Genomic DNA, 56,715 nt, shown 5'->3' with positions numbered 1-56,715 from the left:
CGCGATCTGCACCGCCGAGTTCCCGCCACCCACCACCACGACCCGGCGCCCTGCGAACGGCGCGGGTTGCCGGTACTGCGCGGAGTGCAGCACCGTGCCGGTGAACGTGTCCAGGCCCGGCAGCGCCGGGCGGTAGGGGCGGCTGAACCCGCCGCTGGCCGCCACCACCATCCGGGCCCGGACCACCGAGCCGCTGGAAGTCGACACGGCGAAGCCGCCGTCCTCCTCGGCGACCCGGTCCACCCGTTCGTTGCGGCGCACGTCCGCATCCAGGCGCCGGGCGTAGGCGTCGAGGTAGGCGACGACCTCGTCGCGTACCGGGTAGCGCTGCGGATCGCCGGGAAACGCCATGCCGGGCAGCGAGGAGAACCGGGCCGGGGAGAACAGCGTCAGGCTGTCGTAATAGCGGGGCCACGAGCCGCCCGCACCGCCGGAGGCATCGAGCACGACCGGCCGCCAGCCCCAGGCCAGGGCGGCCTGGGCGGTGGCGAGGCCGGCCTGGCCACCACCGATGACGACAACGTCAGCGAGAGTCATACCGGCAATGTATCGTCATATCGCGAGAAGACGAAATGACGTGATGCAGCAGACTGGAACCCGATGACCACGCCCCCGGCCCTCGACGAGCCCACCCAGAACTTCCTCAAAGCCCTCGCCAGCGAGACCCGCCAGCAGATCATGATGCTCTTCGCCGACGGCACACAGCTCACCGTCGGCGAGGTCGCCGACCGCTGCGGCCTCGGCCAGTCCACCACCTCCGAGCAGTTGGCGATCCTGCGCCGCGGCGGCCTCGTCCAGTCCAGCCGCGACGGCAAACTCGTGCGCTACCGTGCCGACCCCACCACCATCACCACACGCCTGACCGAGCTCCAGGGCTACCTGGCGTGCTGCTGCCCTCCACCCGCGGAACCGGACAGCGCCTCGACCTGATCACGCGGACGCCCCGATGCTTCACCTGCGACACCCTCCGCCGGCTCACCCCGGTATCAACGGCCACAGATCGGGCGCCGACACCACGCCGTAACCGCGTCCGGCCCCTCCCGGCCGTCATGGCCGGCACCCCGCCGACGCGGCCGGCCGGCGATGGCGCCCGGCTGGCTCCTCAGCCCTCCTGGCTTCGGCCGGGGACGGCCACACTGAGGGCATGCAACCAACGTGGACCGTCCTGCTGGTCGCGTTCCTCGGCGTCGCCGGCACGCTGGGCGCGACGATCTTCACGCAGATGTGGAGTGCGCGGCGCGAAGATCGTCGGTGGCGCCAGGAGAAGGAGGCCGACGAGCGGCGATGGCGGCGCGAACGGGAGGACCGGAGTGAGCAGTGGCAGCGCGAGGACCGGCTACGCACCAGGCAGCAGCGCCAGGAGGTCTACACCGGATTTCTCCTGGCCGTGGCGACGTGGGCATCCGCTACCTACACGGTGGTGGTCGACCGTCCGGAAAGCGCCGGCCAGCTGACGTCGGAAGAACTCGCTCGGCTCGCCGACCTGGCCGAGCAGGCCGAGACGTCCTGCGTGCCGCTTCGCCTGCAAGGCTCACCGGAGGTCGCCGACGCCTCCGAGGAGGTTTGCCGCATCATGCTCACCTTCATCAAGGCGATCGATGGGCGATCCGTGGACGATCAGCCGGTGGAGCGGACGCTCGAGACGTTTCGGCACGCCACCGGGCTGATGCTCGACCGCACACGCGCCGATCTCGGGATTACCTGACCGGCCTGGATGCACGGGCGATCTCGCAGCCCGGACACGGTTGATCAGATGCGACGTGGGCGGCGTTGCCGTTCGCCGACCTTGCCGGCCTCACCCGGGCAGCTTGGATCCTGCGGCCGGGATCCCCCGGCGGGGATCCCGGCCGGGCGGTCAGCCGATGCTGATCCAGACGTCGTCGATGCTGCCGTGGAACTGGTCGTTGTCCGCGCCCGTGCCCTTGCCGCCGAGGCTCAGCGGCTGGGTCGTGACGACCGCGAGCCCGGCCGGCACCGTCGCGCTGCCCACCTCCTGGTCGTCGACGAGGATCGACAGGTTGGTGCCGGCCCGCCGGCACTCGAGCGTGTGCCACTCCCCGTCGGCGATCGACCGGGCGCCCCTCGCCACGTGGATCGTCGGCTCGGTCTGGTCGCTCATCACGCAGGTCGGCTTGCCGGAGATGCCGTCGACCTGCAGCTTGTACTGGCCGCCCGCGGTCGAGTAGCCCTTCTGCAGGACGTTCTCACCCGAGGAGGTCTCCGCCGGCGAGAGCAGCACCGCCGCGCCGTAGCGCAGGTTCCGGCCGCCCGGGTTCAGGTCCGGGACGTCGTTGGCCCGCAGCACGACCCGGGCGCAGTCGGCGCCGGTGCACTTGGTCGGGAACGCGAGCCCCAGCCCGTCGCCGTGCCGGACGGACTTCAGCGCGCCGCCGTTGACCGCGAGCGTCCTGAGCAGGTGGCCGTTGCCGGAGCCGTCGTCGTAGGTGCCGTCGGCGACGGTGGAGTCGAAGTTGTAGGACGCCACGTACGGCGACGGCGGCGCGGGCGGCGCGGGCGGTACGGGAACGGCCGGGTTCGGGCCGCCGAAGGACGCGTACCGCTTCTGCGCCGATCCGGTCATCGTGGTGAAGTCGCCGCCGGCGCTGAGCAGGCCGTTGGCCGGGTTCGCGGCGAGGGTGCGCACCCCGACGACGCCGTTGCCCTGCGGGGCCCATTCGGTCAGGTTGCCGGCGCCGTCGATCGCCGCGAGCTTGACCCGCGGCACGGAGCCGTCGGTGCAGACGCCCTTGATGCCGTTGTTCGTGGTGGTGCAGGCCTTGTCGAAGTGCCCGCCGACGTAGGTGGTGCCGTTCATCGTGGCGATCGCCTGCGCGTCTCCGTCGAACACCCGGGTCCAGCGGGTCGCGCCGGCGAGGGTGTAGGCGACGGCCCGGCCGCCCAGCCCGCCCAGCGCCGCGTACACGCCGTCGGCGTCGCTGGCGAGGGCGAAGACCTGCGAGACCGGCTTGGGCATGAAGGTGGCGTCCACCGCACCCGTGGTGCCGTCCACCGCGGCGAGCCGCAGCGTCGACCTGACCCCGTTGGTCTTGTGGAACGCGCCGCCGAGGAAGACCCGGTTGCCGGCGACGGCGAGCGCGTTGACGGTGTCGTCGGTGGTCGGCGCCCAGCTGTCCAGCAGCCCGGTGGTGGTGCTGAACGCGGCCAGGTTGGCGCGGGGCATGCCGTCGACGGCGGTGAGCCGGCCGGCAACGTAGAGCCGGCCGTTGGCGACGGCGAGCGCGTTCGGCTGCCCGAGCACGGTGTGCTTGAGCGCGCCGAGGACGCCGGTGTTGGCGTCGATGCTCGCCACGGCGTCGCGCGACATGCCGGCGACCTTGTCGAAGTCCCCTGCGGCGAAGACGGTGTCGCCGTCAACGGCGAGCGCGCGGACGGTGGCGTCGGCACCCGGGTTCCAGTCCAGCAGGGCCCCGGTCCGCGCGTTGAACGCCGCCAGGCGCTGCCGCGCGACGGTCTTGCCGCCGACCAGGGCGCCGGTGAAGGAGCCGCCGGCGTAGACGACGTCGCCGCGGTGTGCGAGCGCGTACACCGCACCGTTGAACGACGGCGACGGCGTGGGCGCCCCGGACACGACCTCGGCGAGGGCGGCGCCACCCACGGCGACGACCACGGTGGCGACGCCGACGGTCACGAACCGGCGTGCGGCGGATTTCAGGCTATTTCGGTTATTACGCACAACGGGAACTAACGGCGCTCGCGCCCAAAGGACGCGAGCACCGGCCGGGCGAATGGATCACGTGGCGCTATGGGGTGACAGGCCTCCCGGTGATCTATATCGATGAACATAAATGATTCTCATGTTTTCCCGCGGAGACTGTGGAATACTTCCGAAAACTGCAACCGAAACTTACGAGGAGAACGCCGTGGCCCGCGTGACCATCGCCGCGATCGCCCGCGAGGCCGGGGTCTCGGTACCCACTGTGTCCCGGGTGCTCAACGGCCGCGCCGACGTGTCGCCGCAGACCCGCGAGATGGTGGAGACCCTGCTCAAGCAGCACGGGTACCGGCGCCGGGCGTCGCGCCAGCAGGCCGGTAAGGCGGCCCTGGTCGACCTGGTCTTCAACGACCTGGACAGCCCCTGGGCGGTGGAGCTGATCCGGGGCGTCGAGGACGTGATGCACTCGTCGGGCGTCGGCACGGTCGTCTCGGCGGTACACCGCAGGTCGGCGGCGACCCGCCAGTGGCTCCAGAACCTCTACGTGCGCGCCTCCGACGGCGTCATCTTCGTGACCTCCGACCTGACCACCCCGGTCTACGCCGAGCTGCAGCGGCTCAACATCCCGGTCGTGGTGATCGACCCGGCCGGCGGCGCGGCGATCGACGTGCCGACGATCGGCGCGACGAACTGGGCGGGCGGCCTGTCGGCGACCCAGCACCTGGTGCAGCTCGGTCACCGCCGGGTCGGCTTCATCGCGGGCCCCAAGAACCTGCTCTGCAGCCGGGCCCGGATGGACGGCTACCGCGCGGGCCTCGAGGCGGCGGGACTCAAGCCGGACGAGGACCTGATCCGCCAGGGCGACTTCCTGTACGACTCGGGCTTCGCGGGCGGCGCCTCCCTGCTCGACATGGCCGAGCCCCCGACGGCGATCTTCGCGTCGAGCGACACGATGGCGCTGGGCGTGCACGAGGCGGCCCGCCGGCGCGGGCTGCGCGTGCCCGACGACCTGAGCGTGGTGGGCTTCGACGACCTTCCGGAGGCGCGGTGGGCGTCGCCGCCGCTCACCACGGTCCGGCAGCCCCTCGCGGAGATGGGCGGCCTGGCGGCCCGGACCATCCTGCGCCTCGCGCAGGGTGAGGAGATCCAGGCACCCCGCATCGAGCTGGCGACGGAACTGATCATCCGCGACAGCAGCCGGGCGCCGCGCCCGTAGATCCCGCCGCAGCGGAATCCACGGGCGGGGCCGCCGCCGTGACCCGGGCTCAGTCCGTGACCGGGGGTGCCGTCTCGGCCGCCCGCTTCAGGTCCGCCGCCTCGGCCGCGTACGGGTTGTAGGTGTACGCCCGGGAGAGCTCACCCGGGATCGTGAAGTACTCGGCCGACAGCTTCGCCGGGTTGGTGGCTATCTCGCCCCGACCCGGGAGGTCGTCGGGGTCGTCCCAGCCCCACGGCGCGTTCGCCGAGTTCGTGCCGCACGAGAAGGTGCCCGTGCCGCAGCCGCCCGAGGCGTCGCCCGCGAACGTGCCCAGGTTGGCGTACAGGTTCGTGTTGTCGCGCTGCGCCCAGAGGCCGCCGGACGCGAAGACGTCGATCAGCTCGTACCGGACGTCCCGGTCGTTGCCGCTGCTCGGGGTCTCGCCCTGCGCCGCCGGGTAGTAGACGAGGCCGTCGCCGTTGATGTTGTACTGCGGGTACGCCTTCAGGCCGTGCCCCTGCACCTCCTGCGCGGTCACCGGGTGCTGGAACGAGTCGTGCGGCGAGGACTGCATCTGCAGGGTGCCGTCCACCGTCTCGCGGCCGCCGGTCCACGTGCTCCCGCTCGGCGTGTACGAGTAGAAGCTCGTGTGCGCGACCGTCACCGCCGAGCGCAGCACCCCGTACGCCGAACCGTCCTTCTGCACCGCGAGCAGCACGCCCTCGCCGTCGTTCTCGTGCTCGGTCTCGAAGAACGGATGGTCCACCCAGTCCCGCGGGTGGAAGAAGAGGTACGTGATGTACCAGTGCGTGCCCGTCTCCGCGACGGAGTAGTAGGCCGCCGCCGAGAACGAGACGTCCGGCTGGGCCGCCCGGTCCCAGTTGTTGCGGCCGTTGAGGTCCCCGTCGAAGTCGACGCGGGTGAGGTAGTCCGACTTGCCGCCCAGCGCATGGCTGCCGGTGGCGTCGACGTCCTGGTAGTGGATCGGCGCCCAGCGCAGCGCCAGTTCGGCCCGGCTGACCGCCGCGCCGGCGGGTGCCGGCGCCACGAGGCCGAGGGAAACCAGCGCCGTGGTCAGCGCGGCCGCGATCCTGCCCTTACCGAGCATGTGTGCTCCCACGTTCCGGAATTGATGGACCGCCGTCAATTTATGAGATCGACAGCGGCCTGTACATGTCCGGAGCGGAAAGCGAGCGTGGCCGCAGGTCGAAGACCTGCGGCCACGCGTCCTGGTATCGCCGGGTCAGTCGCTCGGCTTCTTGAACTCCTCGACCGGCCGGTCCTCCATGTAGTCCGCGACCGTGCGGTACACCGCCGGGTTCACGATGCCGTGCGACATCCGGTCCGGGTGATCGGCCCAGTCGGGGTTCACCAGGTAGCCGGCCACCACGAGCTTCTGGGTGCCGACCACGAGCGCGGCGGTCTTGTCGGCGTCGGTCGTGCCGGTCTTGCCGAAGATCGGGTGGCCGACGACGCTGCGTGCGCTCCGCTCGGTCGCGCCGGCGCAGTTACCGAGCTGCGCCTGGTCCCCCACCGGGCAGCGGGCCGCGTCCAGCGCCCTGCGCGCGACGTCCTTGCTTGTCGCCCGGTTGCACTTGGGCTGGCCGATGTCGCTCTTCTTGCCGTCCTGGGTGTAGATCTGCTGGATCGGCGTCGGCGCGCAGTACCGGCCGTCGCCGGCCAGCGTCGCGTACGCGTTCGCGATGTCGAGCGGCGTCGACGCGGAGACGCCGAGCGTGAACGCGCCCCACTGGTTCGCCGAGGCCTCGTCGTTCGCCATCCTGGCGTCGCTCTCGGACCGGAACTTCACGCCGAACCGCTTCGCCACGTCGACGACCTTCTCGGCGCCGACCTCCTCCTGCAACGGCACGAAGTAGGTGTTCACCGAGCGTCCGAAGCCGGTCCACATGTTGAACGGGCCGACCTCGCTCTTCGAGGCGTTGCCCGGGCAGTAGAAGTGCGTGCCGGGGCAGGCCGCGTCGGAGCTCGGGTCGATGACGTAGCCCGACTTGTACCGCCCCTGCGCATTGATCGTGTGGTCCAGCCCCAGGCCGTTCTCCAGCGCCGCGACCATGGTGAACATCTTGAACACCGAGCCGGCCTGGTAGCCGGTGATGTCGCCGCCACCCGTGATGATCGGGTTGGTGGTGTTCGGATAGGTGCCGCGGATCCCCTTAGCCGCCTTCGCCGGGTCGGACGAGAGCCGGTTCTTCGGGTCGGTCGTGCTGTCCAGCTTGTATTTGCGGTTGGCGGCGAGCGTGCGGACCTTGCCGGAGCCGGGCTCGACGCCGGCCAGCAGCAGCGCGTTGCGGTTGGTGTCGCGGATCAGCTTGGTGATCTCTTTGCGCGCCGCGCTCTGCGCCTTGACGTCCAGCGAGGTGACGACCCGGTAGCCGCCGGTCTTGAGCTGCCGCTCCCGGTCGTACGTGGTCTTGCCGAACGCCTCCTGGGTCAGCCACCAGCGGTAGAAGTAGTCGCAGAAGAAGCCCCAGTTGTTCTTCGCGACCGACACGCAGCCGTTGCCGGGCCGGTTGGTGGTCCGGCCGAGCTTGACGGCCTTGGCCTTGGTGGCCGCGGCCGGGGTCAGGTAGCCGAGGTCGCGCATGTTGTCGATGATGTAGTTGCGCCGGTCCAGCGCCTGCGGGTAGCCGCTGGGCGTCGTCGGGTCGAACGACGTCGGCGCCTTCACCATGCCGGCCAGCAGGGCCGCCTCGGGCACCGTGAGGTCCTTCGGCTTCTTGCCGAAGTAGACCTGGCTGCCGGCGTAGACGCCGTACGCGCCGTTGCCGAACGGCGCGATGTTCAGGTAGCGCTCGAGGACCTGCTGCTTGGTGAGCTCCTTCTCGAGCTGGATCGCGTACTTCATCTCGGAGAGCTTGCGCTCCGGGGTGTCCTTGGTGGCGTCGACCGCCTGCTGGGGTGTCTTCGCCGAGTAGGCCAGGGTCATCCGGACCAGCTGCATCGTGAGCGTCGACGCGCCCTGCCTGCCGCCGCCGTTCTTGTTGTTCACGAACGCGCGGGCGACGCCCTTAAGGTCGACGCCGTTGTGCTTGTAGAACTGGTGGTCCTCGGCGGACACGATCGCGTTCTGCATGTTCACCGAGATGTCCTTGAGCGGCACGTCGCTGCGGAACTCGTCGTACATGACCGCGAGCTGGGTCTTGTTGTCCGACGCGAACACCCGCGTCACCTGCGGCGCGCTCTGCTGCGAGAGCTGGCTCGGCAGCTCACCGAACGTCTCCGATCCGGCCTTCGCCGCCAGCCCCGACATGGCGACGGCCGGGAACGACGCAGCGGCCACCACGACGCCGGCCAGCAGGCCGCAGATCAGCAGCGATCCGGCGCTGGCCAACTTGTTGCGATCACGGGAAGACGTTGGAGAAGTCACCCGAATCAGGTTAGTCACGAAGATCCAGGCCCGCCTCTCAGAGCTGGTCCTCCAGTGTGCCTACATTGTCGGCCGCGGCCGCCGCCGGGATGCGCGCCTTCGCCGCCGCGTCGCCGTAGAGGGCCCAGCGGAGGAACTCCGTCGAGGTGCCGACGGTCGCGGTGAAGTCCGGCGCCTTCGTGACATGCCCGCCCTCGGTGATCGACAGCATCGCGCGTGACCAGGGAACGGCCGCGAAGACCGCGTGTCCGGCCCGGTGGGTGACGGTGTTGTCCCTGCGCCCGTGCACGAAGAGCAGCGCCGCCGGCGGGCCGGTGAACGGCACGCCCTGGAAGTCGGTGCCGTTGAACACGACGCCCGCTTTGAGACGTTCGTCACGGTAGGCACTGAACAACCCGACCGTGGTGATTCCCCCGCCCGAGTGACCCGCGGCGGCGAGCCGGTCCGGGTCGATGATCGCGCCGAGCGGGCCGCCGTGCGCCAGCAGCGAGTCGATCACGGACGATGCGTCGGCGGGCTGGTTGACGATGTCCCCCGCGTCGAAGTCCGCGGCCCCGTAGGAGGTCCTCGGATACGTGGGCCCGGCCACGACGAAGCCGGCACCGGCCCACCGCGCCAGAATGGCCACATAGTCGTCCGGCCGCGAGGTGAGGCCGTGGCTGAACAACACGAGCGGGAAGCGGCCGGCGGCGGGCGCCGCGTCCTCGACCGGATGCGGGGTGTCCGACGCGGCTCCCGTCGCCGGGTACCAGACCGTGGTGGGCAGCGCGCGGTCCGATCCGCGCTGGAACCGCAGCACCTGCCGGCCGACCGCGTACGCGGCGGGCGCGCTGCCCGGCACCGGCGTGTACGGCGCGCTCACGTCCCGCGGCGCCAGCGACGACGCGGCGGTCGAGGCCAGGATGGGCGCGGCCGAGGCCGACGCCGGGGCGGAAACGGCCGGGGAGGCCGAGGGCGACGCGCCGCCGGCGACGGGCCGCGTCGGCGCCGTGCAGGCGGTCAGCGCCCCGGTCCCGGCGGTCGCGGCCAGGCCCACGATCAGAGTCCGTCTACGCATGGTGACCATCTTGCGTCACCGGACCCGAGTTGACCTTGAGGAAGGCCCGAGCTGAAGATCACACAAGGTCACCGCCGTCGGCAACATCACAGGATCCGGTGATCGCGGCGCCGCCTTTTGATCATCATCCCCACGCCGAGCGCGCCGGCGAGCAGGACCGCCGCGCCGGCGACGACCAGCGGGGCCCGCCTCGGCGGCGGCCCCGGGCCGGCCGGCGGTGCGGCCTCGCTGGTGCCACCGCACAGGCAGTAACCGGAGGCGTCGACACCGGTGGTGACGACCTCCGCGCCGGGAGCGACGAGCTCCACCTGCGGGCCGCGCACCGAGAAGGCCGCGATCGACCCCCGGCGGTCGACGGCGCCGACGGTCAGCACCTCCGGATACCGGCCCGGGTACTCGGTGCGGTCGGCCTCGCTCTTGTTGCCCACCGCGGCGACCAGGACGACGTCGGCGGACGACGCCGCCCGGATGGCGTCGTGCAGGGTGTCGTCGTCCGCCGTGCCGAACGACATGTTGATCACGTCGGCGTCGTGTTCGACGGCGAACGCGATGGCCTTCACGATCGAGTCGCTGGTCGCGAGGAAGTTGATCGGCGCCTCGATCGGCAGGATCTTCGCCGCCGGGGCGATGCCCAGGACGCCGCCGCGGCGGCCGGCGTGGCCCACGCACCGGACAGGACGAGCGCCAGCGCCGACGCGACCAGCGCGCGGCCCGTACCCATGGAGCGGGTCACCGGTCCAGGCCGATGACGCCGGGGCCGGGGCCGTGCTCGGGCTCGGCCGTGTCGGGGGCGATCACCGGTGCCACGCCCACGGGAACGCCCCACCGCTGGTCCACCGCGCCGGCCGGCGCCTCGCCACCGCCGTCGCCGGTACCCGCGCCGCGGCCCGCGCCACCCAGGGCCGGCACGGGCGCGGCCCGGCCGATGCCGCCCCCGGGCCCGGCCGCGCCGATCACCGCGCCGGAGGGCAGCGGCCGGCGGGCGCCGGACGCCCCGCGCAATGCCACGCCGGAACCCCGGGCGGCCGCTCCCGGGCCACCGAGGCCGCCGGCGACTCCCGGCGCCCCGGCCCGTCCGATCGCGGCGGCGTTCGACGGCAGGCCGAGCCCGGCACCGATCACCAGTCCGGGCGGGGCCACGCCGGAAACCTGCGCACCCGGTGTCACCGGCGGCGGGAGGGCAGCGCCGCCGGCACCGGCCGCCGGCGGGGGCGGCGCCTGAGCGACACCGGCCAGCCCGGGGCCCGGCCCGGGCGCCGGTCCCGGGACGGCGGACGGCGCCGGCGGGTCGTGCGGCACCGCGACCGGCCTCGGTACGGCCCGCAACGTGCCGCCGGCCGGCCCGCCGCCGGCAGAGGCGCCGGGGCCCGCCTCCTCCGGCAGCCCGTCTGCCCGGACGGTCGCGTCGGACTGCAACAGGTAGAGCGCCGGGGCCCGTATCTGCGTGCCGTGCTCGCCGATCGCCGCCTCGGCCTCGCGCATGGCCTGACGGGCGCGTTCGTCATACCCGTCCTCGGCGTGGTCGAGCAAGCGCGGGATGAGATCGTCGCTGACCACGGCGCGTTCCGCCGCGAGCGGCCGGATGGTGGCCTGCGCCGCGCCGATGGCGTCGAACACCCCTTGCAGGCCCACGCGGGTGTCCTCCGCGCGGGTCAGCGTCTGGTCCAGAGACGCGGCGAGCAGATCTAGCTGCCTCATGAAGACCCGCGCGGACGCGTTGCTCTCCGGCGGCCACACCTCGGCCAGATCCGCGCGGGCGGCGAGCAGCCGGCGATGCTGGTCGCGGCACGCGGTCGCCAGGTTCAGCCAGCTCAGCACCCGGTCCGCGCCGGCGCAGGCGTTCTCGGGCTGGATCATCGACCAGATCGCCGGGAGGTTGTAGGCGTTCCAGTCCGCACCGCCGCCGGCCATCAGAAGGCCTTCCCGCCGGGCGGCGCGGCGCCGGCCAGGGCCGCGTCCGCCTGCGCGACTGCGCCCCGCAACAGCCCGTCGACACGCCGCTGCGCCTCCGCCGACGCCAGGTCGACCGAGGCGAACTCACGGGCGATCCGCTCGGCGACATCGGCGAAGACGACCGCGGCCCGCCGGTACGCGCGCAGGTTCGCCTCGGTGTCGGCGAGCGCCCGCGCGTAACGGTTCTTGACCTCGAGCACGGTGCCGCCCGGTATCGACGCCCCGAAGACCACCCCGTGCCGGTGCAGGTCGGCGCCGCGCTCGGCGAGCGCCGCGAAGCCGCTGTCCGCCTCCAGGCGCAGGCCCTTCGCGAACTCGCCCACCTGGGCGGTCCCGACTTCCACGCCGTGAGGCATGCCGCCCTCCCCGCCGCCGGATCCGAGCCGGATCACCATGTCGGCGGCCGCCGGGCCTACCCGGCCGGCCGCTGACGCTACGTACGACACGGACGCCGGGCGGCCGCGGTTCAACCGGGGTGGCGGGCGACGGGGGCGGCGGGCGGCGGCATACGCTGCGATCATGACCTCCAGGCCGGTAAGGATCGGGCTGCAGCTCCAGCCCCAGCACGCGGACTACGCCACCATTCGCCGGACGGCGGCCGAGGCCGAGGAACTCGGCGTCGACGTCCTGTTCAACTGGGACCACTTCTTCCCGCTCAGCGGTGAACCGGATGGTCTGCACTTCGAGTGCTGGACCATGCTCGCCGCCTGGGCCGAATCCACCTCCCGCGTCGAGATCGGCGCCCTGGTTACCTGCAACAGCTATCGCAACCCGGAACTCCTGGCGGACATGGCCCGCACCGTCGACCACATCAGCGACGGCCGCCTCATCCTCGGCATCGGCTCCGGCTGGTTCGAACGCGACTACACCGAGTACGGCTACGACTTCGGCACCGCCGGCGGCCGCCTCGACGACCTCGCCGGGGCACTCCCCCGCATCGAGTCTCGCCTGGCCAAGCTCAACCCGCCGCCCACCCGCAAGATCCCGGTCCTGATTGGCGGCGGCGGCGAGAAGAAGACCCTGCGCCTCACCGCCAGACACGCCGACATCTGGCACAGCTTCTCCGACACCGACACCCTGCGGCGCAAGGTCGGCATCCTCGGCGAGCACTGCGCCGCCGTCGGCCGCGACCCCGCCGAGATCGAGATCTCGGTGATGGGCAAGGCCGACAGCCGCGACAAGATGTACGAGATCGGCGCCCGCCTCTTCACGGTCCACGCCGGCGGGCCCGCACCCGACCTGTCGGAACTCCGCGAATTCCTGACCTGGCGCGACAAGCTCAACGCATGACCCTCCCGGCAGGGAATCGGTCACCCTCAAAGATCGATTCCCTGCCCGGGTACGGCCACGCGACGTTCGCTGGAAGAATCTGGAGCGCGCCACCGTGAAGTACACCGTCTCGATCGAGATCGCCCTGCCGAGGGAGAGGGTGGTCCAGCTGCTGGCAGACCCGGCACATCTTCCGAAATGGCTGCGGGGCCTGGTGCTGCACGAGCCGCTCAGTGGCACACACGGGCAGGTCGGCACCACGTCGCGAGTCGTGCTGCAGATGGGCAAGCAGAAGATCGAGTGCACCGAGACCATCACCCGCCGGGAACCGGTGGACCTGCACGAGATCCCGAGGGCAGCCGTCGTTCATTTCGACCGCGAGATCGTCGGCGAGGGCATGTGGAGCGCCGTGCGCGATCGGCTGACCGAGGCCGGGCCGCAGAGGACGCTCTGGCAGAGTGAGAATGAGTACCGGTTCAGCGGCTTGCTGATGCGGCTGGTGGGGCTCTTGATGCCCGGCGCCTTCCGCAAGCAGTCGCGACAGCACATGCAGGATTTCAAGGCTTTCGCCGAGCAGGGACAAGACGTCCGCGACGCAACGGGCTGATCATCGCGAACGCGGACTTCGAGAGTTCGCCGACGCCGTGGGGGAAGATAACGGCGTGCGTCACTACGTGGCAGACCTGCAGTCTCCGGCCGGTGCCCGGGGCACGGTCGCCGCCTATGGGCATTACGGCCGGCCGGTACTGGTGTTTCCGGCCGAGAACGGGCACGCGCGCCAGTTCGCCGACCGGGGCATGGTGTCGGCGGTCGATCACCTGATCGACGCGGGCCGGATCAAGCTCTACTGCGTCGACTCGTTCGACGCGGGGACCTGGTCGGCGGCCGACCTTCCGCTCGAGGAGCGCGCGCACCGGCACGGGGCGTATGAATCGTGGATCCTCGACGCAGTGGTCCCGCACCTCCGGGCCGACAGCGGCGACGCCGCCGAGATCATGACGACCGGCTGCTCGTTGGGCGCGTTTCACGCCCTCAACTTCGCCCTCAAGAGGGCCGACCTGTTCCCGCTGGCGCTCTGCCTCTCCGGCAACTACGACCCCACGACCTGGCACGGATGGGGCGAGCACGGAGACGCGGTCTACTTCAACAATCCCGCCGCGTACGTCGCGAACCTGCACGGCGAGCATCTCCGCTGGCTGCGCTCGCGGCTCTCGGTCCTGCTCGTGTGCGGCCAGGGCCGATGGGAGGACACCACCGGGTCCCTGGAGTCGACACGGCGGATGGCGGAGCTGCTGACGGCCAAGGGCGTACGCCATGAATTGGACCTCTGGGGTTTCGACGTCCCGCACGACTGGCCGTCGTGGTGCGCCCAACTGGCCCATCACCTGCCCAGGTTCTGCTAGCCGCGGGCCGGATGGCGGCGTTCGATCGGAGTCGATTCCCGTCGCCGGATCGCCGTGACATGGGCGACACCCGGCCGTCGGCATTGGCCCGGCGAACTCCTCATCTCCCGCCCGTGGCGACCGAAATTCCGAGCATCGGGCGGCGGCCGGGAAGGCCCGGCGCCCTTCGACGTAGCGGCGGCAGCCTCGGCGAGGAGATGTCAGTGGCCTGGGACTGGTTGAAGCGCATGGGCGTCGTGGTGGCCGACGTGGAGCCGGCCGAGCCCGAGGATGACTCTCTCGACACGGCGCTGTGCCCTCGTGGCAGCGAAGCCACGCTGATCGTCACCATGGCCGACGAACCCGAGCCGGTGGTGATGCACACGCGGGTCGCCATCGTCGACGGCGAACGCATCGTGCTCGCCAACACGCGCGGCGCCGCGAAGCCCGACGATGAAGCGGTCGTCACCATGCAGTGGGCCGTCGACTCCGGGGTACGCCGGGTGCCGGTGAGGGTGGAGTCGGCCAGCGAGAACACCTGGACGGTGCTGGCGCTCGGGGATGTCATCCACCAGCAGCGGCGCCGGTGGATCCGGGTGCGCACCACGCTGCGGGTGGCCACCCGCCTGCCGGAGAAGGACGACTGGGTCGACGGGCTGACCGCCAACCTGTCCGCCGGCGGCATGGCCGCGAACCTCGGTTCCAGGCCCGAAGGGTTGGTCGCCGGGATCAAGCTGGAGATCAACCTGGACCTGCCGGACGAACCCCTCACCCTCGCCGCCGTGGTGACCGACGTCGTCGACGACGAGGACGGGGAGGGCTGCACCGTGCGGATGGACTTCTCCGATGTCGAGGAGGCGCACCGCGAACGAATCGCCGCGCACGTGTCCAGGCTGCAGCGCGAGGAGCTGGCCCGGCGCCGCAAGCAGGGCACGGACTAGCGGTGACGGCCGGGGACGGCCGTACGCGATGATCGGACGATGACCGAGTTCTGGACCGCGCTGGGCCTGCCGGGTCTTGCCGATGTGCACACACACTTCCTGCCCGAGCGGATGCAACGGCGGGTCTGGGCCCACTTCGACGAGGCCGGGCCACTGATCGGCCGGCCCTGGCCGATCCGCTACCGCGGCACGCAGGCCGAGCGGGTCGCCGAACTCGGCCGGCTCGGCGTGCGGATCTTCTCCGCGCTCGCGTACGCGCACCGCCCCGGCATGGCCGCCGACCTCAACGCCTGGACGCTCGGGTTCGCCGAGCGCACGCCGGGCTGCCTGCCGAGCGCCACGTTCTTCCCCGAGCCGTCCGCCACCGCCGACGTGCGGGCGGCGCTGGAGCGCGGCGCCCGGATCTTCAAGCTGCACCTGCAGGTCGGCGGCTTCGACCCCCGCGACGAACTGCTCGACGAGGCGTGGGGGCTGCTCGCCGACGCCGGTGCCCCCGTCGTCGTGCACGCCGGCTCCGGGCCGGTGGCGAGCGGCTTCACCGGACCCGGCCCGATCGGCGGCGTGCTGGCGCGCCACCCCCGCCTCACCATGCTCACCGCGCACCTCGGCGCCCCCGAGTACGCGGGCTTCGTCGACCTCGCCGAGCGCTACGAGAACGTCGGGCTGGACACGACCATGGCGTTCACCGACTTCTTCGCGCAGTTCGCGCCGTTCCCGCCGGACCTGCTGCCCCGGCTGCGGGACCTTGGCCTGGCCGGCAGGGTCCTGCTGGGCAGCGACTTCCCCAACATCCCCTACCCGTACGAACACCAGCTCGACTCGCTGGCCCGGCTCGGCCTCGGCGACGAGTGGCTGCGGGCGGTCTGCTGGCACAACGCCACCCGCCTGCTCCGCGACTGGCCGCTTTCGGTGGCCGATCGCGCGTAGATGCACGTCGAGCGTGCGCGGTTGTGCCACGATCACATAGATCAAGTCCGAGCGACGGTAGAGGTGTGCGATGAAGAAGGCCATCGGCTGGATCGTGCTGATCCTGCTCATCTTCTACATCGGCACGAACCCCGGGCCCGCGGCGGACATCGCCAAGGGCATCGGCGAGGGCATCGCGGAGGCGTTCCGCAACATCGGTGTGTTCTTCTCCGAACTGGCCGACTGAGCCCGGTCGGCATGCACGTCGTCTGCGTCGGCCTCGCCACCGTCGATCTGGTGCAGCGGGTCGAGCGGATGCCCGGCGTGGACGAGAAGGCCGAGGCGCTCGCCGCCGACGTCGCCGCGGGCGGCCCGGCCACCAACGCCGCGGTCACCGCGGCCGCCCTCGGCGCGACGGTCACGCTGGTCACGGCGGTCGGTGCGCACCCGCTGGGCGGGCTCATCCGCGCCGACCTCGCGGCCTGCGGGGTGTCGCTGCTCGACGCCGCGCCGCGCGCCACCGCGCCGCCGCCGGTCTCCGCCGTCACCGTCCTGCAGGCCACCGGCCAGCGCACGATCGTGAGCCGCAACGCCCGCGGCGCCGACGTCGCCGCTCCCCCGGGGCTCGCCGAGGTGCTCGGGTCCGCCGACATCGTGCTGGTCGACGGCCACCACCCCGCCCTGGCCCGGGCCGCCGCGGCCGGCGGGCGTCCCCTGCTGGTCGACGCCGGCACCTGGCGGCCGGTCTTCGCGGACCTGCTGGGCGCCGCCGACGTGGTCGCCGCCTCGGCGGCCTTCCGGATGCCCGTCGCCGCGGCGGCGCCGGCGGGACCGGCTGGCGCCGCCGCGGCGACCCGGGATGCCCTGCGCGCCGCCGGCGTGCGGCGCGGTGCGATCACCCGCGGGCCGGATCCGATCGCCTGGTGGTCCGGCGACCGGGACGGTGAGCTGCCCGTGCCGAGCGTGCCGGCCGTCGACACGGCGGGCGCCGGCGACGCCTTCCACGGCGCGCTCGCGGTCGCCCTGGCCCGCGACCCCGACCTGCTGGGCGCCCTGCGCTACGCGGTGCGCATCGCGGGGATCCGGGTGCGGCACGCGGGCCCGCGCGCGTGGCTCGACGCCGTCCGAAGTTGACGGACACGGCTCTGGGCACGCTCCCAGGGCCCCGGGTGATCTCTAGGATGAACGAACGACCTCAGGCGGCCCGTTCGACATCCCTCCGGAAAGGACGTTCGACATGGCACCCGACACTATCGTGCTCGTACACGGATTCTGGGTCACCCCGCGGAGCTGGGAGAACTGGATCACCCACTACGAGAGCAAGGGTCTGCGCGTCATCGCCCCGGGCTACCCCGGCTTCGAGGTCGAGGTGGAGTCGCTCAACGCCGACGACACACCGATCCTGGACCTCACCGTGCCGAAGATCATCGCCCACTACGAGGAGGTGATCCGCGGGCTCGACGCCCCGCCGATCATCATCGGCCACTCGGCCGGCGGCGCCTTCACCCAGATCCTGCTCGACCACGGCCTCGGCGCGGCCGGCGTGGCGATGAACTCCGCGCCGACCGAGGGCGTACGCGTGGTGCCGCTCTCGCAGGTGAAGTCGACGTTCCCGGTGCTCAAGAGCCCGGCGAACCGGCACAAGGCCGTGCCGCTCACCTTCGAACAGTGGCAGTACGCCTTCACCAACACGTTCACCGAGGAGGACGGCCGCGCCCTCTACGAGCGGTACGCGATCCCGGCCAACGGCGGCATCCTGTGGGGCAGCGTGCTTGCCAACTTCCAGCCGGGTCACCAGGACACCTGGGTCGACTACCACAACGACGCCCGGGCGCCGCTGCTGTTCGTCTCCGGCTCCGAGGACCACATCATGCCGCCGGCGGTGCAGGAGTCGAACCTGCGGCACTACAAGTCCGCCACCGTCACCGAGCGCAGGGAGTACCAGGGCTACGCACACCTGCTGCCGGCGCAGAAGGGCTGGGAACAGATCGCCGACGAGGTCCTCGACTGGGCGCTGCGGCACGCCCGATGACCGAGCCGCGGATCACCCACATCGGCGGTCCCACGACCCTGATCGAGACGGAGGGCTGGCGGATACTCACCGATCCGACGTTCGACGCCCCGGGCCGGACCTACGGGTTCGGGTGGGGAACGGCGTCGCGCAAGCTGACCGGCCCGGCGGTGCCGGCGGAGTCGCTCGGAACCGTCGACGCGGTGCTGCTGACCCACGACCAGCACGCCGACAACCTCGACGACGCCGGCCGCGCGCTGCTGCCGGCGGCGGGCCGGGTGATCACGACGGTGTCCGGCGCCCGCCGCCTGGCACTCGGGGCCACCGGGTTGGCGCCGTGGGGCACGACGCGACTCTCGGCGCCCGGCAGGCCGGACATCGCGATCACCGCCACGCCGTGCCGGCACGGGCCGCCGCTGAGCCGGCCGATCGTCGGCGAGGTGACCGGCTTCGTGCTGAGCTGGGCGGGCCAGCGCAACGGCCCGCTCTGGATCACCGGTGACACGGTGCTCTACGACGGCGTCCGGCAGGTGGCCGGGCGCTTCGACATCGGCACGACGATCCTGCACCTGGGCGCGGTCAGGTTCGGCCTGACCGGCCCGCTGCACTACACGATGACGGCCGAACACGGCGCGGAGCTGTGCCGGCTCGTCGGGGCGAGCACGGTCCTGCCCGTGCACTACGAGGGCTGGGGGCACTTCAGCCAGGGCCGTACGGCGATCGAGGCGGCCTTCGCGGGCGCCCCGCCCGCCGTACGGGAGAGCCTGCGCTGGCTGACCCCCGGCGAGGCCACGGCCGTCACCGTCTGACGGCGGCGGGACCCGGCGGCCGGAGCCGACGGGTCCCGCCGTACCCGTCGAGGGCCGCGGGGGCCGCGGTCAGTGCGCCCGGCGGTGGCGCCGCCGGCGGGTCGCCAGCACGGTGCCCGCGCCGGCGGCGACGAGCAGCGCGCCGGCCGCGGCCAGGCTCGCCGTCGCGGCACCCGTGACGGGCAGGCCGGTACCCGGCTCGCCGGCGCTCGTGCCGGTGGGCGCGGGCGTGCCGGACGGCTTGCCCGCGAAGACGATCACGGTGCTGGTCCGCAGGTCGCCGCCGAGGGACTGGGTCTGGAAGCCGATGGTGTAACGGGTGCCCCAGTACTTGTCGCCGGCCTTGGTGGGCAGGACGAACTCCAGGTCCAGGTCCTGACCGGGCTCCACCGGTTGCTTGATCTCGCAGGTCAGCGAGCCGGGGTCGCCGAAGCAGTCGGAGGGCACGTTCACCAGGTCGCCCCCGCCGTACCAGTCGCCGTCGACGGAGGCGCGGATGGCGAAGTCGTCGACGCTCTGGTCGCCGCCGTGGTGCACCCGGACCGTGACCCGGGCGGGCCGGCCCGGCACGACGGGTGCGGCCGGGGCGGTCGCCTTGATGAAGCTCGCGCCGGGGCCGGCGACCCGTGACGTCGCGGTGACCGTGTTGTCGGCCGGGTTCGTCTCGGCGCCGTCGGAGAGCACCTCCGCCCGCGCGGTCAGCACGGTGCCGACCGGCAGCGACTGCGCGGCGCGGGCGCGCACGGTCCACTCCCGGCCGCCCGGGTGCCCGTCGGTGCCGCCGGGGTCGACGATGCAGGTGACCACGGTGGCGCCGGAGCCGGCCGTGCACGGCCCGGACCCGCCGCCGTCCTCGAACGTCAGGCCGTCCGGCAGGGTGAGCACGATCCGCACGCCGGTCGGCGACGGCGGCCCCGGCACGACGGTGGTGAGCACGTAGTCGGCCAGCTCGCCCGGCGTCACCTCGGCCGGCGCGGCGAAGTGGGCGCTGAGGTCGACCGGCACCGGCGCGGCCGCGGCCGGCGCCGCCGGCACCGCGAGCGCCGCCCCCGCGGCCAAAAGCGCGAATGTCAGGTTGAAACGCCACCGTCCCGTCATGGGCGGCAGTATGCCCCATCGATCGCGCCGCCGCGGCCCGGGTGGTCGTCTCCGCCGGGGTCGTGAATTTCGTCGTCGGCGTCATACCGGCGCAACATGATGACGACGGGATTACCGTCCAGTAGCAAAATTAACAGAGTATTTACATGCCTCGATTAACGAGGCCGCCGGACTCGTCCACAACGCGCGGGTCGACCCCGCCCCGCCCTTCCGGGCGACGACGCGATCCCTTCCACCGTAGGGAGCCCCGGAATGCGAAACCCCGTCATGCGCCTGCTGGGCGCACTCACCCTGACCGCCGCGCTGGTCGCCGCCCCCGCACCCGCCCTGGCCGCCAACCCGTACGAGCGCGGACCCGCACCGACCGTGGCCAGCATCGAGGCCGGCCGCGGCCACTTCGCCATCGCACAGCTCACCGTGGCGCGCTCGAGCGTCTCGGGCTTCGGCGGCGGCACCGTCTACTACCCGACCAGCACGACCGACGGCACGTTCGGCGCGGTAGCGATCTCACCCGGCTTCACGGCGTCGCAGTCCAGCGTCGCCTGGTACGGCCCGCGCCTGGCCTCGCAGGGCTTCGTGGTCATCACGATCGACACCCGCAGCACCCTCGACCAGCCGGACAGCCGCGGCACGCAGCTGCTGGCCGCGCTCGACTACCTGACCAACACGAGTTCGGTGCGGACCCGCATCGACGCGACCCGGCTCGGCGTCATGGGCCACTCGATGGGCGGCGGCGGCAGCCTGTCCGCGTCCCGGACCCGGCCGGGCCTGCAGGCGGCGATCCCGCTCACCCCGTGGCACGGCACCAAGAACTGGTCCTCGGTCACCGTACCGACGCTGATCATCGGCGCCGAGAACGACACGGTCGCCTCGGTGACCTCGCACGCCGAACCGTTCTACACCAGCCTGCCCGGCACCCTGGACAAGGCGTACCTCGAGCTCAACAACGCCTCGCACTCGGCGCCGACCTCGACGAACGTGACCGTCGCCAAGTACAGCATCTCGTGGCTCAAGCGCTTCATCGACAACGACACCCGCTACGAGCAGTTCCTCTGCCCGGCACCCAGCGGCTCGGCCATCCAGGAGTACCGCGACACCTGCCCGCACTCCTAGCGATCCGAACGGGGCTCACCACCGGTCGCATCCGGTGGTGAGCCACCCGTCCAGACGAAGCGGACGTCCGGTGCCTTCTCCTCGTTGCCGGACCCGTCCGTCGCCTCGGCCACGGCGAAGCCGTGGCGCAGGTAGAACCGCTGCGCCCCGGTGTTGGCCGCGAACGTCCAGAGCTGAAGTCCCGCCGGCCGGCGGGACTTCGCGAGCTCGATGAGGCGCGAACCCAGCCCCCGGCCGGTCAGGCCGGGCGCGACGTAGAGCTGGTCGACCCAGCCGCCGTCGAGCACCAGCACCGCAAGCGGTTCGCCGCCGGCGCCGTCCAGCAGCCATACCTCGCGTTCGGCCAGGACCACCGTGGCGACCCACTCGCGGACCTCGGCATCCGGGTGCACCGAGGGCGGTATCGCGTCCGCGGCGGCCCGGCGTGCGCGGATGAGCAGGTCCGCGACCGCCGGGGCGTCGCCGGGACCGGCCCGGCGAGCCGTCGGCTCCGACCGTTGTGCGTGCTGCGGATTCATCGCCGCATCATCCGCACCCGCGCGGCGCCACGCAACGGGGTTTCCGGCGGTACCGGCTACTCGGCGATCCGGACCAGGTTCTTGCCGAAGCCGTCGCCGCGCAGCATGGCCAGGAAGGCCTCCGGTGCCTGCGACAGCCCTTCGAAGATCGTTTCCTGGTTCTTGATGCTGCCGTCCGCGATCCACGGCGCCATGTCCGCGATGAAGGCCTCGCGCAGGTCGCTGTGGTCGCTCACCAGCATGCCGCGCATCGTCAGGCGCTTGCCGATGAGCATGGCCAGGTTGCGCGGCGCCGGGGTCGGCGCGGTGGCGTTGTAGACGCTGATCATGCCGCAGACGGTGATCCGGCCGTGCACGTTCAGCGCCGAGATGGCCGCCTCCAGGTGGTCGCCGCCGACGTTGTCGAAGTAGACGTCGATGCCGTCCGGCGCGGCCCGCTCGAGCTGCTCGCCGACCGGGCCGTCGTGGTAGTCGAACGCCGCGTCGAAGCCCAGCTCGTCCTTCAGGTACGCGACCTTCGCCGCGGAGCCGGCGCTGCCGATGACCCGGGCGGCGCCCTTGAGCCGCGCCAGCTGGCCGACGACCTGGCCGACCGCGCCGGCGGCGCTGGAGACGAAGACGACGTCGCCCGGCTTGAACTCCGCCGTGCGCAGCAGCCCCGCGTACGCGGTGAGCCCGGTCATGCCGAGCACCCCGAGGTACGCGCCGAGCGGGGCGGCCGACGGGTCCACCTTGGCGACGGAGCGCGCCTTGACCAGGGCGTACTCGCGCCAGCCGAGCCCGTGAAGGACGATGTCACCGGGCTTGAGGTCGTCCGCGGCCGACTCGACGACCTCGCCGATCGCGCCGCCCTCGAGGGCGTGGCCGACCTGGTACGGAGGCACGTACGACTTGCGGTCGTCCATCCGGCCGCGCATGTACGGGTCGACGCTCATCAGGAGGTTGCGCACCAGCACCTCGCCCGGAGCGGGGTCGCCCAGGTCGGCGTGGGCGATCTCGAACGTCTCAGCGGTGGGCCAGCCCTGCGGACGGGCCGCGAGGCGGATCTCGGTCGATCGGATGGACACGGGCACTCCCGGTGATCGCGAATGTATACACTGCGCACATTAGGAAGGCGGTGTGTGCAGTGTCAACATCACCCGCGGGTCGGTCGTATCACCATGGCGATCTGCGGGCGGCGCTGCTCGACGCCGCGCTCGGGTTGCTCGACGACGACGAGGCGTTCTCGCTGCGCGCGGTGGCGCGCCGGGCCGGTGTCTCGCCCAACGCGCCCTACCGGCACTACGAGGACAAGGAAGCCCTGCTCTCGGCCCTGGCGGGGTGCGGCTTCGACCGGCTGGCGGACCGCCTGGAGGCGTCCGCGGACCTGGCGGGCATGGCCCGGGTCTACGTGGCGTTCGCGCTGGAGCACCCCGGGCTGTTCCGGCTGATGTACGGCCGCCCGACCGCCAACGCGGCGTGGGCGCGCACGGCGGAGATCCTGGCGAGCCGGGTCGCCACCCCGGCCCTGCAGGTGGGCGCGTGGGCGCTGGTGCACGGCCTGGCGGTCCTGCTGCTCGACGGCAAGCTGGAGTGCAGCGACCCGGACGCGCTGGTCAGGACGACGGTGGCCGCCGTCCTGACCCCCGCGGTGGGTACCTAGACCGTCCGGGCGAGGCGGTCGGCCAGCAGCTTGGCGAAGCGGGCCGGGTCGGCCAGGTCGCCGCCCTCGGCAAGCAGCGCCGTGCCGTAGAGCAGCTCCGCCGTCTCCGGCAGGTTCGGGTCGTCGGCCCGCTGCTCGTGCGCCGCCCGCAGCCCGCTCACCAGCGGGTGCTCCGGGTTCAGCTCGAGGATCCGCTTGACCGGCGGGACCTCCTGGCCCATCGCCCGGTACATCTTCTCCAGGGTCGGCGTGATGTCGTCGGCGTCGCCGACCAGGCAGGCCGGCGAGGTGGTCAGCCGGGTGGAGAGCCGGACCTCCTTGACCTCGTCGGTGAGCGTCTCGCCGAGCCAGGTGAGCAGCGGGGCGAACTCGCCCGACTTCTCCTGCGAGGTCGGCTCGCTGTCGAGGTCGACCGAGCCGCGGGCGATCGACTGGAGCTTCCTGCCCTCGTACTCCGGCACCGCGTCGACCCAGATCTCGTCGACCGGGTCGGTGAGCAGCAGGACCTCGTACCCCTTGGCCTTGAAGGCCTCCAGGTGCGGGGAGTTCTCCACCTGCACCCGGGTCTCGCCGGTCATGAAGTAGATCTCGTCCTGACCCTCCTTCATCCGCTCGACGTACGCGGCGAGCGTGGTCGGCTCGTCCCCGGCGGTCGACGCGAACGAGGCGACGTCCAGGATCGCCTTCTGGTCGCCGGGTTCGCCCAGCAGGCCCTCCTTGACCGCGCGGCCGAACTCGCGCCAGAACGTGCGGTACTTCTCCGCGTCGTTGGTCATCATGTCCTTGACCGTGGACAGGACCTTCTTGGCGAGGCGGCGGCGGATCAGCTGGATGTGCCGGTCCTGCTGCAGGATCTCCCGGGAGATGTTCAGCGACAGGTCGGCCGCGTCCACCACGCCCTTGACGAAGCGCAGGTGGTCGGGCATCAGCTCGCGGCTGTCGTCCATGATGAACACGCGCTTGACGTACAGCTGGATGCCGCGGCGGCCGTCGCGCTGGAAGAGGTCGTGCGGCGCGCGGGACGGGATGAACAGCAGCGCCTCGTATTCGAAGGTGCCCTCGGCGCGCATCTGGATGATCTCGAGCGGGTCGGTCCAGTCGTGGCTGATGTGCCGGTAGAACTCGGTGTACTCCTCGTCCTTGACCTCGGAGCGCGGGCGCGCCCACAGCGCCTTCATCGAGTTGAGCGTCGCCGGCTCGCCCTCGCCGGACGCCAGCCGGATGGGGAACGAGATAAAGTCCGAGTACCGCTTGACGATCTCCCGGATCTTGCGCTCGTCCGCGTAGTCGTAGAGCGCGTCCTCCTCGTCCTTCGGCCGCAGGTGCACGGTCACCGCGGTGCCCTGCGGCGCGTCGTCCACCGTCTCGATCGTGTAGGTGCCCTCGCCGGCCGACTCCCAGCGGGTACCCGCGTCCTCGCCGACCCGGCGGGTGAGCAGGGTGACCCGGTCCGCGACCATGAAGGTCGAGTAGAAGCCGACGCCGAACTGGCCGATCAGCTCGGCCGACTCCTTCTCCTTGCCGTCCTTGAGCTTGCGCAGCAGCTCGGCGGTGCCGGACTTGGCGATCGTGCCGATCAGCGACACCACCTCGTCGCGCGACATGCCGATGCCGTTGTCCCGCACGGTCAGCGTGCGCGCCTCCGCATCGGCGGCGATCTCGATGTGCAGGTCCTCGGGGCTGGCGCCGTCCTCGGCCAGGGCTATGAGGCGGCGCTTGTCCAGGGCGTCGGAGGCGTTGGAAATCAGCTCGCGCAGGAAGATGTCCTTGTTCGAGTAGATCGAATGGACCATCAACTGCAGCAGCTGCCGCGCCTCGGCCTGAAACTCCAGCGTCTCCGTCATGACACCCTCCGTGCTGTGTACGACATTCCCGGGGCGATCGTATGACCTCACGGTGACCGACCGTGCACGGGCACCGCCAACCATCGAACTATTGACATATTTCGAGGCTCGGCTCACGCTCAGAGAGCGCTCTCACGTAACATTTCTGAAACCGAGGAGTGCTCATGGAAGTTGCTCCCGTCCCCCGCCTCCGCCGTCGCGGCGCCCTGATCGGCCTCGTCCTCACGCTGATCGCCGCCCTCACCGTCGCCACACCGCGACCGGCGCTCGCCGCCGACCCCCTCGTCTCGCAGGGCCGGCCCGCCACCGCCTCCTCCACCGAGAACGGCACCTTCCCCGCCTCCGCCGCCGTCGACGGCAACACCGCCAGCCGCTGGTCCAGCGCCTTCAGCGATCCGCAGTGGATACAGATCGACCTCGGCGCCGCGCACGCGATCAGCCAGGTCGTGCTGACCTGGGAGGCCGCGTACGCGAGCGGGTACCAGGTGCAGACCTCGGCCGACGGCAGCGCCTGGACCACCGTCTACTCCACGGCCGCCGGCATGGGCGGCACGCAGACCCTCGCCGTCTCCGGCACCGGCCGCTACGTGCGGATGAACGGCACCGCCCGCGCGACGCCCTGGGGCTACTCGCTCTGGGAGTTCCAGGTCTTCGGCACCCCCGTCGGCGGGCCGACGATCCCCGGCGGCGGCCCGCTCGGGCCCAACGTGCTCGTCTTCGACCCGTCGATGTCCACCGCATCGATACAGGCGCAGCTCAACAGCGTGTTCAGCCAGTCGGAGACGCAGCAGTTCGGCAGCCAGCGCTACGAGCTGCTGTTCAAGCCCGGCACCTACGACAACCTGACGGCGAACATCGGCTTCTACACCTCGATCGCCGGACTCGGCCGCAACCCCACGGACGTGCACCTCAACAGCAGCAACGTGACCGTGGACGCCGGCTGGTTCGGCGGCAACGCGACCCAGAACTTCTGGCGCTCGGTCGAGAACTTCTCGGTGACCCCACCGGCCGGCATCGCCTACGAGCGCTGGGCGGTCGCGCAGGCCGCGCCGATGCGCCGGATGAACATCAACACCCACCTGAGCCTGACCCCAACCGGATTCGGCTGGGCCAGCGGCGGATACATCGCCGACACCCGGATCAGCGGGCAGCTTCAGCCGTTCTCGCAGCAGCAGTGGTACACCCGCAACAGCAGCATCCTGATGAACCACAACTCGGTCTGGAACAACGTCTTCACCGGCGTGGCCGGCGCGCCGCCGACCACGTTCCCGAGCCCGCCGAACACCACCCTGGCCACCACGCCGATCAGCCGGGAGAAGCCGTACCTGTACCTGGACGGCGCGAACTACGCCGTGTGGGTGCCGAGCCTGCAGACGAACTCGTCGAACGTCACCTGGCCGAACACCCCGGGCAGCTCCATCCCCCTGACCCAGTTCTACGTCGCGCGCCCCGGCGACTCGGCGGCGACGATCAACGCGGCCCTCGCACAGGGCCTGAACCTGCTCTTCACGCCCGGCATCTACCACGTCAACCAGACGATCAACGTGACCCGGCCCGGAGCCGTGGTCATGGGCCTCGGCTACGCCACGATCATCCCGGACGGCGGGGTGACCGCGATGACCGTCGCGGACGTCGACGGGGTGAAGATCTCGAGCCTGCTCTTCGACGCCGGCACCACCAACTCCCCCAACCTGCTGCAGATCGGGCCGGCCGGGTCGAGTGCCAACCACGCCGGGAACCCGATCTCGGTGCAGGACGTGTTCTTCCGGATCGGCGGCGCCGGTCCCGGCGCGGCGACCAACAGCCTGCTGGTCAACAGCAACAACACGCTGCTCGACCACATCTGGGCCTGGCGCGCCGACCACGGCGCCGGTGTCGGCTGGACGACGAACCCCGCGGCCAGCGGGCTGATCGTCAACGGAGCCGACGTGCTCGCGCTCGGCCTGTTCGTCGAGCACTACCAGAACTACCAGGTGCAGTGGAACGGCAACGGCGGGCGGACGATCTTCTTCCAGAACGAGATGCCGTACGACCCGCCGACCCAGGCCGCGTGGCGCACCGGCACCAACGGCTACGCCGCCTACAAGGTCGCCGACTCGGTCACCACGCACGAGGCGTGGGGCGTGGGCAGCTACTGCTACTTCAACGTGAACCCCTCGATCGTCGCGGCCCGCGGCTTCGAGGCGCCGAACAGATCCGGCGTCCGGTTCCACAACCTGCTGACGGTGTCGCTCGGCGGCGTCGGCTCGATCACCAACGTCATCAACACCACAGGCAGCGTGGCACAGGGCACTGAGACCGTGCCGAGCTACGTCGTCAACTACCCCTGATCCTCCTAAAGCGGTCACTCCCCGGAGGGCGTGCGTCGGGATTCCGGCGCACGCATTCCGTGTCGCTCCCCACTTGTGCTGAACTGTCGTCGCCAGGGTGCTGTACAACGTCGCAGTGAACCGGATCGCCGACCGGGACGTGTGTGACGCAAGGCCCCTGCGAACAGGAGACATATCGATGACGGCTGCGAACGAACGGCTGCACGGGGTGCCCACGCGCGCGGTGCTTCCCCCGGCCATCCTGGCCCGGCTCGCGCTCTGGACGGTAGTCGGCGTCAACGTGCTGATCGTCGAGACCGTGTTCCTCACGGCCGAGCCCGCCAAGAACGCCATCCTCGGCTTCGGCAAGTGGCTCGGCCTGCACCTGGCCCTGGTGATGGTCCTGCAGCTGATCCTGGTCGCCCGCCTGCCGTGGCTGGACCGCCGGATCGGCATGGACCGGCTCACCTCGTGGCACCGGTGGACCGGCTTCGCCCTGTTCTGGCTGGTTCTGCTGCACCCGACGTTCATCCTGCTCGGCTACGCGAGCGAGTACAACAGCACGCCGCTGACCGAGTTCAACAACCTCAAGGGCCAGCTGCCGGTCCTGCTGGGCATGCTCGCCGCCGGCATCATGCTGGTCGCGGCCGGCCTGTCGATACGCGCGGCGCGGCGCCGCCTGTCCTACGAGGCGTGGCACGCGGTGCACTTCTGCCTGTACGTCGCCGTGGTCTTCGGCCTGATCCACCAGCTCTTCGAGGTGTCGACGTTCACGTCCTCGGCGGCGGCGCGGGTGTACTGGTGGGCGCTGTGGGCGTTCGCGCTGGTGTCGCTGGTCGTCGGCCGGATGGTCATGCCGCTGTGGCGCAACGCCCGCCACCGGTTCCGGGTCGCGGCGGTCGTGCCCGAGGCCGACAACGTGGTCTCGGTGTACGTCACCGGCCGCAACCTCGACAGGCTCCCGGCCCGCGCCGGCCAGTTCATGATCTGGCGCTTCCCCGGCTACGGCCGCTGGTGGGAGGCGAACCCGTTCTCCCTGTCGGCGGCCCCGGACGGCCGCAGCCTGCGCCTGACGGCGAAGGCGGTCGGCTCGGGCAGCGCCCGGCTGCGCGACATCCCGGTCGGCACGCGCGTCTTCGCCGAGGGCCCGTACGGCGCGTTCACCTCGCTGAGCCGGGTCAAGGACGCGACGCTGCTGATCGCGGGCGGCGTCGGCATCACCCCGATCCGCGCCCTGCTGGAGGAGCTGACCGGCCCGGTGGTCGTGCTGTACCGCGCACACACCACGAGGGACGCGGTGCTGCTCGGCGAGCTGCAGAACCTGGCGCAGTCCCGCGGCGCCCGCCTGCACGTCCTGACCGGGCGCACCGGCGCGGGCAACCCGCCGAACAACCCGTTCGAGCCGCACAACCTGGCCGCGATGGTCCCGGACATCCTGGACCGGGACGTCTACGTCTGCGGCCCGGCGGCGATGACGAACGCGGTGCTGCGCAGCCTGCGCTCGCTGCGGGTCCCGTCCAGCCAGGTGCACTCGGAGCGCTTCAGCCTCGCCGGCTGAGCGGCCGCCGCCACGAAACGGCGATGGTCCCGCCTCGGTTCTGAGGCGGGACCATCGGCGCGTTCAGCTCAGGCGCAGAACGGGGCCAGCGGCGTGAGCCACTCGGTGATTCCGGACTCGAGCGTCTTGTCGAGGTCCTTCACCGTCTTGAGCTTCGCGAAGAAGGCGTCGTCCTCGGCGGTGCTGGTCATGGCCTGCAGGGATTCCTCGCCGGCGGCCTTGAGCTCCGGGTCCTTCGCCGCCGCCGTCGACTCGTTCATCGCCTTCGCCAGATCCTTCAGCTTCTCGCCCGCCGCGGTGCGGGCCTTCTTCGCCGAGGCGGTGGAGTTCGCCTGCTTGAAGACGATGAGCTTGCCCAGTTCCTCGCCGAACTTCTCCATCTTCTTGCCGTCGAGGATCTTGTCGATCTCGCCGCAGACCTTCTTCGTGTCCGCGGTGTAGTCGGCCGACGGGCTGGCCGACACGGTCGCGGCGGGCGCCGCCGGGGCGGCGGCGGTGTCGGGCTTCGTCCCGCAGGCGGAGCCGGTCAGCAGCAGCGCGCCCGTGGTGGCGCCCAGAATGATGCGTCGCATGAAATGAAATCCCCGTACCTAGAAAGATCAAGACGGGGCAGGATACGCCGGGCGGGGCCGGGGCCGGCACCGTACCTTCGGGCCGACCCGGGGCCTGATCGGTCCACGGCCGGCGGCGAGAGCCGATGCCGCCGAGGTCGCGGCACTAACAGCCCGGCCCGGCGGCCCGCCCCGCGACGATCCGGTACGCGGAGATGTCGCCCTTCACGTACGGGCGGAGCTGCTCGACCGTCGTCGGCGCGGCGCCGTGCTGCGCCACGAACGCCACGACGGCGTCGTCGACCGTGTGACACGAGACCCGGTCGGCGACCGTCTGGGTCGAGGCGGAGATGCCGTCGACATTAAACGCAGCGTAAGAAACGCCTGAAATACTCACAGTGATAGCCGCGGCCATGGCGACTTCGCTCAAGTTCACGGATTTCTCCTGCTCAGTCCGTCGACACGCGCCGACAGTGCCACCCTAGGCGAAATTACCTGAAGTAGCCAAATGGCCGTACGGGCGAGGAAGTGGGCCCGGTTGGCCAACTCAGAGTGAGGAGCCGTCGCCGCCCGCGGTGGGTCAATGCACCACGCGAGTGACGCGAGTGAATCGTTCGAGGGCTTTACGGCCCGCCCGGGGCGTCCGTACCGTCATTACCCAGTGCAACGGTTCAGTAACGCCCGGAGGAAGCCATGCGTCGTGCCGCTGTCATCGCCGGATCCGTCCTCGCCGCCCTGTGGGTGGCACAGCCCGCGCAGGCGTTCGCACACAACGCCGTACACAACGCCAACCTGCACGCCCTGCTCGACGGGCTCACCCTGCTGGTGGCGTCCGCTCCGATCTGGACCGCGATGCTCTGGCGCGGCTCCCGGGGCTGGCTGCTCGCCGCCCTCATCGCCGTGGTCCAGGTCCCGGTCGCCGTCATCGGCTTCGTGCCGATCGTCGACCCGGTGCTGCACCTGGCGCTCTTCGGCCTGGCGCTGACGCTCACCGGGATCTCGCTCTGGCTGGTACGCCGCTCCCCCGCTACCGCGACGGCTCCCGCGCCCGATCGGTCGTGACCCACTGGCCGGTGGGCGTGCGGATCGCCAGCGCGGTCACCGGCGCGTCCGGCGCCTCGCCGTCCCGGATGATCTCCACAACCGGGCAGCCGGGGGTCTCCGGATGCCAGAAGCCCTCGGGATCGCGGACCGACGAGAAGCGGCAGTGCTCCTCGTCGGCCCACCCCCAGGCCAGCAGGAGTTCCCGGCCGTTCATCGAGTAGCGGCCGGCGGTCGCCACCCGGTCGCCCTCGTCACGGCGGAAGAACTCGGCGCACAGGCCCGGCACGACCACGCCCTCGAAGGTGGCGTCGGTGATCGTGCGGTCCGACGAGTAGGTATCAAGATCCGGCAGAGGCACCCGCCGAGGGTGACACGGCCACGGCCGGCACGAGGCGAACAACGCCGGACATGAACCTGATCGGGCGACATACGCCCGGCGGGGTACGGCACACTTGCAGACCATGCGCCTGGTCTCGCTCCTGCCCTCCGCCACCGAGATCGTGTACGCCCTCGGCCTCGGCGACGACCTGGTCGGCGTGACGTTCGAGTGCGACGAGCCGCCGTCCGCCCGCGCGGAGAAGACGGTGGTGGTCGGCGGGCGCGACACCCGCGGCATGACCCCGGGCGAGATCGACGCCTACGTCAAGCAGCAGCTGAGCGCAGGCGGCGACCTCTACACGCTGCACTCCGGCGCGCTCGCGGTGCTCGCGCCCGACCTGATCCTCACCCAGGACCTGTGCCGGGTGTGCGCGCTGCCGTCCGGCCAGGTCTCGGACGCGCTCGACCACCTGGGCTGCCGGGCCGACGTGCTGTCGCTGGATCCGTACTCCCTCGCCGAGGTGCTGGAGACCTTCGTGCGGGTCGGCGAGCACGCCGGGGTACCGGCCCGGGCGCACGCCCTGGTCGCGGCGCTGCGCGCGAGGCTGGACGCGGTGGCCGCCGCGGTCGGCGGCCGGCCCCGGCCCCGGGTGGCGGTCGTCGAGTGGGTCGAGCCGCCGTTCACGGCCGGGCACTGGGTGCCGGACCTGGTGACGGCCGCCGGCGGCACGCCGGTCGCGGCCCGACCGGGAGCCCGGTCGGTGGAGACGACCTGGGCGGACCTGGCGGCGGCCGATCCCGAGATCGTCCTGGTCACGCCCTGCGGATTCCATCTGGACGGCGCCGCCGCCCAGGCCGCCGCGGTCGTACCGCACTTCCCCGCCGCCCAGGTCTGGGCGATCGACGGCGACGCCCTGGTGGTGCGCCCCGGGCCCCGCCTGGTCGACGGGGTCGAGGCGATCGCGGCGATCCTGCACCCCGGCGCGGTGCCGGCCGCCCCGCCGGGCGCGGTCGCCCGGGTGGCCTGACCTCAGGCGCCGGCCGGGGCCGGGCTGGGGCGGCGGCGGGGCCGCGCGACCGCGCGGCGGGCGACGATGTCGGCACGGGCCGGCGCGAGGCGGCGCTTCTGCTCGGTGCCCCAGAGCCAGAGAACGTCACGGCCGAAGGACCAGATCAGCGAGGCCAGGGCCCCGGCGACGGCGGCGAAGGCCAGCGCCTCGGGCAGCAGGCCCGCGGTCGCGACCACCAGCACCACGCCCTGTACCGCGGCGACGACCTTGCGGGAGAACTTCGGCGGCAGCGCGGCGTTCAGCCACGGCAGGGCCCACGAGGCCGCGACGAAGACGTAGCGGAAGGCGCCGATCGCGATCGTCCACCAGCCGAAGGTGCCGGCCACGAAGACGCTCAGCACCAGGATCAGGAACGCGTCGACCTCCATGTCGAAGCGCGCGCCCAGCCGGGACGTCGAGTTGGTGCGGCGGGCCACCTGGCCGTCCACCCCGTCCAGGGCGAGCGCCACGCCGATCAGCGGCACCAGCACCGCCAGCGGCACCGGCGCCTGGAAGGACGTCACGACCAGGGCGGTCACGCCGCCGACCAGCGTCGCGCGGCCCAGGGTCACGGCGTTCGCCGGGCCGAGGGCGCGCATCCCGGTGCGGCGCATTCCCACGGCGAGGGCCACGGCCAGGACCACGGCGTACGCCGTCCCGGCCAGAGCGCCGGCGGCACTGATCCCGGTCGTGACGGCGAGCGCCGTCAGCAGGATCAGGTTCGCGGCCAGGCCGACGATCGGTCCACGGCTCTCGCGAGCCGTCATCGTGGCGATACTGATAGTCACCGTGCCTCCGGGTGGGCAAGATCGAGTTGCCGCGTATGGTTGCCGCTTGTCGTCACTGAACACGCTTGATCCGCGCGTTCGGTTCAGCTCGGAGGGGAAATACCGATGACGGGTGACGCCCGTGCGTTCTGGCTCGCCGCGCCCGGCCTTGGCGAGATCCGCCCGGTCACGGTCGGTGATCCGGGCCCCGGCGAGGTCCTGGTCCGGACCCTGCACTCGGGTGTGAGCCGCGGCACGGAGACCCTCGTGTTCCGCGGCGGGGTGCCGGACAGCCAGCACGAGGCGATGCGCGCGCCCTTCCAGGAGGGCGACTTCCCGGCCCCGGTGAAGTACGGCTACCTCAACGTCGGCACGGTCGAGCAGGGCCCGCCCGAGCTGCTCGGCCGCACGGTCTTCGCCCTGTACCCGCACCAGACCCGCTACGTCGTGCCGGCCGCCGCGGTCACCGTGATCCCGGACACCGTCCCCGCCGGCCGGGCGGTCCTCGCCGGGACGGTGGAGACCGCCGTCAACGCGCTCTGGGACGCCGCGCCGCTGGTCGGCGACCGGATCGCCGTGGTCGGCGCGGGCATGGTCGGCGCGAGCGTCGCGGCCGTGCTGGCCCGCTTCCCGGGCGCGAAGGTGCAGCTCGTGGACGCCGACCCGGCGAAGGCCGCGGTCGCCGCCGCGCTCGGGACCGGCTTCGCCCTGCCCGGCGACGCGGCCGGCGACTGCGACCTGGTCGTGCACGCCAGCGCCACCTCGGCCGGGCTGACCCGGTCCCTCGAGCTGCTCGCGCCGGAGGCTACGGTCATCGAGCTCAGCTGGTACGGCGACCGCGAGGTCAGCGTCCCGCTCGGCGAGTTCTTCCACTCCCGCCGCCTGGCGATCAGGAGCAGCCAGGTCGGCGGGATCGCACCCGCCCGGCGCGGCCGCCGAAGCTACGCCGACCGGCTCGCGATCGCCCTGGATCTGCTCGCCGACCCCATCTTCGACGCCCTGATCACCGGGGAGTCGGACTTCGCGCAGCTGCCCGAGGTCATGCCCCGGCTGACCGACGGCTCGCTGCCCGCGCTGTGTCATCTGATCAACTACCCGGTAGGAGAGTGAATGTTCAGCGTCACCGTCCGTGACCACATCATGATCGCGCACAGCTTCTCGGGAGAGGTCTTCGGACCCGCCCAGAAGCTGCACGGCGCCACGTTCGTGGTCGACGCCACGTTCAAGCGGCCCGAACTGGACGCGGACAACATCGTCGTCGACATCGGCCGGGCGAGCGAGGAACTGCACACCATCTGCGGCACGCTCAGTTACCGGAACCTGGACGACGAGCCCGCCTTCGCCGGGCAGAACACCTCGACGGAGTTCCTCGCCAAGGTGATCGCCGACCGGCTCGCCGGCAAGGCGGAGTCGGGCGACCTCGGCGTGGGCGCGCGCGGCCTGACCGGCATCGCGGTCACGCTGCACGAGTCGCACATCGCCTGGGCGAGCTACGAGCGGAACCTGTGACCGAAGCGCTCCACGTGGTGCTGCCGGGCGCGATCGACGACCCGGCGGCACCGAGCGGCGGGAACACGTACGACCGCCGGGTGCTGACCGGCCTGGCCGCCGACCGCGACGTGCACGAGATCGCGGTACCGGCGCCCTGGCCGCACCCGCGGGCCGCGGACTCCGCGGCGCTGGCCCGGGCGCTCGCGGAGCTACCGGACGGCGCCGTGGTGCTGCTCGACGGCCTGGTCGGCTGCGCCGTGCCGGAGCTCCTCGAACCGCACCGCGCCCGGGTCCGGCTGGTCGTGCTCGTGCACCTGCCGCTCGGCGACGAGACCGGCCTCTCCGGAGCCGAGGCGGCCGAGCTGACCGCGCGGGAACGGCGCACGCTGCACGCCGCGGCGGCGGTCGTCGCGACCAGTTCCGGCGCCGCCCGGCGGCTCGAGACCCTGCACGACCTCCCCGCCGGCAGCGTGCACGTCGCCGCGCCGGGCGTCGATCCCGCGCCGCCGGCCGCGCCCTCGCCCGAGGGCGGCCGGCTGCTGTGCGTGGCCGCGGTCACCCCGCGCAAGGCGCAGGACGTCCTGGTCACGGCGCTGCGATCGGTCGCCGACCTGCCCTGGACCTGCACGCTTGTCGGCGCCCTCGACCGCGCGCCGGCCTTCACGGACCGGGTGCGCGAGCTGGTCGCGGCCGCCGACGGCGCCCGGGACAGGATCCACCTGGCGGGCACCCGGACCGGGCCGGCGCTTGAGCGCAGCTACGCCGAGGCGGACCTGCTGGTGCTCCCGTCGCTGGCCGAGACGTACGGCATGGTGGTGACCGAGGCGCTGGCGCGTGGCGTGCCCGTGCTCGGCACCCGGGTCGACGGCGTACCCGAGGCGCTCGGCAGCGCCGGCGACGGCACGACGCCCGGGGAGCTCGTGCCCCCGGGAGACCCCGAAGCACTGGCCGCGGCGCTGCGCCGCTGGCTGACCGACCCGCGGCTGCGGCGGTCCTGGCGGGCCTCCGCCCGGCACCGCCGCGACGGCCTGCGGGGCTGGGACGAAACGACCCGACGATTGAGCGAGGTGCTGTACGCATGACCGGAGAGTTCAGCTCCACGTGGCTGACGCTGCGCGAGCCCGCCGACGCGGCCGCCCGCGCCGACGAACTGATCAAGGAGCTGCGCCTGCCCGCCGGCGGCGAGCTGGTCATCCGCGACCTCGGCTGCGGCACCGGTTCGCTGGGCCGGTGGCTGGCGCCGCGGCTGCCCGGGCCGCAGCGCTGGGTGCTGCAGGACCGTGACCCCGCGCTGCTCGCGCACGCCGCCGCCCACCTGCCGCCCGCGGCGGCGGACGGCAGCGCCGTGACGGTGGAGACCGCGCAGGGCGACGTCACCGCGTTGACCGCCGACGACCTGGCCGGCACGACGCTTGTCACCTGCTCGGCGCTGCTCGACCTGTTCACCGTCGACGAGGTGGCCGCGCTGGCCGAGGTCTGCGTCGCCTCGGGGACCCCGGCCCTGTTCACCCTCTCGGTGGTGGGCGAGGTCACCCTCGAGCCCGCCGATCCGCTCGACGCCGAGGTCGCCGCCGCGTTCAACGAACACCAGCGGCGGGTCGTCGGCGACCGGATGCTGCTCGGTCCGGAGGCGGTCGGCGCCGCGGCGGAGGCCTTCGCGAGCGCCGGTGCGACCGTCACCGTGCGGGACAGCCCGTGGCGGCTCGGGCCGGAGCAGGCCGAGCTCACCGCCGAGTGGCTCCGCGGCTGGGTCGGCGCCGCCGCCGAGCAGCGTCCGGAGCTGCCGCTGGAGGGGTACCTGAAGGACCGGATCGAGGCCGCCGAGGCCGGCCGGCTGCAGGTAACGGTCGGGCATCAAGATCTTCTTGCGCAGAAAGTCTGAACCACCTGCCACCGCCGGGACGTATTAGTCGCAAGAGGGTGGAACCTGAGGGGGCGGCTGCATGAACCGATCGATCTGGGCGTGGGTGCGGGTACTCGGCGGGGTGGGGATCCTCGCCGTGTTGCTCTGGCGCCTGGGGACCGGAGCCTTCGTCGACGGGCTGCGGGTGATCGACGGCCCCGCGCTGGTCGCCGCGTTCGCGATCGGCGTCGCCACCACGGTGTTCTCGGCCTGGCGGTGGTGCCTGGTCGCCCGCGGGCTCGGCATGACGCTCTCCATGCGGTCCGCGATCGCCGACTACTACAAGGCGCTGTTCATCAACGCGGCGCTGCCGGGTGGGGTGCTCGGCGACGTCGACCGCGCGGTGCAGCACGGCCGCGAGGAGGGTGACGTCGGCAAGAGCGTGCGGGCCGTCGTCCTCGAGCGCACGGCGGGACAGGTGGTGCTGGTGTCGGTCGGCGTGACGGTGCTGCTGACCGTACCGTCGCCGGTCCTCACCCACCTGGAGGCGCACGCCCGCGGGATCGCCGTCGCGGTCGCGACCACCGCCGGCCTCGCGGCGCTGGCCTTCTTCGCCTTCTCCCGCCTGCGGGGCGGCGCGTCCCGGTGGGCGCGCGCGGCGCGGACCGGGGCCGCCGAGGTGCGGTCCGGGCTGCTCGCCCGCCGCAACTGGCCGGGCATCGTGCTCGCCTCGACGGTGGTCCTGGCCGGGCACCTGGCGACGTTCGTGGTCGCCGCCCGCGCCGCCGGCTCGGACGCCTCGCTGCTGCGCCTGGCGCCGCTGATGCTGCTCGCGCTGCTGGCCATGACGCTGCCGGTGAACATCGGCGGCTGGGGGCCCCGCGAGGGTGTCACCGCGTGGGCGTTCGGCGCGGCCGGGCTCAGCGCCACGCAGGGCCTCACCATCGCCGTGGTCTACGGGCTGTTCGCCTTCGTCGCCGCGCTGCCGGGCCTGGTCGTGATCATCGCCCGGGCGCTGGCCGGGGCGCGGGCCAGGGCCGCCGCCCGGGTCGTCGCGGCGCCGGTCGTAGAGCCGATCACGCTCGCCCAGCCGGTGGTCGTCCCCCAGCAGAGGATCATGTCGCCGGTGCGGGAGCTGGTCGGAAGCGGTGCATGAAAGTGCCATGACCTCACGTTCGGATTATGTTGGACGGCGGGGTGACGGTGGTCGCTCGATAGGGGGACCATCAGTGCTTGAGCGACCGTACGTGCTGCTCAGCTGCGGAATGTCCATCGACGGATACGTGGACAGCCCGAGCGACGAGCGGTTGCTGCTGTCCAACAGCGCCGACTTCGACCGGGTCGACGAGGTCCGGGCCGGCTGCGACGCGATCCTGGTCGGCGCCGGCACGATCCGCCGGGACAACCCCCGGCTGCTGGTCCGCGACGAGACCCGGCGCAAGGCCCGGGTGGCCCGCGGCGAGCGGCCGGACCCCGTCAAGGTGACCGTGACCAACAGCTGCGACCTGGACCCGGAGGCGAGCTTCTTCGCCGTCGGCGAGGCCGACAAGCTCGTCTACTGCGCGACCCCCGCGATCCCGAACGCGCGGCGCAGGCTCGGCGGGGTCGCTACCGTGATCGACGGCGGCGAACCGGTCGACCTGTGCCGGGTCATCACCGACCTGCACGGGCGCGGCGTCGACCGCCTCATGGTCGAGGGCGGCGGCACGATACACACCGGCTTCCTCACCGCGGGCCTCGCCGACGAGCTGCAGCTGGTGGTCGCACCGTTCTTCGTCGGCGACTCGCGGGCGCCGCGCTTCGTCCGCGACGGCACGTTCCCGTGGGGGCCGGAGCGCCGCGCGGACCTCACCGAGGTGCGCCAGATCGGCGACGTGGTGCTGCTGCGGTACGCGCTCTCCGACCGCTACCGGGGCTGACCCGGTGGCCGAGATACCTGAAGATCGAAATGGGGGGCGGATGTCCGAGGCGCTGGGCTTGGGGACGATTCCGAAGGCCACGGTACGGACGCGCGTCACCGTTCCGCTGCGCTTCGCCGACGGGTACACGACGACGGCACGGGTGCTGACCTTCGACGGGCTGGTCGACGGCGGGGAGCACCTCGCGCTCGGGCTGGGCGACTGGGAACAGGCCCTGGCCGCGGCGCCCCTGGTCCGGCCGCACAGCGAGTGCCTGACCGGCGACGCGTTCGGCAGCCAGCGCTGCGACTGCGGCCCGCAGCTGCGCGAGGCGGTCGAGCGCATCGCCGAGACCGGCGGCCTGCTGCTCTACCTGCGCCAGGAGGGTCGGGGCATCGGCCTGTACGCCAAGCTGGACGCGTACGCGCTGCAGGATGCCGGGCTGGACACGTACGAGGCGAACGTGGCGCTGGGCCGCGGCGAGGACGAGCGCGACTACACGGCGGCGGCGCAGATGCTGCTGGCGCTGGGCGCGAAGCGGATCCGGCTGCTGAGCAACAACCCGGACAAGGCGACGCAACTCGAGGCGCGCGGCATCCGGATCGCGGAGCGGATACCGACGGGCGTGCACCTGTCCTCGGCCAACCTGCGCTACCTGACCACCAAGGCGTCGCACACCTCGCACACCCTGGACCTGCCCGGCCTGTGACCCCGCCGGGTCCCGCGGCCCGGCCATGATCGACCGGCCGGGCACCGTCCACAGGCCGGGCGTCCGGCCGCGGCCGTTCCCCGGGTTGTCCACAGGGCCCGGACCCGCGCCGGGCGCGGTCACTACTATCGCGGAGTGACTTCCGCTCCCGAGATCGACCGGTCCGCCGCCACCGAGGTGCTCAACCGGGTCTTCGGCTACTCCGGATTCCGCGGTGAGCAGCGCGAGATCATCGAGCACGTCATCGCCGGCGGCGACGCCCTGGTGCTGATGCCGACCGGCGGCGGCAAGTCGCTGTGCTACCAGATCCCGGCGCTGGTGCGCGACGGCGTCGCGGTGGTGATCTCCCCGCTGATCGCCCTCATGCAGGATCAGGTCGACGCGCTGCGCACCCTCGGCGTGCGGGCCGGCTTCCTCAACTCGACGCAGGACTCCGGCGAGCGCCGCCTGGTCGAGCAGGCCTTCGTCGACGGCAAGCTGGACCTGCTCTACGTCGCGCCCGAGGGCCTCGGGGTCCCGGCCACCCAGCGGCTGCTCGACCGCGGCAGGATCGCGCTGTTCGCCATCGACGAGGCGCACTGCGTCTCGCAGTGGGGCCACGACTTCCGCCCCGACTACCTCGCGCTGTCGATGCTGCACGAGCGCTGGCCCGACGTGCCGCGCATCGCGCTCACCGCCACGGCGACCACCGCGACGCACGGCGAGATCGCCACCCGGCTCGACCTGACCGGCGCCCGGCACTTCACCGCCGGCTTCGACCGCCCCAACATCCAGTACCGCATCGTGGCGAAGAACGAGCCCCGCCGGCAGCTCCTCGACCTGCTGCGCACCGAGCACCCGGGCGACGCGGGCATCGTCTACTGCCTGTCCCGCGCCTCGGTGGAGAAGACCGCCGACTTCCTGGTGCAGAACGGCATTCCCGCCCTGCCCTACCACGCGGGCCTCGACTCGCGGGTCCGCGCGGCCAACCAGTCCCGCTTCCTGCGCGAGGACGGCCTGGTGATGGTCGCCACGATCGCGTTCGGCATGGGCATCGACAAGCCCGACGTGCGCTTCGTCGCCCACCTCGACCTGCCGAAGTCCGTCGAGGGCTACTACCAGGAGACCGGCCGGGCCGGGCGCGACGGCCTGCCGTCCACCGCCTGGCTGGCCTACGGGCTGCAGGACGTGGTGCAGCAGCGCAAGATGATCGAGACGTCGGAGGGTGACTTCGCCCACCGCCGCAATCTCGCCGCACACCTGGACGCGATGCTGGCGCTCTGCGAGACGGTGCAGTGCCGCCGCTCCCGGCTGCTGGCCTACTTCGGCCAGCAGGGCGCGCCCGACTGCGGCAACTGCGACACCTGCCTCAATCCCCCGGAGTCCTGGGACGGCACGATCGCGGCGCAGAAGCTGCTCTCCACGGTGCTGCGCCTGCAGCGCGAGCGCGGCCAGAAGTTCGGCGCCGGCCAGTCCATCGACATCCTGCTGGGCAAGACCACCGACAAGGTCACCCAGTTCCGCCATCACGAGCTGAGCGTCTTCGGCATCGGCGCGGACCTGCGCGAGTCCGAGTGGCGCGGCGTGGTGCGGCAGCTGCTGGCGCAGGGCCTGCTCGCGGTGGAGGGCGACTACGGCACGCTGGTGCTCACCGACTCCAGCGGCAGCGTGCTCCGCCGCGAGCGCCAGGTCATGATGCGCCGCGAGCCGGAGCGCGCGGCCCGCGCCCCGAAGGCCCGCTCGGGCAAGGCGGCACCGGCGGCCGAGCTGCCGCCGGAGGCGGCGCCGCTGTTCGAGCGGCTGCGCGCCTGGCGGGCCGCCGCGGCCAAGGAGGCCGGCGTCCCGGCCTACGTGGTCTTCCACGACGCGACCCTGCGGCAGATCGCGACCCAGCGCCCGGGCAGCCTGGCGGAGCTGTCCACGGTCAACGGCGTGGGCGAGAGCAAGCTGGCCAAGTTCGGCGAGCAGGTCCTCGCCGCCCTCGCGGAGCAGTGAACGCCGGCCGGTTCCGGCCCGGCCACCCGCTCCGCCGGAGCCGCATGGCCGCGGATGTCCGGTTCCGGCCCCGGCCACCCGCTCCGCCGGAGCCGCAAGGCCGCAGATGTCCGGTTCCGGCCCCGGCCACCCGGTCCGCCGCAGCGGCACGGCCGCGCATGTCCGGCCGGTTCCGGCCCCGGCCACCCGGTCCGCCGCAGCGGCACGGCCGCGGATGCCCGGCCGGTTCCGGCCCCGGTCGTGCGGTCCGCGGGAGTGGCCCGGCCACGGATGTCCGGCGGCCGGGCACGGCCGGAGGCCGCGGGCGGTGGCCCGTCCGCGATCTCCGCCGAAGAACCCTCAAGCCTCCGCATCCACGGCCGATCAATCATGCCGTGAACCCAACGTTGCCGTTCCCCATGCCGGGCACACAGCTCGTGCACGTAGGCCGGCAGCCGATCTTCGACGTGACCGGCGACGTGGTCGCCTACGAGTTGCTGTTCCGCGGCAGCATGGACGCGGTCGAGGCCGGCCGCCGCGACACCTACGCGACCAGCCAGGTCATCGTCAACACCTTCACCGAGTTCGGCATCGACGAGGTCGTCGGAGACCGGACCTGCTTCATCAACATGACCCGCGAGTTCCTCACCGGCGAGCTGACCCTGCCGTTCGACCCGGAGCACGTGGTGCTCGAGGTGCTCGAGACCGTCAAGGTCGACGACGAGGTCATCGAGGGCGTCTCCGCGCTGGTCGCGCAGGGCTACCGGATCGCGCTTGACGACTTCGTCTGGGGATCGGGGCACGAGAAGCTGCTGCCCCTGGCCTCGTTCGTGAAACTGGACCTGCTGCTGGGCGACCTCACCCACCTGGACGAGATCGTCGCGGCCTGCCGGGCGTACCCCGACATCCAGATCATCGCCGAGGGCCTGGAGACCGGCGAGCAGCTGGCGCTGAGCAACCGGTACGGCTTCGAGCTGCGCCAGGGTTACGTGCTCAGCCGGCCCCAGGTGCTCACCGCCAACAGCCTCACCCCCTCGCGGCTGCGCCGCCTGGAGCTGCTCGCCGCGCTCAGCGCCGGCGACACCGACCTCGAGCGCGTGCTGTCGATCATCGCCGGCGACCCGGCGCTGACCATGCGGGTGCTGCGGGCAAGCAACTCGGCCGCGGCCGGCGCCAGCTCCAAGATCTCCTCCGTGCGCCAGGCCGTGGTGATGCTCGGCGTCACGCACATCCGCGGCTGGGCCATGCTGATGGTCGTCGACGACGTCGCCGAGGCGACCGAGGAGCAGATGGCGGACGCACTCACCCGGGCCCGCCTCTGCGAGAATGTCGCGACGGCCTTCGGCGCGAACGCCGACTCGGCGTTCATGGCCGGGCTGATCGGGGCCGTGGCCGGGATGCTCGGCCTCTCCAACGCCGCGATGGCGCACCAGCTGCCGCTGAGCCCGGACATCGCCGGCGCCCTCGAGCGCGGTACCGGGCCGATCGGCCAGGTGCTGCGGGTGGTGAACGCGTACGAGCGCGGTGACCTGGCGGAGGTCGCCGCCGCCTACTCCGGCGATGATCTCGCGGGTACCGTGATGGGCGCGATGCGCTGGTCGCGGATGGCCGTGCAGGCCGCACAGGGCGCCCCCTGACCGTTGCCCATCTCCTATAGGCGGGATAGGCTTTGTCGGCCACCTCGCCGTAGCTGAGGAGAGGGTCATGATCAAGCTGTCGCCCGCCACCCGGCTGGCCACCCCCGTCGACACCGCGGCACACGGCGAATACCGGATCCCCGACACCCCCGGGCCGCTGCTGCGCTTCACCGGCCGGATCACCGACGACGGCGACTTCACCGCCCGCCCGTTCCGCTACCACGTGTACGGCGGATGGTTCTGCCCCTGGTCGCAGCGGGTCGCGATCACCCGTTCCCTCGCCGGGCTCGAGGACATCGTCGGCATGTCGTACGTCGACGGCGCCCGCGACGGCCGCGGCTGGGCGTTCCGGGAGCGGTACGGCCCGGACCCGGTCAACGGCTTCACCCTGCTGCGCGAGGTCTACGAGGCCACCGAGGAGGGCTTCGACGGCCACGTCTCCGTACCGGCGCTGTGGGACCGCGCGAACGCGCGCCTGGTCAGCAACGACTGTTACGGCATCGGCATCGACCTGGCCACCCGCTTCCGGCACCTGGCGGAACCGGTGGTGGAGACGTATCCGCCGCGGCTGCGCGAGCGGATCGAGGAGCTGGACCGCTGGCTCGGCCCGGCCGTCAACCACGGCGCCGGGGCGGCCGGCGGCCCCGGCACCGCCCGTACCGCCCTGCTCGAGGCGTTCGAGCAGCTGGACGGCCGGCTGTCACGGTCCCGCTTCCTGCTCGGCGACGACCTGACCGAGGCCGACATCCGGCTCTGGGTGACGCTGGTCCGCTACGACGTCGGCGTGAACGCGGACCGGGCCGTCAACCCCGGGCTGCACGTCTACCCGCACCTGTGGTCGTACGCCCGCGAGCTGTACCGGATACCGGCGTTCCGCGACACCACCGACTTCGGCGCCTTCTCCCGCCCCGGCGCGATCCGGCCGGACTGGGAGGAACCCACCGGCTGACCGCACCACCTACTATCGTGCGGTGCGTTCCAAGATTGCCGCGCTGACCAGCGCTCTCGTGCTCACCGGCTGCGGTTCCGAGGGCGCCGCCGCCCCGGCTGCGGTCACGCCCTCCCCCGCCCGCGCCGCGGCGTCGGCCGGCGCGACCACGCCGGTTCCCGCCGGCGCGAACCCCTCGGTCGCTCCCAGCGCGTCGCCGAAGCCGGTGCCGGCGTTGCCGAGCCCCGGCAACCCGGACGGCGGGGCGGCCGTCCCGGCTGAGGCGAGGGCGGCGGACACCAGCGACCCCGACCGCGTCGTCGGCACCGGCACGCCCGCGAGCTGCACCTCCGCGGCCGTGGTGAAGGCCGTCGCCGCCGGCGGCGTGATCACCTTCGACTGCGGCCCGGCGCCGGTGACGATCACCATGAAGGCCACCGCCAAGGTACGCAACGACCACGGCCCCGACGTCGTGCTCGACGGCGGCGGCCGGGTGACGCTCAGCGGCGCCGGCAAGCGCCGGATCCTCTACCAGAACACCTGCGACCAGGCGCAGCGCTTCACGACCTCGCACTGCCAGGACCAGCCGACGCCGCGGCTGACCGTGCAGAACCTGACGTTCAAGGACGGGAACTCGACAGGCGAGACCGCCGAGGGCGGCGGCGGGGGCGCGATCTTCGTGCGCGGCGGCCGGCTCAAGGTCGTCAACTCGCGCTTCACCGGCAACCGCTGCGACGGCACGGGCCCGGACCTCGGCGGCGCGGCGATCCGCGTGCTGTCGCAGTCGCGGAACCGGCCGGTCTACGTGGTGCGCAGCACCTTCACCGGCGGGGTCTGCGCGAACGGCGGCGCGCTGAGCAGCATCGGCGTCTCCTGGTCGGTGCTGAACAGCGTCTTCACCGGCAACAGGGCGGTCGGCCGGGGCGCCAACCCGGCCCGCGGCGGGACACCGGGCGGCGGCTCCGGCGGCGCGATCTACACCGACGGCAACACCTTCACCGTCAGCCTCGCCGGCACCGTCGTACGCGACAACCGCGCCAACGAGGGCGGCGGCGCGATCTTCTTCGTGAGCAACGACCGTACCGGCACGCTGACGCTCAGGGGCTCGTCGCTCAAGCGCAACCGCAGCGCCGGCTTCGAGACACCCGGGCAGCCCGGGATCTTCTTCCTCGGCGCCCGGATCAGCCGTTAGGGGCGTACCAGCGCAGCAGGGCCGCGCCGACCGACATGCCGCCGCCGAAGCCGGCCAGCAGGACCAGTTCGCCGCTTAGCAGCGCGCCGGAGCGCGCGGCGACGTCGAGCGCGATCGCCGCGGACGCGCTGCCGGTGTTGCCGAAGCGCTCCAGCACCAGGTGCGTGCGGGCCGCGCCCAGCCCGGCGGCCTCGACCAGTTCCCCGATCATCACGCCGTTGGCCTGGTGCGGGACGAAGTGGGTGACGTCCTGCGGTGCGAGACCGGCCCGCTTGAGCAGCCCGGCGAGCACCGGCGGGACCCCGGCCATGACGAACTCGCGTACGCCGCGGCCGTTCATCCGGAAGAGGTGGTCGCCGTCGCCCACCGTGTCGGCGGAGGCGGGCAGGCGACTGCCGCCGGCCTTGACGTGGATCAGCTCGTGCTCGTCGCCGCGGGTGACCAGCTCGACGTCGACCAGCCCGTACGGCGCGGGCACCGCGCCGACCACGGCGGCGCCGGCACCGTCGCCGAACAGGATGGCGGTCCGCCGGTCGCTGAAATCGAGGATCCGCGAGTAGACGTCCGCGGCCACGACCAGCACGACCGCGTCGGGCCGGGTGGCGACCAGGCTGTTGGCCAGCGCCAGGCCGAAGACGAAGCCGGCGCAGACGACGTTGATGTCGAACGCGGCGGCCCGGTGCGCGCCGATGGCGTGCTGCACCAGCGAGGCGGTCGGCGGCTGCGGCGAGTCGCCCGTCGAGGTGGAGACGATGAGGTAGTCGACCCGGTCGGCGGGGATCCCGGCCCGCGCGAGGGCCGCGAGCGCGGCCTCGGCGGCCAGGTCGGAGGTGGCCTCGTCGGGCGCCGCGAAGCGCCGCGCCTCGATCAGCGTCTTGCTGGCGATCCACTCGGGGGTGGTGTCGGTCACCCGCTCCACCAGGCTCTCGTTCGTGACCTCATGCTCGGGCACGTAGGAGCCCGTACCGAGGATGCCGACGCGCGGTACCGATTGCATGTAACCGCTTATCGGCCTCCCGGCGGCCCGGTTGAGGGATCGCCCGGCCGGCCGGCCGAAGTTTTCGCCACGCCTACGCCAGTGACGTGCGTCGCCGGACCCGGCGGAGAGATAATCATGACTGTGACCAATTGGGAGTATGCGCGACTCGAGTACCGGGCGGCCGGCACCTTCGGTGCTGACCGGTTCATGGACTGGACGGCCACGTTCCACCACCCGGGCGGGACGCTGCGGTGGGGCACCGACGAGCGCTTCGACGACCTGCGCCACCTGAACCGTGCCGGAGCCGCCGGCTGGCAGGCGTACGACCGGGCCCCGATCCACGTGCTCAACGAGCCGCATCGCCTGCACGGTGTCACGTACTCGATGCGCCGCCCCGTCCCGTAGGCCACACCCGGGGCTCCACAGTCGACCACTTTCAAAGCTCATTCATAGATAGAAACGCCTCACTGCCTGCTCGGGATTCGAGACAAGTAGGCGAGCGCACCCATGCCAGAACAGCCCGGCGAGACCCCGGTCGACAACGACGCCTACGTGGCCAGCGGTTACCCGGCCCGCCTGACCATCGCGGTGCGGGGCTGAGCGAACCGGCCGAGGGGTACGCGACCGGGATCGCGTACCCCTCGGCCCGCGGATCAGCTGCTGAACACCTCGAACTCGGCGGCGACGACGCTGCCCGCCGCGGCCGAGGCCGTCGCGCAGTCGGTGGCGCCGCGCGGGTCGTTCTCCTGCTCGCCCGCGTAGAGCGGGTTGCCCGTGCACTGGTTGGTGAGCACCCGCAGCCGCACGTGGGTGGCCGGCGTCGGGCGGACCTGGAACGACTTCAGCAGCAGGTTCGGCACCTTGGGGCGGAACTGCGCCGTGTCGAAGGCGTTCGCGGCGCTGGCGTACGCCACCTTGTAGCCCGCGTCCGTCGCGCAGTCCGCGCCCGCCGCCGCGTTGCAGGTCAGCACCTCGAAGCGGCGGACCGTGCTGTACATCGTCGAGGTCGCCGCGCCGGCGCCCGGGAAGGCGCTGAGCTGCACCCGGGACACCAGCTTCGGTGCGTCCGTCGGCAGGTCGACCGTGACCTGCCGGCCGGCCGCGCCGCCGGTGGCGGTCCAGGCCGTGCCCTCGGCGTCGTCGGTGAGGCGGCCCAGGTTCGTGCCGTCGCCGGTGATCGTCGCGCCGGAGGCGGCCGATGCCAGGTTGGCCGGCATGACCACGCCGACGTTCGCGGTGACACCGGGGTAGATGGTCTGCGTGAAGCGCTTGTGGCCGTATCCCGCGCCGATCGCCAGGAACCGGTAGGTGCCGGGCGCCAGCGTCACCGTGTCCGGCAGGGCCGTCGCCGGGTCGGTGTCGGCGACCGGGGTGGCGCCGAAGTCGTAGTCGCCGACGTAGAGGCGGACCGGCTTGCCCGCGGCCTCGCCGAGCGCCTTGAACGTCACCTCGACGTTCTCGGTGTACGGCGACGCGAAGCTCGGCACCGGGTCGGTGTCCGACGGCCCGCTCGACGCGCCGGCGCCCATGCCGCGGGCGGCGAACGCGTTCCAGAGCAGGTCGGCGTTGGCGCCGTCGAAGCGCAGCGCGTCCGCGGTGATCATGTTGTCGCGCATGTCGAGCATGCTGATCGAGCCGGTCGCCGCGAGCAGGAACGCGTCGAAGACCAGCTGCGCCCAGCGGCGGTTGCCGGGGCACTCGGTGGCCGGGGTGGTGCCGGCCGCGCAGCTCTCCTGCAGCGCCCGGGTGCCCGAGCCGTAGCGGGTGATGAGGGCACGCCGGACGTCGAAGTTCGTCGCGCTCCAGATCTCGCCGTCCGGGTGCACGGCCGCGCCGCGGTCGTAGCCGTAGTTCGAGTAGTTGAGCGGGCTCGCGCTCATGTCGTAGTTGCGGATGCCCGTCGCCACGTCGCCGGTCACGTACGCGCCGGTCACGTACGGCGTGCCGCCCCGCGGGGTGTAGCCGCTCTCGAACAGGTACTCCATCGCCATGAGGTCCGACCAGCTCTCGCCCATCGCACCGCCCTGGCTCGAGCTGATGCCGCTGTCCGGGCCGGCGATCATGCGGTTGCTGATGGCGTGGGTGTACTCGTGGCCGATGACCGTCATGTCGTAGTCACCGTCGACGCAGGGCGGGTACGCGCTGCCGGCGAACGGCTGCCACATGTACATGTTCGTGGTCGGCTGCATGCCGTCCGGCGGGGTCGCCTGGTTGGCGTTGTTGCGCGTGGTCGCCGTGGCCGCGCCCTGCTGGGCGTTGCCGCGCTCGGCGTCGGCGCCCTTGCCGTACGGCCCGGCGTTGGTCTTCTGCAGGTTCCAGGTGGCCTCGGTGAAGCCGAGCCGGTAGGACCAGTCGTGCATCCGGTTGTGCATCGCGAACAGGTTCGCGGTGGCCGCGTCGACGTCGGCCTGCTCGGGCGAGGTCAGCGTGTTCGGGTCGCACCTGCTGGTGTTCCACTGGTTGGTGAACGGGTAGACGTACTCGCGGTCGGGCCTGGTCGCCGCGGGCACGGCCGGGGTCCCGTTGCCCCAGAGGCGCACCGACTCCGCGGAGTTGCCGGACGTGGTGAACGTGGGCAGGCCGGTGGCCGGGTCGATGTCCCACGGCCGGCCGGTGGCCGGGTCGACGACCTGCCGGGAGCAGCCGGTGGCCGTCGTCGCGCACCAGGTCTGGCGGGTGTCGGCGCCGTTCGCCGGCGGGGTGCCCGGGAAGACCTTCCAGTGCGGGTCGTTCTCGGCGAAGTTGACCAGGTTCTCCCGCAGCAGCACCTTGCCGTCGCGGGCGTCGACGTAGGTCGTGTAGCCGAGCGGGTGCTCGGCGTCCTTCGACATCACGACGACCTCATACGCCGACCGCGGGTCGGCGCCGGGCATCGGGACCGCGACGAGCCGGACCCGCGAGTCGGCCAGTTGCGCCCGGTCGATCCCCGCGTCGGACAGCGCCGCGGCCAGCGCGTCGTCGGCGGTGAGGAGGGCGGCGGCGGGCTTGCCGGTGCGCGGGCTGAGCGACGAGGTGACGCGCAGGACGTCGCCGTCCTTGACCGCGACGGCGACCAGGCCGTCGTGTGCCGCGGGCAGGCCGCCGAACCGCTGGCGCAGCAGCACGACGGCGCCGCCGCCGACCTCGGTCTCGGCGATGGTCTCAAGGTCGTCGACGGCGGCGGACCGGAGCGAGAACAACCCGACGCTGTTCCTCAGGTAGTCGCGGGCGACGGTCTCGGCGTCGCGGGTGCGCCCCGCGGCTAGCCGGCCCTTGGCCGGGGTGACGGAGGCCGGGGTGCCGAGCCTGTTCCAGCGGATGACGAGGTTGTCGTCGCGGACCAGGGCGCGCTGCCCGGCGGTGGGTGCGGCGCTGCCGCCGCGGTTGTCGACGAAGTCGTACTCGTCGCCGAGGTGCTCGCCGGTCAGCGGCGTCGCCGCGGGCGGCTGATCGGCGGGTGCCGCGTCCGCGCCGATGGGCGAGGCGGCGATCATGGTGGTCACGGCGAGGATTCCGGCGATGGCGGACCGTCTGCGTATGCGCACGCATGCCTCCTGGGGTCGGCCTGGAGGATCTCTCCAGACCGTCGAGACACTACGCGTGCATAGACGTTCATAGATGAACGAATTGTTTCAACGGTGCCGGCGGGCCGCCCGGCGGGTTACGTTGTCGTTCAGGGGGTCGCCGATGACCACGCTTGAGAGTCTCGCCGCGGTGCTGCGGTCCGGCCTGGGTGCCGACCGGGTGATCAGCGACCGGCAGGAGCTGCGTACCTACGAATGCGACGGCCTGGCCCACTACAAGGTCACTCCCGGCCTGGTGGTGCTGCCCCGCGACGCCTCCGAGTGCGCCCGCACGGTGAGGGCCTGCGTCGAGGCGGACGTGCCGTTCGTGGCGCGTGGCTCCGGGACCGGTCTCTCCGGCGGCGCCCTGCCGCACGCGGACGGGGTGCTGATCGTGACGTCGAAGATGCGCGCCATCGTCGAGGTGGCGCCGGACGACGAACGCGCGGTCGTCGAACCCGGCGTGATCAACCTGCACGTCACCCACGCGGCGACCCCGGCCGGCTACTACTACGCGCCCGACCCGTCCAGCCAGCAGATCTGCTCGATCGGCGGCAACGTCGCGGAGAACTCCGGCGGCGCGCACTGCCTCAAGTACGGCTTCACCACCAACCACGTGATCGGGGCGCAGATCGTCACGCCCGACGGCGACCTCGTCGAACTGGGCGGCCGGGCCCCCGACTCCCCCGGCTACGACCTGCTCGGCGCGTTCGTCGGCTCCGAGGGAACGCTGGGCATCGCGACCCGGGTGACCGTGCGCCTGACCCGGCTGCCGGAGTCCGTGCGTACGCTGCTCGCCGCCTTCGAGACCACCGACCAGGCCGGCGCGGCCACCTCGGCGATCATCGCCGCCGGGGTCGTGCCGGCGGCGGTGGAGATGATGGACGCCCTCGCCATCGAGGCCGCCGAGGCGGCCGTGGCCTGCGGCTACCCCGCCGGCGCCGGTGCCGTGCTGATCGTCGAGCTGGACGGTCCGCACGCCGAGGTGGACGCCCAGTTCGAGCAGGTGACCGCGCTGTGCGAGCAGAGCGGCGCGTTCGAGTTGCGGATCGCCGCCAACCCGGCCGAGCGCGCGCTGTTCTGGAAGGGACGCAAGTCGGCGTTCGCCGCGGTCGGCCGGATCAGCCCGGACTACATCGTGCAGGACGGGGTCATCCCGCGGACGGCGCTGCCCGAGGTGCTGCACCGCATCAGCGAGGTCTCCCGCGCGCACGGCGTACGGGTCGCGAACGTCTTCCACGCGGGCGACGGCAACCTGCACCCGCTAGTGCTCTTCGACGACGGCGTGCCCGGCGAGGCCGAGCGGGCCGAGGAGGTGTCCGGCGCGATCATCGACCTGTGCATCGAGTACGGCGGCTCGATCACCGGCGAGCACGGCGTCGGCATGGACAAATCCCGGTACATGCCGCGGATGTTCACCGCCGACGACCTCGAGACCATGCAGCTGCTGCGCTGCGCCTTCGACCCCGCCGGACTGGCCAACCCCGGCAAGATCTTCCCAACGCCCCGGCTCTGCGGCGAGGTGCCCCGGCGGCACAAGGCGACCGAGGCCCGCCCGGCGGAGCTCTTCTGATGGCGCTCTGGACGTCGGCGACCGACGCGGACACGGTCGGCGGGGTGCCGGCCCGGTTCGTCGCCGCCCCGGCGAGCACCCGGGAGGCCGCCGAGGTGCTGCGGGCGGCCGCCGCCGACGACCTCGCGGTCGTGGTGCGCGGCGGCGGCAGCAAACTGGACTGGGGCATGCCGCCGCGGCGGCTCGACCTGATCGTGGACACCCGCAACCTGACCGGCGTGGTCGAGCACGCCGCCGGTGACCTGATCGTGGTGGTCCGGGCCGGCACCGCCCTCGCCGGACTCGACCTGGCCGGTCAGCAGCTCGCCCTGGACCCGGTCCTGCCCGGAGCGACCGTCGGCGGCGCGGTCGCGGCGAACACCAGCGGACCGCGGCGCCAGGGCTACGGCACCGTCCGCGACCTGCTGATCGGCATCACGGTGGTCCGGCCCGACGGGATGATCACGCGGGCGGGCGGCAAGGTCGTGAAGAACGTCGCCGGGTACGACCTGGGCAAGCTCTACACCGGCTCGTACGGCACGCTCGGGCTGATCACCGAGTGTGCGTTCCGGCTGCACCCGCGCCCCGCCGCGCGGGCACTGGTCGTCCGCACCGCACCGGCCCCAGAGCTCGGCGCGCTGCTGGCCGCCGTCCGCGCGGAGCAGGTCGTACCGGCGGCGGTCGAGATCGACGCGCCCGCCGACGGCCCGGTGACCCTGGCCGTGCTGGTGGAGGGCACCGCCGCCGGGGTACGGGACCGGGCCGCCACCCTCGAGAAGGCGCTCGGCGCCCAGTCGACCGACGAGTTCCCGCCGTGGTGGGGCGCGTACCCGTGGACGGAGACCGGGATGAAGCTGACCGTGCCGCTGTCGCGGGTGCCGGACCTGCTGTCCTGCGGAGTCGCGCTGCGCGGCTCGGCCGGCACCGGCGTGCTCTACGCCGACGTGCCGGCCGGCGCCGCGCCGGCCGTCGTGGAGCGGCTGCGGGCGACGGCGATCCGCGCCGGCGGCCACGGTGTGGTGCTCACCGCCCCGCCGCAGGTGCGCGAGCGGGTCGACATGTGGGGCCCGGTGCCGGGGCTGGAGCTGATGCGCCAGGTGAAGGACCAGTTCGACCCGGCACACCGGTTCGCGCCGGGCCGATTCGTGGGAGGCATCTGATGGTCGACGCGACCCGTGGCGGCGGCGGGCAGGCACCGCGCGACGTGCTGGGGCCGGTCGCCGGCGAACCGGCCTTCGACGGCCACCGCCCGCCCCGGCTCGACATCGTCAGCGACTGCGTGCACTGCGGCTTCTGCCTGACCACCTGCCCGACGTACGTGCTGTGGGGCGAGGAGATGGACTCGCCGCGCGGCCGGATCTACCTGATGAAGCAGGGGCTGGACGGCGAGCCGATGACCGGCTCGATGGTCCGGCACGTCGACGCCTGCCTGGGCTGCATGGCCTGCGTGACGGCCTGCCCGTCCGGGGTGCGCTACGACCGCCTGATCGAGGACACCCGGGCGCAGGTCGAGCGGCGGCACACCCGGGGCGGCCGGGACCGGGCGCTGCGGGAGGCGATCTTCGCGCTCTTCCCTTACCCGCGCAGGTTGCGCCTGCTGCGGGGCCCGCTGCGCGCCTACCAGGCCAGCGGCCTGCAACGGCTCGTCGCCCGCAGCGGCCTGCTGCCCCGCCTCGCGCCGACGCTGGCCACCCTGGAGTCCCTCGCGCCGCGGCTGAGGCGGGTACCGAGGCCGCCGCGGCGGGTGGCCGCCCGCGGACCGCGCCGCGCGGTCGTGGGCGTCCTGACCGGCTGCGTGCAGGGCGCGTTCTTCCCGGACGTGAACGCGGCGACCATCCGGGTGCTGGCGGCCGAGGGCTGCGAGGTGGTGATCCCGCCCGCGCAGGGCTGCTGCGGCGCGCTGAGCGTCCACAACGGGCGCGAGGAGCAGGCGAAGGGCTTCGCCCGTAAACTGATCGACCGCTTCGAGCGGGCCGGCGTCGACTTCGTGATCGTCAACGCGGCGGGCTGCGGCTCGTCCATGAAGGAGTACGCGGAGCTGCTGCGCGACGAACCCCGCTACGCCGACCGGGCGGCCGCGTTCGCGGCCTCGGTCCGCGACCTGTCGGAGATCCTGATCGAGCTGGGGCCGGCGGCGCGGCGGCACCCGCTGCCGCTGACCGTGGCCTACCACGACGCCTGCCACCTCGCGCACGCTCAGGGCGTCCGGGCGCAGCCCCGCGCGCTGCTGCGCGGCATCCCCGGCCTCGAGGTCCGCGAAATCGCGGACCCGGAGATCTGCTGCGGTTCGGCCGGCGTCTGGAACATCCTGAACCCCGGCCCGGCGGCGGAACTCGGCGACCGCAAGGCGAAGGACGTGCTGGCCACCGGCGCGAGCCTGCTGGTGACGGCGAACCCGGGCTGCCTGATGCAGGTGGCCTCCGCGGTGCGGCGCCTGGGCGGCGAGATCGCGCTGGCGCACACGGCCGAGGTCCTGGACGCGTCGATCCGCGGCCTGCCGGTGTCAGCGCTGCTCGCACCGGCCCGCTCGTCCGGATAGCCGCCTCGCGGGCAGGCCCGCGCCGCTACGCCCACCGGGGCGTCCCACACCGCCGCGATGTCCCTGGCCGACCTCGTCAGCCTCAAGATCTACACGACCGACGTCGACCGGTTCTTCGAGCACGAACGGGTGCTGCAGGCGCGGCTCGTGGGAAGCCGAGAACGCATGGTCAGCCGCGGCCTAGTGAACTATCTCCGCGGCCGCGGAGAGACGGACGACGACTACCCGATCCTCGCCGACTGGATCGAGCGGGTCTTTCTCCTCGTGCCGAGATCCCGTTGAGCGCAGTCGCGAAGGTCGCCGGCGGTGGAGCACCGGCAGTCGCGGCCGACAGCGGCGGGCGCCCGTGGACGAACATAGACCAGTGCCAGGTCAGGAAGCATGTCGCTGCACGTCGAGCAGCCCCCTTGTCTGCCTGGGGGTCAATGGGTCGTAGCTTTCTTGACCCTTGAGCGTGTCTCGGGAAGCCGGATTGAAACTCGGGGGAACATTGAGAGCCAGTCTTGCCACGTGCATGAAATGATCGATTGCAGATCTGCGCTTCTGTAGCACCGTCGCCACTCGAGTGCTGATGTCGGGAGCCTTGTCTTGGTAGTACGTCAGGTCGAACACCACCAGACCGATCAGCTCGGCATCGACCAATAGGAGCGATTTCGCGGACGCAAGCAGATCATCATCGACAAGGTGATAAAGTTCGACCGCTCGGCCGGCGCGCCAGATTTGGTCGAATTTCGATATTATCTCCGATCTTTCCATGGGATTCCGGGGCGAGAACAGCTGATCTTTCCCGACTTGATTTCGGTCGCTGACGCTCCACTCAGGATGAGCGTCCCGGAGCGTTCCGACGATGCTTCGATAGAATTCATCATCAGCCACCAGGAGATTGAGATAGGAAGTTCGACGCTCATTCTGCCAACTCCGGATCAATTCAGCCCGCGCAAGTGAGCGCTGCAAGCCCGCTTGACGCCATGAACCTATCAAGACACCAAGGAGTGCCGCAATGCCGGCCACCATAGCCGGCATGACCGATTTCATGAATAATCTTCCCGTTACTAAGGCGACCGTGGGTAGCTCACCTTAACCAACGCGTTTGGCTACGGCTAGCACTCGAACGATTGCCATCAGAAGAACTCGATCTATCGACGCCTCGCGGCGCCACCGACATAGACACGGCACCATGCCAGATTGGCCGGTCGCGTCCGGGAAACAAACGGAAGGCCGGACCACGCTTGCCTTGGTAGATGGCAAACAGTTCAGCGATCTTGATCGAGCGCCGCCCTGGCAGTGGGGGCGACTAGCCGGTTGACGACGAAATGGCCAAGGGCATGGACGCTGGCGAACTTTTTGCCTAGCTCAACGAGGTTGCCAAGCGGGTAGACGGACCCTGATCGTTCCTTACACGGAAGCAGTCGAGGCCCGGGCTTCAGCGGAGGTCGCACGCCCCTGTCACCATGACGACGTGAGTCTGCCTGGACATCAGTGTTGGCCGCCTCCATTGCCGTGATCGACACTCTCGCTGCAACGATTTTTACTCAGGTTTGGAATGCTCGACGCGAGGATCGACGCCGAGCCGACGAGCGTAGTGAGAAAGATCTTGTCAACGAGCGCGAAGACCAACTTCGGCTGCACCAAGAACGCCGAGTCGCGTACCTCAACTACCCCAGAGCGCTACATGAAGCTGCTGAGGCCGTCCGTGAAATCGCCGCACAAGGCCAGCCTTTGAACGACGGCCAGAAGCAGGCTGCGTCACCAGGGAGAAGTCAAGCTTCGAAATGCGGGCGACAGTTACGAATCCAACGTCGTAGCATCCTCGGTCGTGTCCAACGATTCAGAGCCACCGACGGACTGGCGATATGAGGAGCTGCGGCGGCTTGGTGAACTCGAACGCCGCATGACGATCGAGCTCGCGGATACTCGTGACGCCATCGCGCGGCTCGTCGGCCAGGTTCTTCCGCATCACGCACGACCGGATCGGATCGAGGGCGTCGTGCACGCCAGCGGGTACGCGCGGTGGATGGTCGAGCGCCTTCGCGACGGCAAGATGTGGCTCCGCTGAGCTGCGGCCCAAGGTGAACCACAGGGGTGGCCGGCCCAGCCGGCACGCGGCTGGGTGACTGCTCGGTCCGGCGAGTCCTTGATCTACGAAATCGCGCCCGGTGCGGCCGGCCGCAGCGTCATGGCTGGTAGATGCCGGGTCGCGGCGGGGTGGCCATGTTCGCGCCGACGAAGAAGCTCGGGTGCGGTGGCTGGTTGTACGCGGTGTTCTGCCAGGCCAGGGCCATCCGGTACTGGGAGTCCTGCAGCAGGGTGGTGATGCGGCGGTCCGTCGCGTTCGGCGTCGCGTAGATGCGCAGCGCCGTGTTGGCGGTGTTCGGCCAGATCACCTCCTCGCGCCAGTCGCCCCACAGGTCGCCGGAGAGGGACGGGGTCGACTTGGTGCCGTTGTTCGAGTGGACGTCCGACGCGGTCAGCAGCCGGGTGTCCGACGACGTGCCGTACTTGTCGATGTGCGTGCCGTCCAGCAGTTCGCGGACCGGATCGCCGTCCCACCAGGCCAGGAAGTTCGTCGAGCCGGGTTTGCGGCTCGACACCGCCGAGCCGGACGGGCTGCGCAGGCCGTCCGCCGCGGCGGACCAGGACTCGGCGCCGGCGCTGCCGGACCAGACGTCGCCGGCCACGCCGCGGCCGTTGTCGCCGTTCGCCGGGGTGGACCAGATCACCTGGCCGGTGCGGGCGTCCGCGAACCACGATGACGGCTTGCTGGTGTCCTCGTCCACCTTGAACACCTCGAGGCCGGAGCGGGACGGGTCCAGGTCGCCGACGTGCAGGGCGTCGCCGTGGCCGAGGCCGGTGTTCCAGAGCTTGGCGCCGTTGTCGTCGATGGCCAGGGCGCCGTAGACGATCTCGTCGCGGCCGTCGGCGTCCACGTCCGCGACCGACAGCTGGTGGTTGCCCTGCCCGGCGGTGCCGGCGTTGGTGGAGCTGTTGCTGTCGAAGGTCCAGCGCCGGGTCAGGGTTCCGTTGCGGAAGTCCCAGGCCACGACCACGGTGCGGGTGTAGTAGCCGCGGGCCATGATGAGGCTGGGTCGGGTGCCGTCGAGGTAGGCGGTGCCGGCCAGGAAGCGGTCCACCCGGTTGCCGTACGAGTCGCCCCAGGACGAGACGGTGCCGCGCGGAGGGACGTAGTCGACGGTGGAGAGGGCGGCGCCGGTGCGGCCGTCGAACATCGTCAGGAACTCGGGGCCGGTGAGGATGTAGCCGCTCGAATTGCGGTGGTCGGCGCTCGAGTCGCCGATCACCTGGCCGGTGCCGGAGACGGTGGCGTCGGCGGTCTTCATGGCCACCTCGGCGTCGCCGTCACCGTCGTAGTCGTAGGCCTGGAACTGGGTGTAGTGCGCACCCGCCCGGATGTTGCGGCCCAGGTTGATCCGCCACAGCCGCGCGCCGCTGAGCTCGTAGGCGTCCACGTACACCGGGTCGGTGACGCCGGACTGCGAGTTGTCCTTGGAGTTCAGCGGGTCCCACTTGAGGATGATCTCCAACTGGCCGTCGCCGTCGAGGTCGGCAACGCTTGCGTCGTTCGCCGCGTACGCGGAGGTGTTGGGGTTCTGGATCGGCACGTCGAGGTAGCCGGCGGCGAAGTTCAGCGACGCGGCGGAGGCGGCCTGTTCGACGCCGCCGACGACGGCCCGGACCGTGTACGCGGATCCGGCGGCCGCCCCGGCGTCGAGGTAGTTGGTCGAGGCGGTGATCGGGGTGCCGTTCACCTTGGTCGAGCCGCGGTAGAGGTTGAAGCCCACGTCGGCGGGGTCGGCGGCGAGCCAGCGCCAACTGACCAGGTTGCCGCTGCCGGAGCGGACGCTGATCAGCCCGCGATCGAGCCGCTCCATCTGCCGGCCGGCCGCGCTGGTCGGCGGCGGGGTCGTCGGCGTTGTCGTCGGTGGGGTCGTCGGTGGGGTCGGCGTTGTCGTCGGTGGGGTCGTCGGTGGGGTCGGCGTTGTCGTCGGTGGGGTCGTCGGTGGGGTCGGCGTTGTCGTCGGTGGGGTCGTCGGGT

At 71.9% G+C, this 56,715-nt stretch carries 54 protein-coding genes and 1 pseudogene (1 of these 55 cut by a window edge); 35 read left to right on the top strand and 20 right to left on the bottom strand.

All coding sequences use genetic code 11. The annotated features are described in order from the left end of the window. Positions 1-537: the 5' portion of an NAD(P)/FAD-dependent oxidoreductase gene (locus AB0B58_RS01790; RefSeq protein ID WP_360215785.1), read on the bottom strand. 531 nt of this gene lie to the left of the window's left edge; only the first 537 of its 1,068 coding nucleotides appear in the window; the start codon lies at positions 535-537; its stop codon lies off the left edge, out of view. 63 nt (positions 538-600) lie between these two features. Here AB0B58_RS01790 and AB0B58_RS01785 point away from each other — a divergent pair, with 63 nt between their 5' ends. Both AB0B58_RS01785 and AB0B58_RS01780 read left to right on the top strand, forming a co-directional pair. Then, a complete protein-coding gene (locus AB0B58_RS01785) occupies positions 601-930 on the top strand; it encodes a metalloregulator ArsR/SmtB family transcription factor (protein ID WP_360215782.1) in 330 nt (109 codons plus the stop codon). 214 nt (positions 931-1,144) lie between these two features. Then, a complete protein-coding gene (locus AB0B58_RS01780) occupies positions 1,145-1,705 on the top strand; it encodes a hypothetical protein (protein ID WP_360215779.1) in 561 nt (186 codons plus the stop codon). A 150-nt stretch (positions 1,706-1,855) separates the two neighbouring features. Here AB0B58_RS01780 and AB0B58_RS01775 read toward each other — a convergent pair whose 3' ends face one another. Next, on the bottom strand, positions 1,856-3,649 hold the full coding sequence (locus tag AB0B58_RS01775) for a LamG-like jellyroll fold domain-containing protein (RefSeq protein WP_360215776.1): 1,794 nt from the start codon (positions 3,647-3,649) through the stop codon (positions 1,856-1,858). A gap of 232 nt (positions 3,650-3,881) precedes the next feature. On the opposite strand from AB0B58_RS01775, the gene AB0B58_RS01770 reads away from it, so the two are divergent. Further along, entirely contained in the window at positions 3,882-4,889 is a 1,008-nt protein-coding gene (locus AB0B58_RS01770) for a LacI family DNA-binding transcriptional regulator (protein WP_360215773.1), read from the top strand. A 49-nt stretch (positions 4,890-4,938) separates the two neighbouring features. Here AB0B58_RS01770 and AB0B58_RS01765 read toward each other — a convergent pair whose 3' ends face one another. From AB0B58_RS01765 to AB0B58_RS01740, 6 genes and pseudogenes are all read right to left on the bottom strand, one after another. Then, positions 4,939-5,979, bottom strand: a complete 1,041-nt coding sequence (locus tag AB0B58_RS01765) for a hypothetical protein (protein ID WP_360215770.1) — start codon at positions 5,977-5,979, stop codon at positions 4,939-4,941. A 135-nt stretch (positions 5,980-6,114) separates the two neighbouring features. Continuing rightward, entirely contained in the window at positions 6,115-8,223 is a 2,109-nt protein-coding gene (locus AB0B58_RS01760) for a transglycosylase domain-containing protein (RefSeq protein WP_360215767.1), read from the bottom strand. 73 nt (positions 8,224-8,296) lie between these two features. Then, positions 8,297-9,316 carry a chlorophyllase/cutinase-like alpha/beta fold protein gene (locus AB0B58_RS01755; RefSeq protein ID WP_360215764.1) on the bottom strand — a complete coding sequence of 340 codons (1,020 nt, stop codon included), beginning with the start codon at positions 9,314-9,316 and terminating at the stop codon, positions 8,297-8,299. A gap of 86 nt (positions 9,317-9,402) precedes the next feature. Next, positions 9,403-10,008 (bottom strand): annotated as a pseudogene (locus tag AB0B58_RS01750) (S8 family serine peptidase); the annotation flags it as partial. Between the two features lie 37 nt (positions 10,009-10,045). Next, positions 10,046-11,227, bottom strand: coding sequence for a hypothetical protein (locus AB0B58_RS01745; RefSeq protein ID WP_360215761.1), 1,182 nt, complete (start codon positions 11,225-11,227; stop codon positions 10,046-10,048). Then, entirely contained in the window at positions 11,227-11,625 is a 399-nt protein-coding gene (locus AB0B58_RS01740; protein ID WP_360215758.1) for a hypothetical protein, read from the bottom strand. Before AB0B58_RS01740 ends, AB0B58_RS01745 begins: the two co-directional genes overlap by 1 nt. Before the next feature lie 163 nt (positions 11,626-11,788). On the opposite strand from AB0B58_RS01740, the gene AB0B58_RS01735 reads away from it, so the two are divergent. The 9 genes from AB0B58_RS01735 to AB0B58_RS01695 all read left to right on the top strand — a co-directional run bounded on the left by AB0B58_RS01735 (position 11,789) and on the right by AB0B58_RS01695 (position 18,587). After that, positions 11,789-12,559, top strand: a complete 771-nt coding sequence (locus AB0B58_RS01735) for an LLM class F420-dependent oxidoreductase (RefSeq protein WP_360215755.1) — start codon at positions 11,789-11,791, stop codon at positions 12,557-12,559. 94 nt (positions 12,560-12,653) lie between these two features. Next, positions 12,654-13,145: an SRPBCC family protein gene (locus AB0B58_RS01730; RefSeq protein WP_360215752.1), complete on the top strand. Its 492-nt coding sequence runs from the start codon at positions 12,654-12,656 to the stop codon at positions 13,143-13,145. Between the two features lie 55 nt (positions 13,146-13,200). Further along, complete coding sequence (locus tag AB0B58_RS01725; protein WP_360215749.1) at positions 13,201-13,941, top strand: alpha/beta hydrolase-fold protein; 741 nt, start codon at positions 13,201-13,203, stop codon at positions 13,939-13,941. Positions 13,942-14,144: 203 nt separating this feature from the next. Beyond that, positions 14,145-14,861, top strand: coding sequence for a PilZ domain-containing protein (locus AB0B58_RS01720; protein ID WP_360215746.1), 717 nt, complete (start codon positions 14,145-14,147; stop codon positions 14,859-14,861). Positions 14,862-14,900: 39 nt separating this feature from the next. Continuing rightward, on the top strand, positions 14,901-15,788 hold the full coding sequence (locus AB0B58_RS01715; RefSeq protein ID WP_360215743.1) for an amidohydrolase family protein: 888 nt from the start codon (positions 14,901-14,903) through the stop codon (positions 15,786-15,788). Between the two features lie 70 nt (positions 15,789-15,858). Next, positions 15,859-16,014 (top strand): hypothetical protein, encoded by a 156-nt coding sequence (locus AB0B58_RS01710; protein WP_360215741.1) that lies wholly within the window; start codon positions 15,859-15,861, stop codon positions 16,012-16,014. A gap of 11 nt (positions 16,015-16,025) precedes the next feature. Then, a complete protein-coding gene (locus tag AB0B58_RS01705; protein WP_360215738.1) occupies positions 16,026-16,901 on the top strand; it encodes a PfkB family carbohydrate kinase in 876 nt (291 codons plus the stop codon). A gap of 103 nt (positions 16,902-17,004) precedes the next feature. Next, a complete protein-coding gene (locus AB0B58_RS01700) occupies positions 17,005-17,799 on the top strand; it encodes an alpha/beta hydrolase (protein WP_360215735.1) in 795 nt (264 codons plus the stop codon). Beyond that, positions 17,796-18,587 carry an MBL fold metallo-hydrolase gene (locus AB0B58_RS01695; protein ID WP_360215732.1) on the top strand — a complete coding sequence of 264 codons (792 nt, stop codon included), beginning with the start codon at positions 17,796-17,798 and terminating at the stop codon, positions 18,585-18,587. Before AB0B58_RS01700 ends, AB0B58_RS01695 begins: the two co-directional genes overlap by 4 nt. 69 nt (positions 18,588-18,656) lie before the next feature. Here AB0B58_RS01695 and AB0B58_RS01690 read toward each other — a convergent pair whose 3' ends face one another. Beyond that, positions 18,657-19,685, bottom strand: a complete 1,029-nt coding sequence (locus AB0B58_RS01690; protein WP_360215729.1) for an LPXTG cell wall anchor domain-containing protein — start codon at positions 19,683-19,685, stop codon at positions 18,657-18,659. 252 nt (positions 19,686-19,937) lie between these two features. On the opposite strand from AB0B58_RS01690, the gene AB0B58_RS01685 reads away from it, so the two are divergent. Then, positions 19,938-20,798 carry an alpha/beta hydrolase gene (locus tag AB0B58_RS01685; RefSeq protein ID WP_360215726.1) on the top strand — a complete coding sequence of 287 codons (861 nt, stop codon included), beginning with the start codon at positions 19,938-19,940 and terminating at the stop codon, positions 20,796-20,798. Here AB0B58_RS01685 and AB0B58_RS01680 read toward each other — a convergent pair. Further along, entirely contained in the window at positions 20,795-21,316 is a 522-nt protein-coding gene (locus tag AB0B58_RS01680; RefSeq protein ID WP_360215723.1) for a GNAT family N-acetyltransferase, read from the bottom strand. The two genes, AB0B58_RS01685 and AB0B58_RS01680, sit on opposite strands and share 4 nt — an antisense overlap. A gap of 56 nt (positions 21,317-21,372) precedes the next feature. Further along, positions 21,373-22,383 carry an NADP-dependent oxidoreductase gene (locus AB0B58_RS01675; RefSeq protein ID WP_360215720.1) on the bottom strand — a complete coding sequence of 337 codons (1,011 nt, stop codon included), beginning with the start codon at positions 22,381-22,383 and terminating at the stop codon, positions 21,373-21,375. Between the two features lie 59 nt (positions 22,384-22,442). Here AB0B58_RS01675 and AB0B58_RS01670 point away from each other — a divergent pair, with 59 nt between their 5' ends. Continuing rightward, a complete protein-coding gene (locus AB0B58_RS01670; protein ID WP_360215717.1) occupies positions 22,443-22,958 on the top strand; it encodes a TetR/AcrR family transcriptional regulator in 516 nt (171 codons plus the stop codon). On the opposite strand, the gene htpG is transcribed toward AB0B58_RS01670, so the two are convergent. After that, a complete protein-coding gene (htpG, locus tag AB0B58_RS01665; protein ID WP_360215714.1) occupies positions 22,955-24,802 on the bottom strand; it encodes a molecular chaperone HtpG in 1,848 nt (615 codons plus the stop codon). The two genes, AB0B58_RS01670 and htpG, sit on opposite strands and share 4 nt — an antisense overlap. A gap of 164 nt (positions 24,803-24,966) precedes the next feature. Here htpG and AB0B58_RS01660 point away from each other — a divergent pair, with 164 nt between their 5' ends. Together AB0B58_RS01660 and AB0B58_RS01655 are read left to right on the top strand one after the other, a co-directional pair. Beyond that, entirely contained in the window at positions 24,967-27,132 is a 2,166-nt protein-coding gene (locus AB0B58_RS01660) for a discoidin domain-containing protein (protein WP_360215711.1), read from the top strand. 178 nt (positions 27,133-27,310) lie between these two features. Further along, complete coding sequence (locus AB0B58_RS01655; protein ID WP_360215708.1) at positions 27,311-28,669, top strand: ferredoxin reductase family protein; 1,359 nt, start codon at positions 27,311-27,313, stop codon at positions 28,667-28,669. 68 nt (positions 28,670-28,737) lie between these two features. On the opposite strand, the gene AB0B58_RS01650 is transcribed toward AB0B58_RS01655, so the two are convergent. Both AB0B58_RS01650 and AB0B58_RS01645 read right to left on the bottom strand, forming a co-directional pair. Then, a complete protein-coding gene (locus tag AB0B58_RS01650; protein ID WP_360215705.1) occupies positions 28,738-29,241 on the bottom strand; it encodes a hypothetical protein in 504 nt (167 codons plus the stop codon). 145 nt (positions 29,242-29,386) lie between these two features. Beyond that, the gene (locus AB0B58_RS01645) at positions 29,387-29,656 is read right to left on the bottom strand and encodes a hypothetical protein (RefSeq protein WP_360215702.1); all 270 of its coding nucleotides are present in this window, start codon (positions 29,654-29,656) and stop codon (positions 29,387-29,389) included. A gap of 257 nt (positions 29,657-29,913) precedes the next feature. On the opposite strand from AB0B58_RS01645, the gene AB0B58_RS01640 reads away from it, so the two are divergent. Then, positions 29,914-30,282, top strand: a complete 369-nt coding sequence (locus AB0B58_RS01640; RefSeq protein ID WP_360215699.1) for a hypothetical protein — start codon at positions 29,914-29,916, stop codon at positions 30,280-30,282. On the opposite strand, the gene AB0B58_RS01635 is transcribed toward AB0B58_RS01640, so the two are convergent. Continuing rightward, the gene (locus AB0B58_RS01635) at positions 30,248-30,622 is read right to left on the bottom strand and encodes a hypothetical protein (RefSeq protein WP_360215696.1); all 375 of its coding nucleotides are present in this window, start codon (positions 30,620-30,622) and stop codon (positions 30,248-30,250) included. The two genes, AB0B58_RS01640 and AB0B58_RS01635, sit on opposite strands and share 35 nt — an antisense overlap. Positions 30,623-30,725: 103 nt before the next feature. On the opposite strand from AB0B58_RS01635, the gene AB0B58_RS01630 reads away from it, so the two are divergent. After that, on the top strand, positions 30,726-31,610 hold the full coding sequence (locus AB0B58_RS01630) for an ABC transporter substrate-binding protein (protein WP_360215693.1): 885 nt from the start codon (positions 30,726-30,728) through the stop codon (positions 31,608-31,610). Positions 31,611-31,612: 2 nt separating this feature from the next. Here AB0B58_RS01630 and AB0B58_RS01625 read toward each other — a convergent pair whose 3' ends face one another. Beyond that, on the bottom strand, positions 31,613-32,419 hold the full coding sequence (locus AB0B58_RS01625) for a CDP-alcohol phosphatidyltransferase family protein (protein WP_360215690.1): 807 nt from the start codon (positions 32,417-32,419) through the stop codon (positions 31,613-31,615). 105 nt (positions 32,420-32,524) lie between these two features. Between AB0B58_RS01625 and AB0B58_RS01620 the strand changes: the two genes are divergently transcribed. From AB0B58_RS01620 to AB0B58_RS01570, 11 genes are all read left to right on the top strand, one after another. After that, entirely contained in the window at positions 32,525-33,508 is a 984-nt protein-coding gene (locus AB0B58_RS01620; RefSeq protein ID WP_360215687.1) for a zinc-binding alcohol dehydrogenase, read from the top strand. Continuing rightward, positions 33,509-33,907, top strand: coding sequence for a 6-carboxytetrahydropterin synthase (locus tag AB0B58_RS01615; RefSeq protein ID WP_360215684.1), 399 nt, complete (start codon positions 33,509-33,511; stop codon positions 33,905-33,907). Next, entirely contained in the window at positions 33,904-34,971 is a 1,068-nt protein-coding gene (locus AB0B58_RS01610) for a glycosyltransferase family 4 protein (protein ID WP_360215681.1), read from the top strand. Before AB0B58_RS01615 ends, AB0B58_RS01610 begins: the two co-directional genes overlap by 4 nt. Beyond that, complete coding sequence (locus AB0B58_RS01605) at positions 34,968-35,771, top strand: methyltransferase domain-containing protein (RefSeq protein ID WP_360215678.1); 804 nt, start codon at positions 34,968-34,970, stop codon at positions 35,769-35,771. Before AB0B58_RS01610 ends, AB0B58_RS01605 begins: the two co-directional genes overlap by 4 nt. 61 nt (positions 35,772-35,832) lie before the next feature. Further along, positions 35,833-36,888 carry a lysylphosphatidylglycerol synthase transmembrane domain-containing protein gene (locus tag AB0B58_RS01600; protein ID WP_360215675.1) on the top strand — a complete coding sequence of 352 codons (1,056 nt, stop codon included), beginning with the start codon at positions 35,833-35,835 and terminating at the stop codon, positions 36,886-36,888. Between the two features lie 73 nt (positions 36,889-36,961). Next, complete coding sequence (locus AB0B58_RS01595) at positions 36,962-37,651, top strand: dihydrofolate reductase family protein (protein WP_360215672.1); 690 nt, start codon at positions 36,962-36,964, stop codon at positions 37,649-37,651. Between the two features lie 40 nt (positions 37,652-37,691). Continuing rightward, positions 37,692-38,339: a GTP cyclohydrolase II gene (ribA, locus tag AB0B58_RS01590; RefSeq protein ID WP_360215669.1), complete on the top strand. Its 648-nt coding sequence runs from the start codon at positions 37,692-37,694 to the stop codon at positions 38,337-38,339. 135 nt (positions 38,340-38,474) lie between these two features. Next, entirely contained in the window at positions 38,475-40,313 is a 1,839-nt protein-coding gene (gene recQ, locus AB0B58_RS01585; RefSeq protein WP_360215666.1) for a DNA helicase RecQ, read from the top strand. A 398-nt stretch (positions 40,314-40,711) separates the two neighbouring features. Further along, positions 40,712-41,929: an HDOD domain-containing protein gene (locus AB0B58_RS01580; RefSeq protein WP_360215663.1), complete on the top strand. Its 1,218-nt coding sequence runs from the start codon at positions 40,712-40,714 to the stop codon at positions 41,927-41,929. Between the two features lie 67 nt (positions 41,930-41,996). Further along, the gene (locus tag AB0B58_RS01575; RefSeq protein ID WP_360215660.1) at positions 41,997-42,878 is read left to right on the top strand and encodes a glutathione S-transferase C-terminal domain-containing protein; all 882 of its coding nucleotides are present in this window, start codon (positions 41,997-41,999) and stop codon (positions 42,876-42,878) included. A gap of 22 nt (positions 42,879-42,900) precedes the next feature. Beyond that, positions 42,901-44,049, top strand: a complete 1,149-nt coding sequence (locus AB0B58_RS01570; RefSeq protein WP_360215657.1) for a hypothetical protein — start codon at positions 42,901-42,903, stop codon at positions 44,047-44,049. Here the strand turns inward: AB0B58_RS01570 and AB0B58_RS01565 are convergent. Beyond that, positions 44,039-45,046, bottom strand: coding sequence for a ketoacyl-ACP synthase III (locus AB0B58_RS01565; protein WP_360215654.1), 1,008 nt, complete (start codon positions 45,044-45,046; stop codon positions 44,039-44,041). The genes AB0B58_RS01570 and AB0B58_RS01565 overlap by 11 nt on opposite strands. A 117-nt stretch (positions 45,047-45,163) precedes the next feature. Here AB0B58_RS01565 and AB0B58_RS01560 point away from each other — a divergent pair, with 117 nt between their 5' ends. Next, positions 45,164-45,433 carry a hypothetical protein gene (locus AB0B58_RS01560; protein WP_360215651.1) on the top strand — a complete coding sequence of 90 codons (270 nt, stop codon included), beginning with the start codon at positions 45,164-45,166 and terminating at the stop codon, positions 45,431-45,433. A gap of 248 nt (positions 45,434-45,681) precedes the next feature. On the opposite strand, the gene AB0B58_RS01555 is transcribed toward AB0B58_RS01560, so the two are convergent. After that, a complete protein-coding gene (locus tag AB0B58_RS01555) occupies positions 45,682-48,552 on the bottom strand; it encodes a M36 family metallopeptidase (protein ID WP_360215648.1) in 2,871 nt (956 codons plus the stop codon). A 142-nt stretch (positions 48,553-48,694) separates the two neighbouring features. Here AB0B58_RS01555 and AB0B58_RS01550 point away from each other — a divergent pair, with 142 nt between their 5' ends. Genes AB0B58_RS01550 through AB0B58_RS01535 form a run of 4 tightly spaced genes read left to right on the top strand, consistent with a single transcriptional unit; the run spans position 48,695 to position 52,943 of the window. Then, on the top strand, positions 48,695-50,143 hold the full coding sequence (locus AB0B58_RS01550; protein ID WP_360215645.1) for an FAD-linked oxidase C-terminal domain-containing protein: 1,449 nt from the start codon (positions 48,695-48,697) through the stop codon (positions 50,141-50,143). After that, positions 50,143-51,282 (top strand): FAD-binding oxidoreductase, encoded by a 1,140-nt coding sequence (locus AB0B58_RS01545; protein ID WP_360215642.1) that lies wholly within the window; start codon positions 50,143-50,145, stop codon positions 51,280-51,282. Before AB0B58_RS01550 ends, AB0B58_RS01545 begins: the two co-directional genes overlap by 1 nt. Further along, positions 51,282-52,661, top strand: coding sequence for a heterodisulfide reductase-related iron-sulfur binding cluster (locus tag AB0B58_RS01540; protein ID WP_360215639.1), 1,380 nt, complete (start codon positions 51,282-51,284; stop codon positions 52,659-52,661). Before AB0B58_RS01545 ends, AB0B58_RS01540 begins: the two co-directional genes overlap by 1 nt. A 57-nt stretch (positions 52,662-52,718) precedes the next feature. Then, entirely contained in the window at positions 52,719-52,943 is a 225-nt protein-coding gene (locus AB0B58_RS01535; RefSeq protein WP_360215636.1) for a hypothetical protein, read from the top strand. Between the two features lie 90 nt (positions 52,944-53,033). On the opposite strand, the gene AB0B58_RS01530 is transcribed toward AB0B58_RS01535, so the two are convergent. Then, positions 53,034-53,696: a hypothetical protein gene (locus AB0B58_RS01530; protein WP_360215633.1), complete on the bottom strand. Its 663-nt coding sequence runs from the start codon at positions 53,694-53,696 to the stop codon at positions 53,034-53,036. 781 nt (positions 53,697-54,477) lie between these two features. On the opposite strand from AB0B58_RS01530, the gene AB0B58_RS01525 reads away from it, so the two are divergent. Beyond that, positions 54,478-54,717, top strand: coding sequence for a hypothetical protein (locus AB0B58_RS01525; protein ID WP_360215630.1), 240 nt, complete (start codon positions 54,478-54,480; stop codon positions 54,715-54,717). Positions 54,718-54,835: 118 nt separating this feature from the next. On the opposite strand, the gene AB0B58_RS01520 is transcribed toward AB0B58_RS01525, so the two are convergent. Then, on the bottom strand, positions 54,836-56,715 hold a 1,880-nt coding region (locus AB0B58_RS01520), incomplete at its 5' end, for a rhamnogalacturonan lyase (RefSeq protein ID WP_360215627.1).

Origin of the sequence: Actinoplanes sp. NPDC049118, from assembly GCF_040648555.1 — a bacterium.
Classification (GTDB): Bacteria; Actinomycetota; Actinomycetes; order Mycobacteriales; family Micromonosporaceae; genus Actinoplanes.
This window is presented reverse-complemented; position numbering and strand designations above follow the sequence as displayed.

Excerpts from the sequence above, each read along its gene's own strand:
- AB0B58_RS01735 (WP_360215755.1), top strand. The coding sequence starts at position 11,789 with ATGACCTCCAGGCCGGTAAGGATCGGGCTGCAGCTCCAGCCCCAGCAC.
- AB0B58_RS01540 (WP_360215639.1), top strand. The coding sequence starts at position 51,282 with ATGGTCGACGCGACCCGTGGCGGCGGCGGGCAGGCACCGCGCGACGTG.
- AB0B58_RS01700 (WP_360215735.1), top strand. The coding sequence starts at position 17,005 with ATGGCACCCGACACTATCGTGCTCGTACACGGATTCTGGGTCACCCCG.
- AB0B58_RS01640 (WP_360215699.1), top strand. The coding sequence starts at position 29,914 with ATGCGTCGTGCCGCTGTCATCGCCGGATCCGTCCTCGCCGCCCTGTGG.
- AB0B58_RS01600 (WP_360215675.1), top strand. The coding sequence starts at position 35,833 with ATGAACCGATCGATCTGGGCGTGGGTGCGGGTACTCGGCGGGGTGGGG.
- AB0B58_RS01575 (WP_360215660.1), top strand. The coding sequence starts at position 41,997 with ATGATCAAGCTGTCGCCCGCCACCCGGCTGGCCACCCCCGTCGACACC.
- AB0B58_RS01715 (WP_360215743.1), top strand. The coding sequence starts at position 14,901 with ATGACCGAGTTCTGGACCGCGCTGGGCCTGCCGGGTCTTGCCGATGTG.
- AB0B58_RS01755 (WP_360215764.1), bottom strand. The coding sequence starts at position 9,316 with ATGCGTAGACGGACTCTGATCGTGGGCCTGGCCGCGACCGCCGGGACC.
- AB0B58_RS01535 (WP_360215636.1), top strand. The coding sequence starts at position 52,719 with ATGTCCCTGGCCGACCTCGTCAGCCTCAAGATCTACACGACCGACGTC.
- AB0B58_RS01705 (WP_360215738.1), top strand. The coding sequence starts at position 16,026 with ATGCACGTCGTCTGCGTCGGCCTCGCCACCGTCGATCTGGTGCAGCGG.
- AB0B58_RS01630 (WP_360215693.1), top strand. The coding sequence starts at position 30,726 with ATGCGCCTGGTCTCGCTCCTGCCCTCCGCCACCGAGATCGTGTACGCC.
- AB0B58_RS01680 (WP_360215723.1), bottom strand. The coding sequence starts at position 21,316 with ATGAATCCGCAGCACGCACAACGGTCGGAGCCGACGGCTCGCCGGGCC.
- AB0B58_RS01620 (WP_360215687.1), top strand. The coding sequence starts at position 32,525 with ATGACGGGTGACGCCCGTGCGTTCTGGCTCGCCGCGCCCGGCCTTGGC.
- AB0B58_RS01745 (WP_360215761.1), bottom strand. The coding sequence starts at position 11,227 with ATGGCCGGCGGCGGTGCGGACTGGAACGCCTACAACCTCCCGGCGATC.
- AB0B58_RS01565 (WP_360215654.1), bottom strand. The coding sequence starts at position 45,046 with ATGCAATCGGTACCGCGCGTCGGCATCCTCGGTACGGGCTCCTACGTG.
- AB0B58_RS01785 (WP_360215782.1), top strand. The coding sequence starts at position 601 with ATGACCACGCCCCCGGCCCTCGACGAGCCCACCCAGAACTTCCTCAAA.
- AB0B58_RS01655 (WP_360215708.1), top strand. The coding sequence starts at position 27,311 with ATGACGGCTGCGAACGAACGGCTGCACGGGGTGCCCACGCGCGCGGTG.
- AB0B58_RS01695 (WP_360215732.1), top strand. The coding sequence starts at position 17,796 with ATGACCGAGCCGCGGATCACCCACATCGGCGGTCCCACGACCCTGATC.
- AB0B58_RS01710 (WP_360215741.1), top strand. The coding sequence starts at position 15,859 with ATGAAGAAGGCCATCGGCTGGATCGTGCTGATCCTGCTCATCTTCTAC.
- AB0B58_RS01765 (WP_360215770.1), bottom strand. The coding sequence starts at position 5,979 with ATGCTCGGTAAGGGCAGGATCGCGGCCGCGCTGACCACGGCGCTGGTT.
- htpG (WP_360215714.1), bottom strand. The coding sequence starts at position 24,802 with ATGACGGAGACGCTGGAGTTTCAGGCCGAGGCGCGGCAGCTGCTGCAG.
- AB0B58_RS01560 (WP_360215651.1), top strand. The coding sequence starts at position 45,164 with ATGACTGTGACCAATTGGGAGTATGCGCGACTCGAGTACCGGGCGGCC.
- AB0B58_RS01690 (WP_360215729.1), bottom strand. The coding sequence starts at position 19,685 with ATGACGGGACGGTGGCGTTTCAACCTGACATTCGCGCTTTTGGCCGCG.
- AB0B58_RS01740 (WP_360215758.1), bottom strand. The coding sequence starts at position 11,625 with ATGCCTCACGGCGTGGAAGTCGGGACCGCCCAGGTGGGCGAGTTCGCG.
- AB0B58_RS01605 (WP_360215678.1), top strand. The coding sequence starts at position 34,968 with ATGACCGGAGAGTTCAGCTCCACGTGGCTGACGCTGCGCGAGCCCGCC.
- AB0B58_RS01650 (WP_360215705.1), bottom strand. The coding sequence starts at position 29,241 with ATGCGACGCATCATTCTGGGCGCCACCACGGGCGCGCTGCTGCTGACC.
- AB0B58_RS01530 (WP_360215633.1), bottom strand. The coding sequence starts at position 53,696 with ATGAAATCGGTCATGCCGGCTATGGTGGCCGGCATTGCGGCACTCCTT.
- AB0B58_RS01780 (WP_360215779.1), top strand. The coding sequence starts at position 1,145 with ATGCAACCAACGTGGACCGTCCTGCTGGTCGCGTTCCTCGGCGTCGCC.
- AB0B58_RS01660 (WP_360215711.1), top strand. The coding sequence starts at position 24,967 with ATGGAAGTTGCTCCCGTCCCCCGCCTCCGCCGTCGCGGCGCCCTGATC.
- AB0B58_RS01685 (WP_360215726.1), top strand. The coding sequence starts at position 19,938 with ATGCGAAACCCCGTCATGCGCCTGCTGGGCGCACTCACCCTGACCGCC.
- AB0B58_RS01545 (WP_360215642.1), top strand. The coding sequence starts at position 50,143 with ATGGCGCTCTGGACGTCGGCGACCGACGCGGACACGGTCGGCGGGGTG.
- AB0B58_RS01550 (WP_360215645.1), top strand. The coding sequence starts at position 48,695 with ATGACCACGCTTGAGAGTCTCGCCGCGGTGCTGCGGTCCGGCCTGGGT.
- ribA (WP_360215669.1), top strand. The coding sequence starts at position 37,692 with ATGTCCGAGGCGCTGGGCTTGGGGACGATTCCGAAGGCCACGGTACGG.
- AB0B58_RS01580 (WP_360215663.1), top strand. The coding sequence starts at position 40,712 with ATGCCGGGCACACAGCTCGTGCACGTAGGCCGGCAGCCGATCTTCGAC.
- AB0B58_RS01615 (WP_360215684.1), top strand. The coding sequence starts at position 33,509 with ATGTTCAGCGTCACCGTCCGTGACCACATCATGATCGCGCACAGCTTC.